Raw genomic sequence first — 57,671 nt, forward strand, 5'->3', positions numbered from 1 at the left:
TTGATACTTTAGACGAGTTACCCCAGTATCATGTAAGATCAAATTATCGACCGAAAGGTCAACGTCGGTGGGATCTAATAACTCGACTTCTACCCACTCGTCAGGCGAAATAACCATTGGTGAGCCAAGCGTTCGAAAAATACTATTATTCAAAGAAGCTATCTCAGTTACCTGCAAAGCTTTAACCGTGGGGTGAATAACTGCTCCACCTAAAGACTTATTATAAGCTGTTGAACCTGTAGGAGTCGAGATAGAAAGCCCATCGCCACGAAATTTTTCAAAGAAATCACCCTTAATCAAAACGTTACAAGTAAAAGTTGAAACCACTCGCCTTACTGTCGACTCATTTAAAGCATGATCGATCAAAAAAGGTTCCAGCGAATCCCCTTTGTAAGCCTCAACCCTTAAAATTGGATAACTGACATCTGCACATTGAGATTCACTCAAGGAATCAACCAATTCATCAAGTTCAAACTCCCGATAATCGGTGTAAAATCCTAAATGTCCGGTATGAACACCAATGAAACGTACTCGTTCAATTCGTGGCAAGTAATGACGAAATGCCGAGAGCATGGTCCCATCACCACCGACAGAAATTACAATCTCTGGATCTGATTCAGCTTCCACCACCGTAATATTTTTCTCTTTTAAAAGCTGTTTTAATTTTTCAACCACCAAAATAGTCGCCGGCTGAGTATTAGAGAAAATTGCTACTTTCATTTCTGTTCCCACCGATCAGTTTCCCGAATTTCTGAACGAATTTCAGACATTTCCTGATCCAATTCAAAAGTTACTTCCGCTGAACGTTCTAATCTTTTGGCAACATCTGGCGGAACTTGACCTTGATATTTGTAATTAAGGCTATGCTCAATTGTTGCCCAGAAATTCATTGACATCGTTCGAACCTGAATCTCTGCCAATATCTTTTTTGGACCATCAACTAACTCAACCATATACTCAACTACGATGTGATACGAACGGTATCCCGAAGCTTTATGATACTTCACATAATCTCTTTCTTCAACAATTGTCATATCAGATCGACGGCGAATTAACTCCACCACTTCATAAATATCTTCAACAAATTGAACTACAACTCTTAAGCCAGCAATATCCTGCATTTCTATTTCCAAATGCTCTTCATCGATGTGCCGGCGTTGCATTTTCTCCATTATTGAACTAACTGGTTTAACCCTTCCAGTCACGAATTCAATTGGCGACTCTTGTTCATATTGCAAGTACTGTTTTCTTAATTCGCGTAACTTAACTTTCATTTCTTCCACCGATACTGCGTAAGGGGTCAGAAATGCATCCCAATCTTTTTTCATAATAATTTACACTCAAATTTATAATAATGGAAACTGTTCTGATTTCAATGCTGGAACCTCTAAATTTAAAAATTTATATAGATTTACTGCCAGTTTGGAATGATAGATCGGTGCAAAACCGTCGGGTTCAAACAACTCATCTGGTAAATGCAAAAGATCATAGCCGTGTTCGTAACAAACACTTTGCAATTTACAGACTTGGCGCTCACGATAGGCCAAATTTTGTGCCAATTGTTTTTTGGTCATCACGACCGGAACTTTCTTAAGTTTTTTGTGAACTTTGCCAAAGTGGAAATTGAACAATTGATCAGCGGAGACATTTTCTTGGATCCAGTCAAAAGAGTTCCAGTCATATTTACGTATATGATGATAGATTTGAATTTTTCTCGTTTCTACTTCTAAAAATAATAAATAAAAGCCCAATCGCTGATTATACTGTAAAAACTTTAAAGCATTTTTGCCAAAACATTTACCTTTAAGATACGCTGGTCCCAAAAACCAAAGCGATTGCCAACCTTTACGCCGATAAAAATTATTTCGCTTTCGTAAAAGCCCGACTGAAAGTGGACTGCACTGAAATTCAATTGCTAAGCTCGGACAGACAAAAAGATCCACTCGGCGCTCTTCATCCGCTGTAATGACAATTTTTTCCTTTTCAATCTCAAAGCCATTTTCTTGCCAAACTATTCCTAAAAGATCCTTGCCTCGTTCGTGGATCTCCGATTCATTATTTGAAACAGCTTTAAACAAATGCCGAAAGTAAGGGCGAGTTTGACTACCGCAACAAATTTTTAAAGGCTTCTGACAATTTGGGCAAAAAAATTGTGATTTCTCTGCCAATAATTTCTTGGCCTGAGCATTTGAAACTAGATAAACTAGCTCATTTTTCGAATTTAAACCAACTAACAAAAAAACACCTCCTTCATATAAATTACGAAGAAGATGCTCAAAATGTTAAAAATATTTTTCTAAAGTTCGAAAAATATTACTTTTTATTAAAACTTTTCCATGTTCAGCCAATACTTCTGCTGAAATTTTGGTATAGTTGCCATACTCATTGACGTTAGTAATTAATCTTGTGAAATTATCACGATTAGAATCTTTTTTGTAAAGAGTGAAAATTACATAGTATTGATCGTCATAGACATAAAGTTTCGTCTTAACTTTGAATTTTAAAAAGTGGCCCAAATTAATCAAATCATCAATAGAATTAAATTTAGCAATATAAGTTAACGATTGGGAAGATAGCGCTTTAACATAACGATCTTCCCTATATCCATTGTTATCAAGCATGAAGTGACGATCATTATCAGTATTCATCCCCGATTGATCGAAATCATCTTCTAACAATTTTGAATCAAAATCAAATAAATCATCAATGTTAGATCCATTATTCCCATTGCGCTTGACTTTTTGACCAAAGTTCTGAGGTTTTTTACTAATTAATAATTCTAAACCTTCCTCATTCGGCATTACTTGAAAAGTGATCGTTTGGGTCCCAGAGAAGGTATGGTCAGTATCCACTTCCTCCAAAATACTGTAGAAAAATTTTTCAACTTGCATCTGATTGCCCAACAGATCTAAAATTGTTACTCCTCGTTCTTCAAGATCTTTATGAACAAGAAAAACCCGAATATTATCTTTATCAATATGATCTATTTCCATCAGAAATAGTTCCTCCGTATTAATTGTTACTTACACTTTTGAGCTAGCTTACATCAAGGAAAGCCAATCGTCAAATGATATTTTAGATAATTAAAATTGAATTTCGCTAACCTTTGAAGCCAGCACGACTTCTAGCTTAGGAGCAGCAAACTCAGCTTCTTGCAAAATTTGATCCAATGGAATTTCTTGTGGCAAATGACTCAAAACTAAAGTTTTTGCCTTGGCATCGAGAGCCAATTTTGCTGACTGAAGTGAAGTCATATGCCAAAGATCCCCTTCTTGACTACCCGCAAAATTAGTATCAGCAATCAAAACATCACTATTCATTGCAAAATCAGCCAACTCTTTAAAATAGCGAGTATCTGCGGTATAGGTCAAAACTTTTCCCGTTTCCACCTCTTTTAAACGAATGGCAAAAGCTGCAACTGGGTGAATTGTGCGGCAAAATGTGACTTCCAACGGTCCCAAGATCAACTTCTTCTTAGGATCATAAGCGATACCTTCAGTAAACGAACCAAAGGTTAGATTTTTAAAATTTCCTAGATCTTCTTGATGCCCATAAATTTTCAGCGGATCAGTTTTTTTAACTCCGCTTTTTAATTGGTAATAATACTGCAAAACTCCTATATCTGCGATATGATCTTGATGATAATGCGATAAAAGCACTGCATCAAGCTTCAAAGGATCCATTACTTTCTCTAAGGAAATTAAGGCCCCTGATCCACAATCTAAAAGTAGCCGATACCCGTCCCCTGCCGTAATTAGATACGAACTAGTCCCGTGATCATGATAAGGATAACCGCCGTAGTAGCCCAAAACTGTTAGTTTCATTGATTTTTAATCTAGTCTATTTCTCTTAACCTAAAATAAACCATTATTCCTTTCCCTCTTACTTCTCATAATAACATTATACGTTATTCTTTTTATTCAGAAACAGAAAAATTATTTAAGTAAACGATCCCAAATATGAATTTTACCCTCTTGTAAAGATTTCTGGACATCAATAATTTTTTGGTTGGAACTCCCCCGAAATTGAAGGGTTAAATCTTTTTTCTCTTCCACAAAGCGACCATCAACTAAAATATCAATTAACGATAAGAGCTCCTTTTTATCTGGGGTTCCTTGCTGCAGTTCTTCCCAGGTATAACCTGACCAAGACCAAATAGTTTTAGCATGTCCAAATTCTTTGCGAATTCTTTTGACAACTTTTAAACAGACCGAAGTGTTGAGAAATGGTTCACCACCTAGAAGAGTCAAACCATCAACATAGGAATTTGCAAGATCTTTAATAATCTGATCTTCTAATTCTTTAGTAAATGGATGACCATAGCGAAAATTTTGAGCTGCTAAATTGTAACAACCTGGACAAGCAAACAAGCACCCTGAAACATACAGCGAACAACGCACCCCTTCTCCATCAACAAAATTAAACGGTTTATAATCAGCAATCATCTCCTGTGAGAAGTCCTCAGATTTCCAAGAAATCGGATCATCTGGGTCATACTTTTTTTGCTTCATCTGGCGGCTAACGCTTTTTGGATCAAGCCGATAATTTTGAGCAGCCTTAGAGCCAATTCTAAACTCAATTCCTAGATCATCTTTCTCTTCTTCCGCCATAAAATTAGCTGTCTGCTCCCGTTAAGTGATCGTTTCCTAAACTCAGATGCTTAACCCGGTGCTTAATTTCTTCGTGTCGCCCGTGGACCATTGGTCGCTGGTTCGGATTACCCAAATACCCACAAGTCCTTTTAACTACGTCAACCGTTGCTGGATCAGTATTTCCGCACTCGGGGCACATAAATCCTCTTTCAGTTGCTTTAAAATCGCCTTTAAATCCACATTTAAAGCATTGATCAATTGGTGTATTAGTTCCAAGATATCCAACAAGGTCATACGCATAGTCCCAAACTGCTTCCAGTGCTTTGGGATTTTGCCGAAGATTTGGATATTCACAGTAGTGAATGAAGCCGCCGCTTGAATAATAAGGATAAACACTTTCAAAATCGAGTTTTTCAAACGGAGTTGGATTTTTGCGGACATCATAGTGAAAACTGTTTGTATAGTAATCTTTGTCAGTAATGTCTGGAATGCTGCCAAATTTTGCTTTATCTAAGCGGCAAAATGTATCCGTTAAAGATTCCGCTGGAGTGCCGTAAACTGAAAAATGATAGCCATATTTTTCTTCCCATTTTGAACACTGATCATAAAGATATTTCACAACGTCAACGCTAAATTCTTTAGCGGTCGGATTAACCTCCCAATCAGGCCCGTAAAACACTGTCCCGACCTCATACAAACCGATATAACCTAGAGAAACTGTTGCTCGACTGTTTTTAAATAATTCATCAACCCGTTCGCTTTTCTTCAAACGTTCACCAAACGCACCGTATTGGTAAAGAATTGGGGCATTTTGCACCGTTGCTTCTTTAGTCCGCTCTACTTTATAGACCAGGGCATCGCGACAAATTTCGACTCGTTCTTTAAGGATTTTCCAAAATTGATCCTGATCACCTTTTGACTCCAATGCAATTCGGGGAAGATTGATCGTTACGACCCCTAAATTCATTCGACCTGAATCAACCTCATTACCGTCTGAATCCTTCCAAGACTGCAAAAATGACCGACAACCCATTGGAGCCTTGAACGATCCAGTAATTTTTTTGATCATGTCATAAGAAACGACATCCGGGTACATTCTTTTAGTGGCGCACTCGATTGCCAGCTGTTTAAGATCATAATTCGGATCTTTTGGCTCAAGATTTAAACCGCGTTTTAACGTAAAAACCAATTTTGGAAAAATTGCGGTTCGGTGCTCAGTCCCGAGCCCATCAATTCTTACTTTCAAAATTGACTTTTGAATTTCGCGCTCCGCCCAACTTTTTCCTAAACCAAAACCCAAAGTAGTAAAAGGGGTTTGACCATTTGAAGAATACAAAGTATTGATTTCATACTCTAAACTTTGCATTGCATCATAAATATCTTTGCTGGTGCGCTCTTTAGCGTATTCTTCTCGCTTTTGAGGATCTTCTATCCATTTCTTGGCTTCAGCCACGTGTTTTTCAAAATTCTTCATCGCAAATGGTGCCAGCACTTCGTCAGTACGATCAGAAGAACATCCTCCATATTGACTTGAAGCAACATTGGCAATAATTTGAGCCATCTGAGCTGTTGCAACTTGAATTGAATGTGGCGTTTCAACTTCAGCATTACCAATTTTAAAACCGTGGTTAAGCATCTCTTTAAAATCGATCAAACAACAATTTGTCATCGGTTCATAAGGAGTGTAATCAAGATCATGCCAATGGATATCGCCTTTAAGATGAGCATTTGCTACTTGTGGCGGCAACATCTTAAGCCCAATTGCCTTAGCGACTGTCCCTGCAGTCAGATCCCGCTGAGTGTTAAATACATTACTATCTTTATTTGCATTCTCGTTAACTACCGTTGCATCCTTTGATAAAAGCTTCTTGATTGTAAAGTTAATATCAGTTGCTTGATTGCGAGCGAAGTCCTTTTCGGTTCGATACGAGATGTAAGATTTAGCTACATCATAAAGATGATGGGCCAAAAGAGTATGCTCTACGACATTTTGAATTTCATAAATTTTAACGTCATCTTTAAATCGGGCTAAAATTTCAGCTTCGACATCTTCGGTGACTTCGGTAATTTTCTGGTAGTCAAGTGGGCCAAGATCTGGATTAACGCTTTTTGCTGCTCTAATCACCGCTTGGGTAATCTTATCAAGATCAAAATCGACTCTTCGACCATCACGCTTGATAATCATAATTGGTAATTTTTCTGTAAAATCCTGTTTTTTTCTTTCTAATTCAAGCACTGATAACACCTCTTAAGTAATTCTTTTTGACATTTAATCTAGTAACTATCATACCAAAATATAGATGTTTTTTTTAAGCATTTTGAAGTATAACACCAGATCTAGAAGAAATAAAAAAAGAACATCGCGAGATCAACGTTCTTTTTTTCGAGTTTTTACCAGTAGTAGTCTTATAAAGATGTAAGATAAATTTTCTTCAATTTTAAAATATTCTCTTCGGATAAATTTAGTGCTTCATTTAAATAATTAGCAAAATTCCCGTAGAAGTGATCGATTGCTTTAAAAATTGCCGTAATACTATTAGCATAAACATTAGAAGAATTCATCTGATTAATGTAATCGGCCACGTCAGCATCAGTTATCACCTGATTTGAGCGATCAGAATAAACAATATTGGATAAAAGGTAGTCTTCTGTAATCGTTTGATCACTTAATCCAAGCAACTTTTCAATCAAAGCTGCTCCAATTCCAGTCCGATCTTGCCCCGCGGAGCAGTGAAACAACAAAGAACGATCTGGCTCTGAGTTTTCCAACATTAATTCAAACATCCGGCGATAGCTTGCTTGACTAAAGCGACTTAAAACTACATTTTGATAAATTCCTCCAATCCCCGAATCTGGCTCAAATTTTTGATTGGTTTCTAACGAATAGTCCTCAGAGCCATAAACTGGTACATGTTCATAAATCACTCCTGGCATTTTCGGGTCAGCAAAGTGGAGAATTTCAGAATCAGAACGAAAATCAACATCATATTTAAGACCATAGTCAAGCAGATCTCTTTGCCCCTTTGAAGTCAAGCCGCTTAAATCACCAGATCGCAAAATCTTATGGCTACGAATCTTAAACCCATCAACGGTATGATAATCGCCAAGTTCACGCAAATTGACACTTCCTGTAAAGTTTAAAAGTCTATTTACCATTAAGATTTGCCCCAACGTAATTAAAGAGATGGTTCGGAGAAAAAGTCACTCCTTTTAAATTTCTCCGGGTCAAATGAGCTTCAACTAATTGATAGATCGGCGCAACCTCTTGATTTTGAGATAAAATTTCTAACGCTTGACTCATTTGAGTAAAACGTTTATTTGGATCTGATTCCAGATTACTTTTTTCAATTAACTGATCATAGCGCGAGTTAGACGTATGACCGAAATTGTAAACATTATTAGTGGTTTGAACATTTAAAATTGCAACTGGATCTGGAAAATCAGCGGCCACCTGACTTGTCATCAAATCAAACTGCCCATTTTGCCCAAACTGCAGGCGTGTCTTATGAGGCACCGCTTGCAAATTTATCTTTAATCCCGGGAGTTTTTCTAACTGGCCTTGAAAATATTCCATCAATTTCTTATTACTGTCGTTATCTTCACCAAGCATCGTCCAAGTTACCTGGTCGATGCCCGTTTCCTTTTTGCCTTGCTCCCAAAGTTCTTTAGCCTTTGCCAAGTTATAAGTTGAATAACTAGCTGTTGACTGATCAATTGGTTTACTAAAATCATTTTTCGTGGCCGGATTATTTGCCAAGCCCAATGGGACCAAAACATGAACCGGAAATGACCCATCACCTAAAATATCTTTAGTTAGTTGCTTGCGATCAATTGCCAAACTCAAAGCCTTACGGATTGATTCATTTTTTAGTGCTGAATTTTTTCCTTGATTAAAAGTCAGATACATCGTTCTGGTCAATTCACGCGAGTTAAAGTTTGGATCACTTTTCTTTTGTTTAGCAATCTCCCCGCTTAAAATGATGTCATCAAGCTGATGATTACTAAAAAGATTTAATGCTGTGTTAGGATCTTTCACGACTACGTATTCAATTCGATCAAGGTAAACTTGTTTTTGATTCCAATATTTAGAATTTTTGACTAATGTCCAGCTATTACTCATCCCATTCCATTTAGTTAAAGAAAATGGTCCATTATAAACCGTTTTAGCAGCCGTTGTTCCATAAGCCTTCCCATATTTTTTAACAATTTTCTGATTTTGAGGAAAAAATGGCGTATTCGTCATCAAAGCCGTAAAATAGGGAATTTTTCGTTCCAATTCCACCGTAAAAGTATGATCATCGACTTTTTTTATTCCTAAAGCTGTCGGTTTAAGCCGACCTTTTCTAATAGCATCGGCATTTTTAATCCCCGAATAAAGGTATGCATATTGTGCTTTAGTTTTTGGATCAACGGTGCGTTGCCAGGCAAAAACAAAATTGTCAGCCGTTACGGGATCTCCATTGCTCCATAAAGCATTTTGTCGCAATTTGAAAGTATATTTAAGGCCGGATGCATCTGGTTCAACAATTTTCGTCGCCATCGCAGGCTCAATATTCTTACCGCGATAGCGGTACAGTCCTTCCATCACATTGTTGACAGCTTGCATACTATTTTGGTCAAAAAAATTAGAACTATCCATTGACTGAAGCATATCTCCTGCTCCAACCCGCCAAACTTGTGCATCTTTAGTCTTTGCTGTCTGTTTTTTACTTTCCTTTTTTTGGCATCCGGTTAAAAACAACATCAAAACAAGAAAACAAACAACCGTTCGCCAACATTTTCTTTTATCCACAACACACCTCCGATCTAAATAAAAAAACTAATTAATCATTAAACTGATTTTGTTCAACATCCTGAATAAATTGTGCTAAATGGTCATAATAATGCCGCGGATTATCTGTCATTCCGTGATGACCTGAATCCGGCGTCACTGAAAGGCGCGAATGCGGAATTTCTTTTGCCATTCTTTTGGCCACATCTACTGGCATCGTTTCATGATCAGAGAAAACCAGATAGGTTGGCATTTTCAAATCTTTCAACTTACCTCTAAGATCAAATTCCTTTAACTTTCCAGTCACTACAAACTCATTATCTCCTTGAAAAGCTCCATAAACATCAGTTGCCATCGTTTCAATCAAATGACTATAAGCCGGGATTTCTCGCCGATCGACAAACTGTGCATTTAACCGATCCACAATTTCTTGATACTTTGGATCATCCCAACGATGCTCCGTTTCAATCTTTTGCATGTACTCAAGATCTGCTTGGCTTAGCACTTCAGCTCGTTTTGCGTTGACGGCCGCCACGTACTCTTCAGTGTTATCAATCATCGAAGAGATAATCGCACCTTTTAAGTGCTGACCGTATTTAAGACCGTATAATTGAACAAGTGCGCCACCCCAACTTTGACCAATCAAATAAAAATGATCAAGTCCCAATTTTTGTCTCACTTCTTCAACCTCGTTGATATAGTAATCATAAGTCAGAATATCTTGATTTTTGGGATCGTTAAAATCAGGTTGATCCGAATAAAACGAGCCCAATTGATCATACATATGAACCTGGACGTTTAGCCCCCGTTTTGCAAGCTGTTTAGCTGTATCCTCCCAATATTCATGAGTTCCTCCTGGACCTCCGTGTAACGCTAAAAGGTGAATGTCTCCACTACCTTGTGTGTTAGTCCATAAGTGATATCCGTTATCTAAAGTAATAATTGTTGTACCATTTTTCATATTTCCACTTCCTTTTTCCTTATATTGATTATCTCTATTGTAAGCGCTAGTTTGGTTGAAGTAAAACTCAATTATTTCAATTTTAGTTGAAGGATCTTCATCAAGTCTAAAAAACTTGCAATTCTTTCTTAATAAACTTAGAATGATTCTAAGTTAAAAAGAGGGGAAGTTAGAACAATTAGTAATTTACAAAAATTTTGGATCGTTTTAGGTATTGGAGCCACAGCTTTAATTTTAACATTCGGCTTTAAAATGGCCATTTGGGCCAATATTTTAATTAGCATTGCTGGTGCAATCATTGCATTTTCGATGTTAATTGAAATGATTAAAGTTTTAAAAAGCGGAAATTTCGGAGTTGATCTTTTAGCGATCATCTCAGTTACTGCCACAATCATCGCTCAAGATTACTGGGCAGCACTAATCATCTTGATAATGTTGACTGGGGGCGATTCACTTGAAGATTTTGCCAGCAAAAAAGCAAGTGCAGATCTATCGATGCTTTTAGATAATTCACCGAAGGTTGCCCACATTATCACAGATAATACGATTAAAGATGTTGCAGCCGATGAAGTACCTGTTGGCTCAACCATCTTAATCAAACCTGGCGAAGTCGTCCCCGTCGACGGAATTATTAGCGAAGGAACAAGTAGTTTTGATGAATCCAGTATGACTGGAGAATCTCTTTTAATTAAACGTTCAATTGGTGACCATTTAATTTCAGGCGCGCTAAATACGGATCGGCCAGTGAATCTCAAAACCGAAAAATTAGCGCAAGATTCTCAGTACCAAACCTTGGTAAACTTAGTTAAAACAGCAAATTTAAAACCAGCTCGCTTTGTTAGATTAGCTGATCAATATGCTTTACCATTCACCATTATTTCGATTTTAATTGGGGTTATTGCCGCAATAATTGCAAAAGACCCGCACCGTTTCGTCCAAGTCGTCGTAGTTGCTTCACCCTGCCCTTTAATTTTGGCAGCACCTGTCGCAATTGTGTCAGGCATGAGTCGAGTAACTCGCCACGGAATTATTTTGAAAACTGGTACAGCACTAGAGAAGTTGGCAAAAGCCAAATCTGCTTATTTTGACAAAACTGGAACTCTCACCCAAGGTGAATTAGCTGTCAAAGACTTGGTTTCAACAAGCAATTTAACAAAGCCACAGTTAGTTCAACTATTTTATAACCTTGAGATTAATTCTAACCATGTGATGGGTAAAGCGATCACCAATTATGCTCAGAAAGAAAAAGCGACTGATTCATTAGAATTTACTGAAATTAAAGAAATCACCGGCCAAGGAATTGAAGCACACTATGGTGAGCAACTAGTAAAGATCGGGGCTCTTAATTTTGCTACAAAGAAAGAAAGTGAACTTGCTAAATATGCAGGCAAAAATCTCGAATATTCTCAAGTGTTCCTGTCAATCGATGAAATAGTTAAAGGCTACGTTTTGCTTGCTGACCAAATCCGACCCGAAGCACAGATTACCATTAAAGATCTGCAGCAAAATGGAATTAAAAATATTGCCATGATTACTGGAGACCACAAAGCTACCGCCCAAAAAATTTCTTCTGCACTTCAGATTAGTAAGGTTTATGCCGAATGTCGTCCACAAGATAAAATTCGCTTAATCGAAGATACTCCCAAAGATGAGCGGCCTTTAATTATGGTTGGCGACGGAGTCAATGATGCTCCTGCTATTGCTGCGGCTGACGTCGGTATTGCAATGGGCGCAACAGGAGCAAGTGCTGCCTCGCAAACTGCTGATGTTGTAATTGTAAAAAATGATCTACATACAATTCTAAATGCAATCGAAATCTCACGCTACACAATGAAAATAGCCCGTGAATCGGTAATGATTGGAATTGTAATCTGTATTGTCTTAGAGCTGATTTGTGCAACTGGGGTCGTTCCAGTCATCATCGGAGCACTTTTACAAGAAGTTGTCGATACCGCTTCAATTCTCTGGGCTTTAAGAGCAAGAGTCAGCAAAGAAAAGCTAAAAAAAGCTTCATTGGCTTCTTAAAAAGTTTACCGTTTGGTAAGCTTTTTTTCTTGGATATGGTAAAATAAAAACTAAGTCGATTAAATTATCACTTAGTGATCAATCCCACACTAGTTCATAACACAAAAATTGTTCCTAGTAGCAATTTGAGAGGGTTATAAAATGAAAAAAGAACCGAATTGCGTTTTTTGTCAGAAAAAATCAGCGGATTTTATTTTAGAAAATAATTTAGCAGCTGCTTTTTGGGATCTTCATCCCATTAATCCTGGACACTTACTGATCATCCCCAAAAATCATCGTTCTAATTATTTTAAACTGACCAGAGACGAATTAGAAGAAATCAATGAACTGATATTTGCAGCTAAGAAATTACTTGACGAAAAATATCAACCTGCAGGCTATAATTTGCTCTCTAATAATGGTCATTATGGTGGTCAATCAATTATGCATTGTCATATTCACGTCATCCCTCGTTACCCTAATGACGGATTATTTATGCCTAAACCAAGGAGAAAAAATTGAAAACTACTAGTACCTGCACTTTAAAGCAAGCCGAACAACTGATGAAAGAAATCCAAGCTTTTGACCATACTTTCCAGGGACCGTATCTAAGCATATTTTAAAGAATGTTTTGGCCGCAAAAGGTGATACATTTGTCGGATTTGCGATGCTTTACGCCGACGAAGAACCTAATAGTTCAGTAGAGATCTGCCTTAACGTTGCTCCAAAATTTCGATATCAAGGTATGTCCACTGAAATTTGGAACTAAATTTATTCAAAAGTTTCTCACAGTTCTCGAAAAACGCCAAGATCTTCCTTTTGTTCTGGCGGTTGATCAAAACAATTTCACAGCACCCACCATGTCTATCAAAAAATCGGATTTACTAATCACTCCATTAACCAAAAAAAGCAGTCAACCGCCAACAATTTAGTTAGCGTGACTGCCTTTTTTTATTCGTAATTATTTGGTGCTTTGTCGTTTTTAATCTTTTCGTATAGATTTTCTTCCGACTTATATTTCTTTTCTAATTCATTAACTGTCTGTTCTTCAGCTTGAAGTGGAACATCAGCAACTGGTTCCATATCTTGGTAGCGTTTCATTCCAGTACCAGCTGGGATCAACTTCCCAATAATGACATTTTCTTTCAAACCAATTAACGGATCATTCTTGCCTCGAATAGAAGTATCAGTTAAGACTCTTGTTGTTTCCTGGAAGGATGCAGCAGACAAGAAACTATTTGTTTCCAAAGCTGCTTTTGTAATCCCAAGGAGAACTGGCCGAGCAGTAGCTGGCACTTTACCAGACTTAATAGTCGCAGCATTTTGATCTTCGAAATCACTAATGTCCATTAGAGTTCCTGGCAAAATATCTGTATCGGCTGGATCCATAACTCGGACTTTTCTTAACATTTGGCGAACCATTACTTCCAAATGTTTATCGGAGATATCAACACCCTGCATACGATAAACCTTTTGGACTTCTGCTAATAAATAAGCTTCAGTGGATGCAGTATTTTTCGTTTGTAGTAAATGTTTTGGATCAATTGATCCACCTGTTAAACGATCTCCTCGTTCTACGACGTCGCCTTGCGCTACTGCAAGACTTGCAGTATATGGAATCGTGTAAGTTTTTTCCTCATCGTTGTTGTGTACAACGATTTCTCTGGTATGAGTAGCTGGATCTTCGTTAATTGCCGTGATCGTTCCACCAACTTCAGTGATTGTTGCCTGTCCTTTAGGATTACGAGCTTCAAAAATTTCTTCAACCCGGGGAAGACCTTGAGTGATATCTTCACCACCTGCAACCCCACCAGTATGGAAGTTACGCATCGTCAGCTGAGTTCCGGGTTCACCGATTGACTGAGCTGCAACAGTTCCCACTGCTTCACCTACTTCAACTGAGGTTCCCGTTGCCAAGTTACGTCCATAACACATCCGACAAACTCCGTGGCGAGTCTTACAAGTGAACAGTGAACGAATCGTAACACTCTCAACATTATGATCGATCAACATCTGAGATTTTGCTTCATCTAAGAAAACATTCTTACCGACCAATTTCTTGCCGGTCTCAGGATCAAAAACAGTTTTCATTGTGTAACGTCCAAGAAGACGATCATACAATGGTTCAATTATTTCATTGCCTTCAGTAATTGCTGAAACTTCAACACCACGATCAGTTCCACAATCGTCTTCTCTTACAATCACATCTTGAGCTACATCAACCAAACGACGAGTTAAGTAACCCGAGTTTGCTGTTTTCAAAGCCGTATCGGTCATTCCTTTACGAGCACCGTGAGTAGACATGAACATTTCCAAAACGCTCAAGCCTTCTCGGAAATTCGAAGTAACCGGTACTTCCATCATCCCGCCGTTAGGAGCAGCCATCAAACCACGCATCCCAGCGAGCTGCGTAAAGTTAGAAATATTACCACGAGCACCAGAATCACTCATCATCGAAATTGGATTTTTCTGATCAAAAGAAGCCATCAATTTATCCTGAATTTCATCTTTAGCATCATTCCAAACACCAATAACTCGATCATGGCGCTCCTCTTCAGTGATCAAACCACGTCTAAATTGATTAGAAATAGTTTCAACCTTCTTATGAGCACCTGCAACGATTCGTTTTTTGTCCTTTAAATTGGTGATGTCAGCTACTCCCACCGTTATTCCTGAATTAGTAGCTTGTGTGTAACCCAAAGTCTTCATGTCATCCAGAAGATCGGTGGTCCGCTGAACTTTATAAATCTTAAAAACTTCGGCAATGACATCACTCAAGAATCCCTTTTTAAAAGGCCCAACTAATTCGCGCGCAGCAAGAATTTCATTAATATCTTCCCCTTTTTTCAAGAAAAACTTTTCAGGAACTCCATGAACCAAATTTTCATTTGTTGGCTCATTGAGATAAGGGAAATCTTTAGGCATAATCGAATTGAAAATTAACTTACCGATCGTAGTAAGCAAAATTTCATTTTGCTGTTTCTTCGTAAACGGTTTGTCTGGCATCGATGAGACTGCAACACCAACTCGAGTATGCAGACTAACCACTCCATTTTGAAAAGCCAGCATTGCTTCATTAGTATTCTCAAAAATACTACCTTCGCCCTCACGACCATTCTCTTCAATCGTTAAATAATAATTCCCTAAAACGATATCCTGAGAAGGACTAACGATTGGTTTACCGTCTTTTGGCGCCAAAATATGGTGAGCCGCTAACATTAACAATCTAGCTTCTGCCTGAGCTTCATCAGATAAAGGAACGTGAACCGCCATCTGATCACCATCAAAATCGGCATTGTAAGCTTCACAAGCCAACGGATGTAACCGAATCGATTTACCTTCAACTAAGACAGGTTCAAAAGCTTGGATTCCCAAACGGTGCAACGTGGGAGCCCGATTCAAAAGAACAGTTCTTTCTTTAAGTACATCCTCTAAAATATCCCAAACTTCATTGTCTTGGCGATCAATCATCCGGCGGGCACTTTTCACATTAGAAGCTAATTCGCGTTGAACCAATTCACTCATGACAAATGGTTTAAATAACTCAAGCGCCATCGTCCTTGGCAAACCACATTGAGAGAACTTCAACGTTGGTCCAACATCAATAACTGAACGCCCTGAATAGTCAACACGTTTTCCCAGCAAGTTCTGACGGAAACGTCCTTGCTTCCCTTTAAGCATATGACTTAATGACTTCAATGGCCGGTTTCCTGGACCTGTAACTGGACGACCTCTTCGACCATTATCAATTAATGCATCAACAGCTTCTTGGAGCATCCGCTTTTCATTTTGCACAATGATTCCTGGTGCATTAAGTTCTAACAATTTCTTGAGTCGATTATTTCGATTAATTACCCTTCGATATAAATCATTTAAGTCACTAGTAGCAAATCTGCCGCCTTCAAGCTGAACCATCGGTCTAAGATCTGGTGGAATTACCGGAATCGCATCCATTACAACCCACTCAGGATGATTCCCAGACTTCAAGAAGGCTTCTAGAATGTCCAAACGTCTGATATCTCTAACACGTCGTTGACCACTAGCTTCTTTTAATTCTTGTTTTAATTCGGCAACCGATTTTTCTAAATCAACATTTCTCAGCAGATCTTTAATCCCTTCGGCTCCCATTTTAGCTAAGAAAGCATCTTTACTTTCAAAGCTATGGGCACCGAATTTTTGAAAAGCTTTCATGTAATCATCTTGTGATAAAAGCTGACCAGCCTTTAAATCCGTTTCTAGCGGATCGGTTACAATCTTATAAAATTCAGCCTTCTTATCCCGATATTCGCGCTCAGTTAAAATTTGTTTCTCTTCTAAAGTAGTTTTGCCTGGCTCAATTACAATGTAAGCTGAAAAATAAATTACTTCTTCTAAAACGCGCGGAGAAACATCAAGAATTAACCCGATCCGAGATGGAATTCCCTTAAAATACCAAATATGAGTAACAGGAGCTGCTAACTCAATATGTCCCATTCGTTCGCGACGAACCTTGGAACGCGTAACTTCAACGCCACAGCGATCACAAACAATTCCCTTATAGCGGATCCGTTTGTATTTACCACAGGCACATTCCCAATCCTTTGTTGGACCAAAAATCCGTTCATCGAATAAGCCATCTCGTTCAGGCTTTAAAGTTCGATAATTGATCGTCTCGGGTTTTTTGACCTCACCATAAGACCAACTTCTAATCTTATCCGGTGATGCAAGACCGATCTGCATACTGTCAAATTTATTAACATCAATCAATTATTTTGCGTCTCCTTTCTGGGGCGTTGATTCATCGGTTATGCCAAAGGCCTTTTCAAGGTCTAACGCATCCTTTTCATCACTATTCTTTTCACTAGGAGCTGGGCGACTATTTTCGCGTTCTCCCTCAATAACTGCTTTTTGAACTGCAATTTCATCAGCATATTTCTGCAACGCGTCAACGACAACATTTTTGTTCCCGTCTTCGTCCATATCTCTAAGATCAATTTCTGATTTTTGATCATCAAGAACCCTAATATCAAGGCCCAGAGATTGTAACTCTTTAATCAAAACGCGGAATGATTCTGGCACACTTGGTGCTGGAATTGTCTCACCTTTAACTATTGCTTCGTAAGTTTTAACACGCCCTGTAACGTCATCAGATTTGTAAGTCAAAATTTCTTGTAAAGTATGAGCCGCACCGTAGGCTTCAAGTGCCCAAACTTCCATTTCACCAAATCTCTGTCCACCAAACTGAGCTTTACCACCCAATGGTTGCTGAGTAACCAGTGAGTATGGTCCAATCGAACGAGCATGAAGTTTATCATCAACCATGTGAGATAACTTCATATAGTACATGACACCGACCGACACTTTATTTTCAAAAGGTTCACCGGTTCGACCGTCATAAAGGTAAGTCTTGCCATCTGCGTCCATTCCAGCTTTTCTAACTGTACTCCAAAGATCTTTATCAGTAACTCCATCAAATACAGGCGTTGCGATATCAATTCCCAATTTTTTAGCAGCTAAACCTAAGTGAAGCTCTAATACTTGTCCAATATTCATACGAGACGGAACACCCATTGGTGACAAGAGAATATCAACTGGCGTGCCATCCGGCATAAATGGCATATCTTCTTCCGGTACAACGATTGAAACAGTACCTTTGTTCCCGTGACGACCTGCCATCTTATCACCAACTTGGATCTTACGTTTTTGAGCCACAAAAACGCGAACCAACATATTAACTCCAGGTGGTAATTCATCTCCAGCTTCTCTAGTAAAGATTTTAACTTTTTGAATAATTCCATCACCACCGTGAGGAACTCTTAGCGATGTATCACGAACCTCTCGCGATTTCTCACCGAAAATGGCATGAAGCAATCTTTCTTCAGCTGACAGTTCAGTCATCCCTTTAGGAGTTACCTTACCAACTAAAATATCTCCTTCACGGACTTCAGCTCCAATTCTGACAACTCCTAATTCATCTAAATCTTTAAGAGCATCTTCACCGACGTTTGGAATTTCACGGGTAACTTCTTCCGGTCCTAATTTAGTATCACGAGATTCTGAAATGTATTCTTCAATATGAATAGAAGTATAAACATCTTCTTTGACTAAACGTTCTGAAAGAATAATCGCATCTTCATAGTTATACATATTCCAGGTCATAAATGCCACCAACGGATTTTGACCTAAAGCTAACTCGCCATTATACATTGCAGGTCCATCTGCAATAATGTCGTTTGCTTCAACGTGCTCGCCTTTTTTTACAATTGGCTTTTGGTGATAGTCTTTACCCGCATTTGAACGACGATGAATCATCAAACGATATGTATCAAGACTTTTATCTGCTCTTCTGATCCGGATTTGATTGGCATCAACATACTCAACAACTCCATCATGTTCAGCTAAAACTGCTAAACCAGAATCATGAGCTGCAACATACTCCATTCCGGTACCAACAATCGGCGCATGAGGTTGAATCAAGGGAACCGCTTGGCGCTGCATGTTTGCACCCATTAAAGCCCGGTTGGAATCATCATTTTCCAAAAACGGAATACAAGCTGTCGCGACCGCTACTACCTGCTTAGGAGAAACATCCATATAGTCAACATGTTCAGGAGTTGTTTCGATATTATCATCTTTATGACGAGCTAAGACAGTCGGTTCAGCAAACTCACCATTACTTTTCAAAGGAGAGTTTGCTTGAGCAATCGTATAATTATCTTCTTCATCAGCAGTCAAATAATCGATTTTATCAGTAACTCGGTGGGTCTTCCAACTCACCCGTCGATATGGAGTCTCAATAAAACCATATTTATTAACTACCGCATAACTTGCTAAACTGTTTATCAAGCCGATATTAGGACCTTCTGGCGTTTCAATCGGACACATCCGTCCGTAATGGGTATAATGCACGTCCCGTACTTCGTATCCTGCTCGATCACGTGTTAAACCTCCTGGTCCTAAAGCACTTAGCCGCCGCTTATGAGTTAATTCTCCTAACGGATTAGTTTGATCCATGAACTGTGAAAGCTGCGATGAACCAAAGAATTCTTTAATTGAAGCAACAACAGGTCTAATGTTAACCAGCTGCTGTGGAGTCACGGTCAAAGGATCTTGAATTGACATCCGCTCGCGCACAACCCGTTCCATCCGAGTTAAACCAATTCTAAATTGATTTTGAAGTAACTCACCAACTGAGCGAATTCGTCTATTACCTAAGTGATCAATATCATCAGTTGTACCGATTCCATAGCGAAGATTTAAGAAGTAATTAACCGCTGATATAATATCAGCAACTGTCAGTTGATGAACTGACTCTGGAATATTAGCATTCCCAATTAATTCTACGATTTGATCAGGATCGTTTAAACTGTAAACTTTAATACTTTGAATCACAACTTCGTCTTGTAAGACACCGTCTTGTGAAGGAATAAAAGAACTGGTTTTAAAATCCATTCTCCGCAAATAGCGTTTTAAAGGCGTCTTCCCTTCACCTTCTTTACCGTCACCTTCCATCAACTGACGATCAATCTTTGTTCCCTTAGAAGCAATCACTTCTCCTGTATCAGGATCAACTAAAGTTTCAGCCAAAGTCAAACCAACTAATCGATTTTCTAAAGAGAGTTTTTTATTAATTTTGTAGCGACCAACAGATGCTAAATCATAACGTTTTGGATCAAAGAAGCGAGCATACAAAAGTGAGCGAGAACTTTCAGCAGTTTTAGGTTCGCCTGGTCTTAAACGTTCATAAATTTCTTTTAGCGCTTCATCAGTTCTTGAATCAGCAGAATTTTTATGAATGTCTTTTTCCATCGTTAACTGAAGTGAATTATCCGAACCAAAAATTTCAGAAATTGTGCTATCAGAGCCAAATCCAAGCGCCCGAAGTAGAACTGTAATTGGAATCTTACGAGTCCGATCGATTCTAGCATAAGCGATCTCTTTGCTATCTGATTCAAATTCCAACCAAGCACCCCGGTTTGGAATCACCGTTGTACCATAATTAACAATGCTATTTTTATCTGTTGAACTACTAAAATAAACGCCAGGGGATCTCATTAATTGAGAAACAATAACCCGTTCTGCTCCATTAATGATAAATGTTCCTTCTCTGGTCATCATCGGAAAATCACCAAAAAAAACATCCTGCGTTTTAATTTCACCAGTTTCATTATTGGTTAAACGCAGATTAACATACATTGGCATTGAATAATTAGTATCGCGTTCTCGCGCTTCATCAACTGAATACTTAGGTTCTTTAAAGGAATATCCATTATATTCTAATGTCAAAATTCCTTTAAAGTCTTCAATTGGCATTACGTCGTGAAACATTTCATTAATTCCATCGTCCAAAAACCACTTATATGATTGAGTTTGAATATCAATCAAATTGGGCAATTTAAGAACATCTTTAATCCGGGAAAAACTTTTCCGTACTTGATGTTTACCGTAACTTACGTTATGTTCAGCCATTTACACACTCCTTCTAAGTTTCGAAGACTGATTGATCATAAATCTTTAGAAAATCTTAATACTTTTTCACAGTCCGAGAGCAAAAAAAATCCCACATACTCAAAAATTTGATATATGTAGGATCACTGTGATGGACAATAGATCAAAACAGCTCTCTATCATTACCGATTCATTTTACCCTAAAATCGGACTTATTCCAATATTTTAACGCAAACAAATCTAAAAAACAAGTAATATTTGAAACATGTGTGATAGAATTGGGTAAGGAATTTCTGGGCGCACCTTAACAATCGGCAACCAACTCATTTTTAAAGATCGGAGCTTCAATCTTATAATGAAGAAAAACAGAAAAATTATTATGCTAATTGCAGCATTATTAGTACTCCTCTGCCTTGGTCTGGTCATTTTCGGCATTCCTCATTCAAAAAATGAAAAGGCAAAAAGTTCTCAGCTTCAAATTGTCACTTCAACTGACATATATGCCGACATTACAAGGCAAATTGTTGGTAAAGAAGGATCGGTCACGGCTATTATAGAAAACCCCAACATCGATCCGCATGATTTTAAGCCGACCACCAAAACGACCAAAGCGGTAACTCAAGCAGATTTAGTAATCAGCAACGGGCTGGGATATGATAATTGGATCAACCCATTAATTACAAAGCAGAAACATATTGATATTGGAAAAGATGTTGCTGGCAAAAAGACGGGGGCTAATCCCCACCTTTGGTTTGATCTCGAGATTATCGAAAAATACACTAATAATCTTGCTGATCAACTCGGAAAAATGCAACCTGCTCATAAATCTTATTTCACTACTAATGCCAAAAACTATCAAGCTAAATTAAAGAAAGTCGAAGCCAAGGCCAAAAAATCAACCGCAAACCCTGACAAAAATCAAGTCGACGTCAGTGAACCGCTCTTTGACTATGCTCTAACAAATCTTGGATATAAAATCAATAATCCTAGATTTGCTTTAGCAATCGAGAATGAAACTGATCCGTCGCCTAAAGATGCTCAAGCAACAATCGATGATTTCAAAGACCACCGCGTTATCTTTTATGTCCACAATCGACAGGTAGAAAACAATACTACAGATACCCTCTTAAAAGAAGCCAAGGCTCAAAAGATCCCGGTCCTTTTCCTAACCGAAATGAAACCCGCGGGTGTTAGCTACCTAGATTGGCAAAACAAAATTTATGATGAATTGGCAAAAATTTTAAAAAACTAGAAGTTCTAGTTTTTTTTATTTGAAATTTTACGGGGCTCCTGTAACTAAGGTCCAAGTCACTGCTGCGTGAAGCCCAACCGAAGAAGAAGTCTTTGGCAGCTTCGCTAAAACACTGCGAGGAACTTGCAAAGTCGCATCGTTTGCCGAACCAAAACTTAAGCGCCAACTTCCTACAGCATTATTATTAGAACTATTATTACTGTTTAAAATGCTCACACTAGGACCACCTGCAACCAAAGTCCCATTAGAAGTTAAAGGTGTTCCACCAGTTTGCCACATTGAACTACTTGTTAAAGGATAATCATTAATGCCTGCAAGTTTGTTTGAATTCAGTTTCAATTGAATCCCCGTATTATTGATTAAGCCACCAGCGTTATTGTAAAAACTACCGAGCTGACCTTCAAGATGCCAAACATTTTGAGGATTACCTGTAGCAGAAGTTACCACGAGTTCTCTTTTGACCGGAGTTTTAGTTACTCCTGTCTGCAAATATTTGCCGATCGGATATCCTGTTGAGGTGTAATCATTACTATAATCCAAGTTTAAGTAATTTACAGAGGATGCCCCGTTTTGAACAGTATTAGCTAAAGAATAAGTATCATCGGTATTAACAGCATTAACGCCAAAATCAAAGTTTGGCACCGCCCGCAAGGTGGTCCGTCCTTTAACCTGATAGTTAACCTCAAAGATTTGTTCATTGCTATCAGTTGATCCTTGGTTATCTGTATCATCATATTTAGGGTTAGCAGTAAGCGCTGCTGCCAGACTTGGATAAATTACCCCATCGTTGGGATCGCCTGCATGACGATAAGTAACCGTATACGAATACCCTGGACGCATTAATTTATTGGTCGTTGCACTGTTATCGGATGTCGCAAAAATATTAGTTGTATCAACGCTGCCCGTAAAGAAATTATCGTTAGTGTGCGGACCACTTACCACGATTTGCGGAGTCGTACGCCATGGATCATTTGCTGGTAAAATCGTCGGATTTGCAACTTTCAAAGTAGATTTTTGAAAAGATTTATTGTAAACGAGATTAACGTTATTTTGAGTGTTGTCACCGACTACCGTCAAGACATTCGAGCTTTGATAAACATATCCTGGAATTCTTGTCGCCTGATAGACATACTTCGCTTTAGTTGCATCAGCTGCACTACCAGCAGAAATAGTATCACCAATATTTGCCAAAATTGCTTGATTGCGAGCTGGTTTCAACACATTGCCGCTACTGTCTTTATAAGTCACACTAACCAATGCAGTCGCCAACTGGAGATTAAAATTAGTGATCTGCACACCCATATTAGATTTATACCCGCCGGTTGCAGCTGTTGCACCAACAGACATAACAGGTTGCCACTGGTTAGTTGCAGGATCACTAGTACTTGATAGCACCTGCGTATAAGTTTGCCCATCTCCGGTCGTTACTCTAACTGTGCCATTTTGAGCGCCACCGTATGTGTAGGTAACTTGAACTGGGGAAGCAAAACTTGTAATAACACGGTGAGGTCCGTCATCATTTGCTCCAAATGAATTAACTAAACGACCGGTATAAGGACTCCCAGTTCCATAAGTATGCCGAAATCCCGCAACTGTCTCCAAAAAATTTTTGGTATTACCGAAGTTCCACCAATCCCCGGAATAAGCAGGATCGAGCGGATTGGTAGGAACTGTATTGTAAATAGAATATTGAGCTTTACTGTTGTTATAAAAATCAAGTCCCCAAATTGTCGTACTAGGTAGACTCGCAATCCCTAGATTAGAAGCAGCTGTATTCATCCCAGTAATACTTTGATTTGTTTGTTGTTGCAAACGGGTCTGCGTTGCAGGCGTCAAAATTAATCCCACAAAATCACCACCAACACCGCCGATAGAAGAAGTCACTGTTTGAAGTGACAAATTAAAAGTCATCGACCAGTTTCTAGTCATATCAATCTGGTTTTTGAAAACTGTATAACCTTGTTGCCCGTTTGCCCCACCAGCTCCGCTTTGAGTAAGAGAATAAGTCCCATCAGTTCCATAACTAAAAGCCGAACCAGCAACCACGAAGTTCGAGTTAATTTGCCCAGTACTGATATTCAATGAATGGCTCCCTGTATCAGTCACCAAAGAAATATCAGTGTTCACAAATGCTGCTAAATTATGTTTCGATTTTTTCTGAGGTGAAGCAAAAAAAATAACACTTACAATAAGTAAAAAACTGATCATCGCCCCCATAATCAATTTTTCTTTTCTATGCCTCAAAATTTATCCTCCTCAAACTTTATACATTAATTATACTTAGTTTAAAGGACGGTTGTGATCAGATTCGGATAAATTTTTTCAAAACAATTGAAATGGCTATGCTATAATTCTCTTCGCTATAAGAGTAGTGAAGTATAAAATTGCTTCAATTAAGGTAATGAAAAAAGTAACAGGTAAATTAGTTAGATAGGTTAAATATAAGCCACCCCAAACTCCGATCAACGCACAACTAATACTAATCAAGATTAATTCAAAAAAGTTTCTACCCCACCTAAAAGCAATCGATGCCGGTAAAGTCATTAAAACAAAAATTAAAAGTGCTCCAACAATCTGCGCCGCAACACTAGCAGTAAAGGCGGTCATAACTAAAAAGATTAAAGAAATCCAGTAAGTTTTCAAGCTTGAATACCGAGCAGCAATTGGATCGAAAGAATCATATTTAAGCGGTCGAAACAACAACAAAATTGTAATCAATACGATCCCTGCGACAATTAAAATTTGATAGACATTAGATTTAGTTATTGCAGTAATGCTGCCGAACATTAAATTAGTCGCGTAACTGCTATTTCCCTTTGCTAAAGTCAAAAATAAAGCCCCCGACCCCATAAAAAGAGCTGAGATAACAGAAACCAGTGAATCATTGGAGGAAAATTTATTAGAGCCAACACTTGTAAGTACCGCTGCCAGAGTGGTAAAAATGAGCATCCCAGTGATCGGTGGCAATCCAGCAAACACTCCAAACGCTGCCCCTGAAAAACCAATTTCCGAAATCATATGAGTTAAAAAAGGCAGTTTTCTAATCAATACAAAAATGCTCATAACACCACAAACAACGGCTATTAAGGTTCCAGCAATAAAAGCATTTAACATAAATTCAGAATTCAACATCGTTATTCTCCAATAGACTTTGATCTCCTACTTCAAAAGTACCATCGCCATTTAGTTTTAAAATTTTAGTACTGTTTTGGATCACGGATTCCGGATCGTGAGTAACTAAAACAATGGTTACCTGGTCTTCAACTTGCAATTTTTTTAAGATTTCCATTACCTCTTTTTTTGATCGTTCATCCAATCCATTTGTTGGTTCATCTAGAATAATCATTTTGGGGTCGTGAACCAACGCTTGGGCAATATAGGCCCGTTGCTGTTCACCTCCTGATGAATTTGCTAAAAGGTTATCAGATTTATCTTGAAGCCTAACTTTTTTTAGCGCAGTGCTAATTTTAAGCCGATCTTTTTTGGTCAACCAGGGAATCAAATTATCATAAAGACGTAAGCTTACAAAACTTGTCAGATTTAGCGGATAGTCCTCATTTATATTTCTAGTTTGGGGTACAAATCCAATTTTCTTACGGTCAAAACCATTGTCTGTATATATAACTTGTCCACTTCTAGGAGCAAGTTCTTTCATCATTAATTGAATTAACGTACTTTTTCCTGTGCCATTTGGTCCAATAATCGAAAGAAAATCACCTTGCTTTATCTCTAAATTTAGGTTCTTAAAAAGAAGTTTTTGATCAAAACTCATTGATAAATCAACAAGTTTTATTAAGGTTTGTTTTTCACTCATCCTTCTATTTTAAACAAAAAAAGCCTCACTGTATATTAGTAAGTGAAGTTTTTGTCGTTTTGTAGAAAAAAAAGAGGCTCATTTGCCCCTTTACACATTATTCAGCAGATTTTCCGCCGTTTTTCTTGATGATTTCTTCTTGGATTGACTTAGGTACTGATTCATAGTGATCAAATGTCATTGTGAAAGTACCACGTCCCTGAGTTGCAGAACGCAATGTAGTTGCATACCCAAACATTTCAGCCAACGGCACGAAGCCATTAACCACTTGCGCATTACCACGAGCTTCCATTCCTTCAACGCGACCACGACGAGCAGTAATCTGACCCATAATATCGCCAAGATATTCCTCAGGTACGATAACTTCAACTTTCATGATCGGTTCTAAGATCACAGCACCAGCTTTTTTAGCAGCTTCATGAAGTGCAATCGATGCAGCAACTTTGAAGGCTGCCTCAGATGAATCGACTTCATGGTAAGATCCGTCGTAAAGTTTTGCTTTAACGTCGATTAATGGATATCCCGCAAGAACACCATTAGCCATTGCTTCACGCAAACCAGCTTCAACTGATGGAATATATTCCCGCGGAACTACCCCACCAACGATAGCATTCTCAAACTCGAAGCCTTTTCCTTCTTCATTTGGTGTAAATTCAATATAAACATCACCGTATTGACCTTTACCACCACTCTGACGAACAAATTTACCTTGAGCTTGAGCTGGCGTTGTAAATGTTTCACGGTAAGCTACTTGTGGTTCACCAACTTTAGCTGCCACTTTGAACTCACGGCGCATTCTTTCAACCATGATATCAAGATGCAACTCACCCATTCCAGCAATTAAAGTCTGACCAGTTTCAGCGTTTGTTTCAGCTTGGAAAGTTGGATCTTCTTCAGCAAGTTTTTGCAACGCAACGTCTAACTTATCACGATCTTCTTTTGAATCTGGTTCAATTGAGACCTGAATAACAGGATCTGGGAAGACCATCGATTCAAGAATCAACGGTGTATTAACATCAGTCAATGAATCACCTGTTGTTGTATTCTTTAAACCAATAGCAGCGGCAATATCACCAGAGAATACTTCAGAAATTTCTGTTCGGTGATTAGCGTGCATCTGCAATAGTCGGCCGACCCGTTCACGAGAATCTTTAGTTGCATTTAAAACATAAGATCCTGATGGTAGAGAGCCTGTATAAACACGAATGTAGGTTAAACGGCCTACAAATGGATCAGTAGCAATCTTAAAAGCCAAAGCAGCAAATGGTTGATCATCGCCTGCTTGTAGTTCAACAGATTCTTCTGTTCCTGGTTTGTGAGCAATATAAGGTCTAACTTCAAGAGGTGATGGAAGATAATCAACCACCGCATCCAAAAGCATCTGGACACCTTTATTCTTAAATGCTGAACCAACTAATACAGGGAAGAATTTAAGATCAATTGTTGCCCGACGGATACCAGCTTTTAATTCTTCAACAGTGATTTCTTCGCCGTTGAGGTATTTCTCCATCACGTCATCGTTAACATCAGCAACAGCTTCAACCAATTCATCATGCATCTTTTTAGCTTTGTCCTGATAGTCCGCAGGAATATCAACCGTATCCCACTTATCTCCAACTTCATCAACATCATACAGATAAGCTTTCATCGTAACTAAATCGATGATGCCACTAAATTGATCTTCTGCACCAATTGGAATTTGGATTGCATGAGCGTTAGCCTGTAAACGATCATGGATAGTCTGAACTGAATAATCAAAATCAGCTCCAATTTTATCCATTTTGTTAACGAAAACAATGTTTGGAACGTTATAATTAGCAGCTTGACGCCAAACATTTTCAGTCTGTGGCTCAACCCCAGATTGAGCATCAAGTACTGTAATAACACCATCAAGAACTCTAAGTGAGCGTTCTACTTCAATTGTAAAGTCGACGTGTCCTGGAGTATCAATGATGTTAATTCGATAATCTTTCCACTGAGCAGTTGTCGCAGCAGAGGTAATAGTAATTCCTCTTTCCTGCTCCTCTTCCATCCAGTCCATCTGCGATGCACCTTCGTGAGTTTCACCGATCTTGTGAATCTTTCCAGTATAGAAAAGAATTCTTTCGGTTGTCGTTGTCTTTCCTGCATCGATATGGGCCATAATCCCGATATTTCTGGTTTTATCGAGTGGAAATTCTCGCTTTGCAGCCATTATATGTTATTTCTCCTTCACTACAAACTAATATTATCTTATTAATTACCAGCGATACTGAGCAAATGCGCGGTTTGCTTCTGCCATCTTGTGCGTATCTTCCCGTTTCTTAACGGATGCACCAGTATTGTTTGCGGCATCCATAATCTCATGAGCTAATTTCTCATCCATAGAACGTTCATTACGTAAACGTGAATATTGAACGATCCACCGCAAAGCAAGAGTTGTCCTTCTTTCTGGGCGAACTTCGATTGGTACTTGGTAGTTAGATCCCCCGATCCGACGTGCCTTAACTTCAAGTACTGGCATTACGTTATTCATGGCATCTTGAAAAACTTCAAGTGGATCTTTACTAGTTTGCTCACGAATAATATCAAAGGCGCTATAAAGAATATTTTGAGCCTTTCCTCGCTTACCATCTTTCATCATGTGGTTGATCAGTCTTGATACTAATTTTGAGTTGTATATTGGGTCTGCCAATATATCTTGTTTAACGATTGTGCCTTTTCTTGGCATTATATACTCCTATCTCTTAAAAAAATTTACTTCTTTGGCCGTTTTGTGCCGTATTTTGAGCGTCCTTGCATCCGGTCTGTAACTCCTGCTGTATCAAGAGTTCCCCGAACAATATGGTAACGAACACCAGGAAGGTCTTTTACACGACCGCCACGAATCAAAACAACACTATGTTCCTGTAAATTGTGACCAATTCCTGGAATATAAGCAGTAACTTCAATCAAGTTTGAGAGGCGAACACGGGCATACTTACGTAAGGCCGAGTTTGGCTTCTTTGGGGTCATCGTCCCAACACGAGTAGCAACTCCTCTCTTTTGAGGAGCTGGATTCTTAGTTAAATTCTTATTCATACTGTTATAGCCGAAGTTCAAAGCAGGTGATTTGGATTTACTAGACTTTGATTTACGACCTTTGCGTACTAATTGGTTAATAGTTGGCATTTAGATATCTTGAATTCCTTTCTAATTTTTATTGGTACACGCACCCAGGCGTTTTGTTTTTTCGACAATATCTTAAAACACGTTCAAAATTGTAGTATTTTTTAGAGGATTTGTCAATATATTTAGCAAAAAAAACAGTTTAATTCCGAACAGCAAATTTACAAACATTTATTTACCGATTGTCTTTAACTCTGTTATAATTCTGGTAGTGACCAACTGCCGTTAACGACAGTCAATCCATAACAAAATTTAAGGGGACATAAACAATGGACGGGGTTTCACCAGTTGTTGAAAAAATAATCAACTTCGAAAAAGAGCACAATATGACTGATAGTGATTTAGCTTTTGCTAGTCATATTTCAGTCGAACATATTCATGCAATGAAGGCTGGAATTGGCAAAGTAGACCAAGAAGTTTTAAATGATTTACTAAAATTTTTAGCCGAAAATTAAAGAAAAACGACCGGTCATTTTGATCAGCCGTTTTTTTGTTTTAAAAATTGATCTACACTAGCTGTTACTTCAAGAGCGTAACTATGACCATGACGAGTTCCAGCTAAGAAATGAACCCAAGATAAAACTCCGTGTTTAGCTAAAGATTTCTCCATTTTTAATACACCTGACACTGGTGCTAATTCGTCCATTGAATTCAAGAGAAACACTGGCCCAGTTGTAGAGCTAACTCGATAATATGGCGTTGCTTTTTTCAAAAGGTCCAAATTTTGTCCCAGGTAATTAAGAATGAACCCCTTATAAAACTGCTCATTTAGCTTCAATTGTTCTTCTGGATCATCAGATTTAAGCGCCTCTAACACTGGTTCAACTGATTGATGCTTTCTAATCCATTTTTCAAGATCAAAAATTCCAGACAACGATACTGCCGGAATTCCATATTTGATTGCCAATTCGACTGCCATTGTTCCACCAACTGAAGTACCTAAAACTGCAATTTCGTTTGTAGGAAACTGTGATTTTGTCCACTGATAGGCTTGATTAATGTCCTCTTGAGGAGCAGGATAAAAATTCGGCGGAGCAAGTCTGTAATCTGGTACAACCACATCATAACCCAAGGTTACAAACTTTGTTGCTAATTCTGTCTCACTGTCTTTACTTCCACGAAACCAACCACCACCATGGATGATAATGAGACTCATCTTCACTTTGTTTTTAGCATCATTTTGGTAGAGGTCTAACTTCAAATGATGCTCTTTTTCATATTCTAAATCTTTGCTAAATTTCATCAAACTGCCTATACTGTCACCTTTGCAGTTTTTTTCTTTCTAATCATCGTGCCAGCTGGCATCTTAACATCAAGATTAATTGAACAAATCATCATTGCATGACTGGCTCTCTCTATCTTTAAATTATCTTCATCTCTTAAATCCTGTGCTTTTGCAAGATAATGATAGAAATTAGGACCATAAAATTCTAGTTCATCGCCTTCGGAAAAATTATTACGTTCCTGGATAATAACGCGACCATTTTGAAAACCTTGGACCTCACCGATGAATTCATAACCCAAATCAGGTTTGACGTGAGCAAATAACTCATCATCTTTACTTGGCGCACCATTAAAAAAGCCAAATGACATCCGGCGCTGAGATATCTTCGACAATTCCTCAATCCATGCTGGATCGACAGTGAAATTATCTGGATCAGCAAGATAAGCATCTACAGCGGTCCGATAGACGTTAGCTACTGTCGAAACATAATGAATCGTCTTCATGCGCCCTTCAATTTTAAGACTATCCACACCGGTTGAAAGCATTCTGCCAATTTCAGGAATCAGGCTCATGTCAACCGCTGACATCGTAAATTGCTCATCTCCTGTCAATGAACGCCCAGTTTCATCAGTTAAATTATAGAGAAATCGACAATTTTGTGCACACCCGCCACGATTAGCATCCCGCCGATTCATATAATTACTCATTACACAACGCCCAGAATAACTAATACACATTGCACCTTGAATAAAAGCCTCAATCTCCACATCAGTATGCTCTTTAATTTCTTTAATCTCTTCATAGGTCGTCTCCCGACCCAAAACCACTCTTTCTAGCCCGTGTTTTGCCCAAAAATTTACTGCCTCATAATTAACAGCTGATGCTTGAGTCGACAAATGGACCGGCAATCCTGGAACCTGCGTTAAAACCGCGCTAATAATGGCGGGATCTGAAACGATGATCGCGTCAATTCCTGCATCCCTGACTTCGGTCAAGTAAGAGATCATATCTGTTAACTCGTTTTCGTGGCAAACAATGTTGGCCGCCAAATAAACTTTAGCTGATTTTGCATGCGCATATTCAGCACCTTCACGCATATCTTCAATTGAAAAATTGCTGGCCCTTGACCTTAACCCCAGCCGCTCACCTCCAATATAGACTGCATCTGCTCCGTAATCAATTGCAACATGCAATTTCTCAGGAGTTCCTGCGGGAACTAAAACTTCTGGTTGATTGGTCATTTAATATCTCCTAACTGATAATGATAAAATCCGGTCGAAATTTTTCGATCTGCTGGTAATTTTTCTTTTAATTCAGTGTTTAATTCTTCGAAATTCGACTCACCTGATTCCAATAATTTGCGGGCTCGAATGAAAATTTCCATAATTGATAACCAGTTCTCACTTGGATAGAACTTGCTATCAAAGGTATAATGACAAATTCCCAATACAACTAATTCAGGTAACTGTTCTAACAAATTGAGATCCTCTGGCCCGTACATGTGAGTTCCATTTTGATCTTCAAACATTGTATATATATCTTCTGGTTTCTGCGGTAAATTAACGTGATAAACTTGATTAAAATTAAACTCGGATGATTTATTTTCGTAATCCAAATAATTATAAATCAAACTTCTAGCCGAATGTTCAATTGCAATCGGACCAAAGAGTTGCATAATTGGGGGAACTTGCAATTTAGGAATCAATTCCTCCAGCTCCACATAAGGAAGCTCTCGCGCAATTCTTACATAAGATGCTCCTTCGTTACCCCAAAAATTTATCATCCCCGAGTTAGTATCGAGAACCTCTCCGTTATATATGAATTTTTGGCTCGGAAATTTCTCCTGAATTAAATTCACCGCTCCTGCATCACCGACCATCACATAATCAACCCCAATTGTTAAAAGATCAGCTAAATACTTCTCATAAGCAAGCAATTTATCATTATGTAAAATAGCATTAGCGGCAACCACCACTTTTTTGCCGAGCTGATGGGCCGTTTCCGTTAATCGTTGAGTTTCCAAGACATTATAGTCAGTAGGCAACCGTAACCCAAAATCATTGTTTCCGATTATTAAAGTATCAATTCCTAAATCAAAAAGAGAACCCGCAACTTCTTTTGCGGGTACTGTTGAAGAATATTCGATCATCGTCAAATTTTGACCTTATCTTTCTTTTTAGTGGATTTTGTAACTCGCATTTTAAACTGTTCCCCTTTAGCACCAATTGTCACCGAATCGCCACGAGAAATTTCTCCGCTCAATAGCTGTTCACTCATGACATCTTCTAATTCATTCTGTAAAACTCTCCTAATTGTTCGAGCTCCATATTCGGGATTATATCCTTTGTCAGCAATCAAATTAATTGCACTCGGAGTTAATTTTAGAGAAATTCCCATTTCGTCCAAACGATGAACAAAAACACCAACCATCAATTTAACAATTTGGCGAACTTCATCTTTAGTTAAGACCTTAAAGATAACAATTTCGTCGATTCGATTAAGAAATTCTGGCCGATAAGTTTCTTTTAGCACTTCGCGAATTTTATTCTCAATAGCAATATCGCTGGTTACATTATTTTTCGCGCCAAAGCCAACCTCGTGTTCATCTCTAAGACTAGTTGCACCTAAATTAGAAGTCATGATAATAATTGTATTACGAAAATCCACTCTCCGACCGCGCGCATCAGTCAAGTATCCGTCATCTAAAACCTGCAAAAGCAGATTAAATACATCCGGATGAGCCTTTTCAATTTCATCAAATAAAATAACTGAATAAGGATGATTACGAACTTTTTCTGTTAATTGGCCGCCTTCTTCATACCCAACATATCCTGGAGGAGAACCAATCAAACGGCTGGTAGTATGTTTTTCCATATACTCAGACATATCAATTCGGATTATATTATCAGCAGAACCAAACAGTGCATCCGCCAACGATTTAGCAAGCTCGGTTTTCCCAACCCCAGTTGGGCCTAAAAACATAAACGAACCCATCGGACGGCCAGGATCTTTTAATCCACTTCTTGTTCTTCTGATTGCCCGAGAAATAGCTGATACTGCAGAATCTTGTCCGATCACCCGTTGATGCAAAAATTCTTCTAAGTTAACCAAACGCTCAGACTCTTTTTGAGTCAACTGCATTACTGGGACCCCAGTCCACTCAGAAACTATTTCAGCAATATCTTCACCCGTCACGATCAATTCATCAGAGCGTGGGACAGTAACATTAACCCCATATTTGGCATCTCCTAATTTATCTCTTAATTCAAATTCTTGTTTACGAATTTTAGCAGCTAGCTCAAAATCTTGATTTTTGACAGCGTCTTCTTTTTCAATCTCTATTTTCGCCAACTCTTTACTGATATTTACCATTTGAGAACTAGTAGAATTGGCTAAATGAACCTTCGCAGATGCTTCATCTACAAGATCAATTGCCTTATCCGGCAAAAAACGATTGGTAATGTAACGATTTGATAGTTCGACCGCAGCATCAATTGCTTCATCACTTATCTTGAGATGATGATGAAGTTCATATCGCTCACGCAAGCCTTTTAGAATTTCCCTAGATTCATCTACCGTTGGTTCATTGACCATAACTGTCGCAAATCGTCTTTCTAAAGCTGCATCTCTTTCAATATACTTTTGATACTCATTAAGCGTTGTCGCTCCAATCAACTGGATTTCGCCACGGGCTAAAGCCGGTTTCAAAATATTAGATGCATCAATTGCACCTTCTGCCCCACCTGCTCCAATTAACGTATGTAGCTCATCAACGAAAAGGATTATATTATCACTGTCAGAAATTTCTTTAATCACTTTTTTTAAGCGGTCTTCAAATTCGCCACGATATTTAGTTCCTGCCACGAGTGATCCCGTGTCAAGCATCATTAAACGATTATTTAACATTTCAGAAGGCACTTGCCCATCAACAATTCTTTCGGCCAAACCTTCAGCAATCGCAGTTTTGCCAACTCCTGGCTCACCAATTAAAACAGGGTTGTTTTTCGTCCGACGTGATAAAATTTGAATTACTCTTTGAACCTCTCGATTTCGACCAATTACAGGATCAATCCCGTTATTACGCGCTGATTCAGTTAAATCACGGGCTAAATTATCCAACGTTGGGGTCTTTGAAGCTCCCTTAGATCCTTGAAGCTCAGAACCAGCCCCCATCCGTCGTTTCCCAAAATTTCTCCCAGGTACATCTGTAATTCCCATTTTTTTAAGCAATAATTGGCGAGTTTTTTCTAAATTTAACCCTAGATTAATCAAAATTCTCGTTGCTAAAACGTCATCTTCACTTAAAATTCCAAGCAAAATATGCTCTGTTCCAATTTTAAGGGCACCTAAACGTTTTGCTTCATCACCTGCATAAGCCAGAATCTCCTTAGCTTTTTGAGAATATCCCAGACTTTCCTTATCGACATTTGTAATTTTATTATCAGAGCTAAAACCAGTCAAATCATTGATTTCCTCCTGAATATCTGCTTCATTAATGTTTAATTTGCGCAAGGTTTTACCTGCAATTCCCTCGGGTTCAAGCACTAATGCTAATAGTAAATGCTCAGTAGATACCGCAAAATGGCCCAACATTTTCGCATTGGTTTGAGAAATCTCCAGTACCATCCTAGCACTGGGCGTAAATAAGTTATCCAATTTAAACCTCCTCGATGAGGATTTCATCTTCTTTGTTAATTATATAATAATTTTAGCTAATTTTCGTACTCTAGCTTAGTTAAAATGCATTTAAAAATATGTGCTCGCAATTTATTTTGACTGGGCTTATCCAACTCTCCTAAAGCATCGTTATCAATTGCTGCAAGAATTATTCGGCCGCAGGGAACATCTATTATTTCATCATTAATCAGTTGCTTAATGATCGTAGATGCGTCAGTTAAAGTCAAAACTGAACCCACTTCAGACTTAACTTTTTCCAACAAATCTCTGGTGCTGACAAACTGTAATTTAACGATTCGAATATAGCCACCGCCGCCCCTTTTACTTTCGACGTAATAACCATGCTTGGCATCGAAACGAGTCTTGATCACATAATTAATTTGTGAGGGAACTACATTGAAATATTCGGCGATTTGTTGGCGTCGTAATTCAACTTCGAAATTCTCATTTAAAATATTTTTAATATACTGTTCAATCAGATCAGATAAATTATTCGATTGGCTCATTTTTATTCCTTGACTATATTTGACTAACATTATAATACGAGGAGATTCAAATTTAAACCCTTGGACGATTTAAATCCGATTGGGCCTTTTTTTCCAAGTAAAATATCTTATAATAAAGTTATAGGAAATGGTAATAAATAATGGAAATGTCTAAACAACATGATTTTATGAATCGCGAGATTAGTTGGCTTGCCTTTAACGACCGAATTCTGGACAACGCTCAGTCGCCCGCGATTCCACTTTTGGAGCGAACGAAATTTTTGAAAATTACTCAAGCAAATCTTGATGAGTGGTATATGATTCGGGTTGCTAGTTTAATTCGCGAAGTTCAAGCTGGTGATTTTAATCCCGATAAATCTGGACTGGCGCCAAATACGCAACTCAATCAAGTTCGAAAATTAGTTAAGAGGCAGTTAAAAAGGCAAAATAAAATTTGGCTAAAAATAAAAGGTGACCTCGCAAATCACAAAATCAATTTATTAGACTACCAAAAACTCAGTGTTGAACAAAGAAAATTTGCTGATAATTATTTCCTTACAACTGTCAGCCCGCTAATTGAGGTAGAACTTCTGCCAAAGGATATTCCCTGGCCTGAGATGGAAAACGGTGCTATGTATTTCGTATCAGAGATGATCAGTGCCCAAGATCCTTCCAAGCATATTTTTTCCCATTTTAAACTCCCGCCTTTAAATCGACTCCTCGTCTTACCAGAACAAAGTAACTGTTTTATCTTGTTAGAACAAATTATTAAGGCTCACTTTAAAGAATTAATCCAAGCTAAATTTAAAGGACGTTTTATTGCTCAAAAAATTTACCTTTATCGAATTTTAAAAGATATGGACATTAGAAGTCTGCCTAAAGAGAGCAAGAATACTGAACAAGCGGTCGAAATTGCCCTTGAAAAAAGAGCCTCAGCTCCTGTAATTTTTCTGGCAGTCGACAGCTCAATGCCGCGTAAAACTTTGAAAACTTTAACAGAAGTCCTTGACGTTAATCCTTTAAATACATTTCATATTAATGGCGATTGGGACTACAACTTCATTGACCAGCTTTGTCAGAGTATTGTTAATGCCCCAGCCAATCTCCATTTTCAAAAAAGAAGTCCTCATCACGAAAGCGATCTTGAAGGAACAGAAATTTTTGCTAAGATTCAAAATCACGATTATTTATTGCATCATCCTTATGATAGTTACGACGGCGTCGTGAATTTCTTTGCGCAAGCGGCAATTGATCCCACTGTAAAAGAGATTTATGTAACAATTTATCGGACCTCTCACGACTCACCAATTGTGAAATCTTTAGCTGATGCAGCAAAACATGGCAAAAAGGTTAATGTCTTAATTGAGGTTAAAGCTCGTTTTGACGAGGAACATAACATTAAAGTCGCCGATTATTTGCGTGGAATTGGGATAAATGTTTACACAAGCTTTCCAGATCTTAAGATCCACTGTAAAATGGCTTTAGTGGTTAGAGACGACAAAAGCACGATTGCTCATCTGGCGACAGGAAATTATAATGAGGCAACAGCCAAAGGCTACACCGATTTTAGTTTTTTTACAGCCCGTCTGAAATACGCTAAAGACATTAAACGGATTTTCCAGTATATTAATGGGAAGAAAAAGTTGCCTAATAAGCTCAACAAGCTCTATATTGCCCCAAATATGCTTAGGTCAAAATTAGAGCATGAGATCAAAAAAACGATTAAAAAGGCTCAAGACGGAGAAAACTGTGAAATTTGGATCAAATGTAACTCCCTCTCCGATTATAAATTAATTAAAAATTTGTATGATGCCAGCTCCAAGGGTGTTAAAGTTCATCTTTTAATCCGCGGACTTACAACTGCTGTCCCTCAATTACCTGGAGTAAGTACTAATCTACACATTCACTCGATTGTCGGACGCTTGTTAGAACACTCTCGCGTTTATATTTTTATCTCTGAGAAAAATTATAAATGTTACCTTTCCTCTGCCGATGTCATGCCAAGAAATTTCGATCGACGAATTGAAACGCTTTTTCCAATCGAAGATCCTGATTTAAAAGAACGCATTTTGAACATCTTCGAGCGCATGTGGAATGACCGGGTGCAAAGTTATACCAAACACGCTAATGGAACTTACATGAAACGAATTAATAATAAAAATGCCACAAAAATTGTACCAATTCAGGAACAGTTTCTGATCGAGGCAGAGAAAAAGGAAAATTAATGAACCAGAAAATTGCAATCCTAGATTTAGGATCAAATTCGATTCGCACAACCATCACCGAGTACGATTCCAATGGTGAATTTCAAGTACTAGCTAGACGCCAAGAAATGGTTAGAATCTCTCAAGGAATGGGGCAAAAACAGCTCTTAAGACCTGAGGCGATTAATCGGACTTTAGGAGTTCTCGCTCAATTCAAGGCAGAATATGCGAAATATCAGCCTTTGAAAATCATTGCCGTTGCCACTGCAGCTGTTCGTCAAGCTCGCAATCAAGCGGTTTTTCTAACCCAATTTGAAGAGCTGATGGGATTTCCATTACGAGTAATCACTGGTATTGAGGAGGCAGAATATGATTACTACGGCGTGATCAGTACGCTCGCGCCCGAAAACGGACTTATCCTTGACACTGGCGGCGCTTCAACCGAAATAGTGCTTGTTAAAAATGCGCAGATGAAAGAGCGAATTAGTCTGCCATTTGGTGCAGTCAATATCACCGAGAACTATTTGCAAGGTGATCCGCCAACAGCTGCTTCCGTTTTTAAGGCATGTGCTAGCCTCGCCAACACTCTTAACAATTTATCTTGGCTGAAATCTGCTAAAAATTTTCCGATCATTGCCATCGGCGGATCAAACCGGACCCTCGCTAAAATCAGGAAAAATGAACTGAACCAAACTGAACTTCCGATCCATGGATTTCATCTGAACCGCGAAGTTGCTGATGACATTATTTATCAGTTGTTAAGTAAAAATGAGAGTGAGCGTCAAAATATCAAGGGGCTTGCCAAAGATCGCTCTGGCATTATTATTGGCGGCCTGATTCCTCTGCGTCTAATCATGCAAATTATCGACTGTGAGCAAATAATTTTCTCTCAATCGGGAGTCCGAGAAGGAATTCTTTTCCAAGAAATAAAAAATCAAACGCAAAATGAAATACATACATTCGACCCCGAAAAGCTAACTCTCGAATAAACAAAAAGATCGACTCGTTTGAAGCCGATCTTTTTGTTTATTAAGGCGCCGAATCAAGTAATGTTATCCCACTTTATAAACTTCATTTGCTGTTTACCGAACTTAGGTTAATATTCAAACCAAGATGCAGATCCCTGCGATTGAATAAACGTACAATATAAAGTACAATATAAAGTACGAAATGGAGGAACAAAATGACATTAGCATTAACTCAAAGTGATTTCAGAGAACATCTCAAGAAATATTTAGACAAAGTGAACGAACAAGACGAGACTGTATATATTGCTCGATCCAAAGGGCGCTCAGTTGCCGTTATTTCACAAGAAAAGATGAATTATATTGAAACTGCCTTAAAAGCCAAAGAGGAATCGCTTGACTACGCAATTGCAAGAGATCAACTAATCAAACGAGGGGTTTTACCCGATGATGAAATTGTTCAATCAGACGATAAATATTGGAATCAATTTAAATAATGGCGCCGCTGAGATTTAAACCACGAAAAACATTTAATTCTGATTTAAAAAGATTAGCAAAAATGGATCGAACTATCGTTGAAGAAGTTAGAGCTGCTATTGAACTATTATTAGAAATTGGTCATTTACCACCGGAGTTTAATGACCATCGTCTAAATCAAAACTTATCAGAATATCGGGAATTCCATTTGAGAGATACCCCTAAAAGTAAGATTCCAAACGAAATTAACGATGTTATTGTTATTTATTACATCAAAGAAGAAGAGTTAACTTTAATTGACGTAAGGGTCGGCTCTCACAGTAAATTATTTTAAAAAAGAATTATCTTTTTCGTCAAATTAACAAAACTATAGCTCTTTACTTACTGAAGGTATAGACAATTTTATTGACCAATCCTACAAAGATCATAACGACTTAATGAAAGAATTAGAAGAGCTGTAGTGATTAAACTAACAAAAAAACTTAGAAGACGCATCTAAGTTTTTTGTTTTTCCTGCCGATTTATTTATTTTGAGTTTAAGGAGTCGAATCAAGCAGTGTATACGTCACCTCACCGCTGTAACTTCCCGCTTCGGGAAGCTCATTCGCTGTTGCCTTAAAAATTAAATTCCACGGTTCTTCCCAAGTATCTTCATACAACACGCCTGGAATTACCTTCTCAGCTAGTTGTGTCGCTACTGGCGTCAAATTAGTTTCCTCTCCCGAGCCGTTCTTATGGTGCAGCGGATTGCCTGTAATTCTTTTGGTTCCTTTAGTTAGCGGCTGCGTCATTGCTCCTTCAATTCGCCATTTTTTATTCTTGCGAGAATTTCGGTTGTCAGTAACCGTAAACTTCTGATTATCACTTTCGTAGTTGTGATTCCGCACAGATCCTCGATGCGCCCCAAAATCAATTGCGGTCGGCGCTTCTAACAACACACGTCCAGTTTGATCCCAAACGTATGTTCTAACATCATTGCGGGTCGCCGACTCACTTAGGATCTCAGCTGCCGTCTTTGCCGCTCCATCTGGTGCATGTTCAGATCCAGGAGTGCTAACCTCACGCCACTGCGGGTCTGCAGCATAATATTGCGAATTAGGCGGCACTGGCTTAGCTAAATCTTTAATTGCTGTCCCGGGAGTTGGGTTACTCAAATCTGCAGAACTAACTATTCCACCAACAGTTACATCAGGAAATTTAGTCTTCGGACCAAGCGTTAACTTCCAAAGCGCAGATGTATTACCCAACATAAAACTATAACCCGATTGCTCAAATATGCTGCCCGACGTAGTCGTAACTATTTTGCTGAGATCAAATTTACTCAAATCAAGACTCGTTAGAGATTTGCAATCGCGAAACATATAATTCATATTGGTGACCGCATTAGTTTTAAAATCACCTAAATTAATACTAGTCAATGCTTCACAACCGTCAAACATAAAACTCATATCAGTCACGGATTTAGTATTAAAATTGCTCACATCAATACTCTTCAATTTATAACAGTTTTCGAACATATGACTAATATCAGTAAATTTGTCCAGTTTTAATTGACTCACATCAATATTTGGCAAAGACATACAAAGTCTGAACATCTCGCTCATATTAGTTACTGAACTCGTGTCAAAGCCAGTGATATCAAGATCAGTTAACGCATGACAGAAACTAAACATTTCACCCATATTAGTCACAGAAGTTGTATTAAAATTTGTTACATCAAGACTTGTTAGCGAATTACACCATCTAAACATCCCAACCATATTAGTCACAGATGTGGTATTGAAGTTTGTTACATCAAGATTTTTTAAAGACGTACAGCCGTTAAACATCAAACCCATATTAGTTACAGATGTGGTGTTGAAGTTTCTGACATCAAGACTTGGTAACACCTGGCACGAGCTAAACATTGACATCATATTAGTAACTGATTGAGTATTAAAGTTCCTGACATCAAGATTTGTTAACGACGTACATTCTTCAAACATCGAACGCATGTTAATAACAGATGCTGTATTGAAGTTTGTTACGTCAAGGCTCGTTAACGCTCTACACCGTTCAAACATCATCTCCATATCAGTCACAGATGCTGTATCAAAGTTCGCTACGTTAAGGCTTGCTAGCAAATAACAACTATGAAACATCGAATTCATTTTTGTAACGTTACTCGTATTAAGGTTCTCTATGCCTTCAATCGAACTCATCTTTTCCATTCCAGAAAATAATTCAGATAAATTATTACCGCACGTTACTCCTGGCTTAATTAAAGTTTTGGTTATCTGACCTCTGACAAGATACCACGGCCAATGTGTCGTAGAGACATTGTTACCCGAGTTAAATATTTTTTTATCAACATCAAAATTCAACTCATGCGGATAGATCGTCAAGACATTGTTACTATCGACGTTCCACCAGAGATAATCCAGCAGCTTGATATTTGCTGTAGAAGATACGTTGCCATTGTTATCGATTGCTACAATATGAAGATATTTATCGTAATTATTACGAGCTACATTCAATGTCACATCCGTCCCAGTCGCTGGTCTTAAATTAATATTAGAAACTTTCCCTGTTGTAGAATCGATTGTGACATTTGGCGTTGACGTTGGGTTGCCATCAATTGTATAAACATAGCCTTGGAGACCACTAAGAGCAGGGATCTTAATTACATCTGAATAAGAACCTCCTGTTGCAGTATCCGCCCGTGCTCGATAGAAGAAATCCGTCCCGAGATCTTTAGCTCCAATCGTAAGCGTTATGCTATCGTCAGTAAGAACCTGCTTGCTAGCGGTAACCTTCGGTGCCTCGGGCGCAGTGGTATCCTTGGCTTTTTATCGCCTTACCGGTCGTGCTTGTATTTAAGCTAGAAGTATAGTACAACATATTGAAAATGATCTTAGCTTCTTGCACCGAACATTTATTTGTTGTGTGTCCTGTTTGAATTTGGGCGTAGTTATCTTTTGAAACTAGATACCAATTATTATCTGCAATAACATTTCCGTTGGAATCCTTAACGTAAGTTACGAAGCTGTTGCCGCCTCGCCAGTAGTTTGTTGGTAAAGTGGCTTCATCGTACTTCATCCAACGAATTGCACCTGATTGATACATATAATAAGAACAGAAGTTATGCGAGGGTGAAATTGTATAAACCGTCGTCGGATCCAAATAATATGGTTCTTGCGTCAAAGAGCCCGAGGTTGCAACCTTAAGTCGATCACTTCCAAGAGCAAAATATGCAGATGATACCGACAAACCAACTTTAGAAGCAAAACGATTAAAATACTTGTGGTAAGGATCCCCATTGTGCATGCTACCTGTCTCAACATCAAAAGCGGCTCCTTCAATGGTGTCATGACCAAATGTTATCGCTCGACCTGTATCACCGAAAGCTTTCGTTGCTTGATAAGATGCCTCATTTAGATCCTGATTGTATTTATTATAGTTATCTGAATTCCAATCTGAAGCTCCAAAGAAGATTGCATCGTACTTGTAAGTTCCATCAGGGTTCTTCAATACACTTTCTGGATTACTATTGAAATTGCCGAGCCAAATCGCATCAATCTCAAACAACCCTTTATCAATAGACTGCCCATCTTCTGATTTAAGATTCTTCATCCATCCACGAAACCACTGTCCAGTCGTAGCATATTGCGCACCAACATTTAGAATTTTAATCTTCTTACCGTAATTGGTTCCAACTTCTTCCTTGTTAGCAAACGAACTACTCGTGTCCATTTCAACATGAAACCCTCCACTAAGGTTTGAAGGTTTATCCCAACTAAGGTTAACCTCATTCCGTCCTTCAGTAGTGTTCCAAATTCCTGTACCGCTCATCCGGAAATTTCCCGTTTGAACAACAGTTGAACTAGTGTCTAAAGGTACTTCCCGTGGTGTAATTATTTTGGAGGATAATTTTTGAGTCGGATCTGTAAAAATTGGTTCTTTCTTCTTATTTTTCTCTAAAGTGGTTTGTGGAAAATCAGCTGCCTGACTTCTCTTCTTTGGATTCAAAACAAAAATCAACATAGCAACAATCCCTATAGTCGCTATAATATAGCCCAATTTCTTAAATGATTTCACAAGGCAACCCCCAGATAGATTAAACGTTCGGAGTTAATGTCCACTCTAAGTCCGCTTTGTAATTCCCACCGGTTGTGAAGCTTGCTGGAATAGTTAAAGTAGGATTTAAAGTGACTTCTTTCGCAGTTACGCCTGATTCATATTTACCTGAGAAAACGTTTTGTGCTGTATTACTTAAAGTCACCTGCGTATGAGTATGATTTCCCTTGCCAGCAACGTTTGCACTCATAATTTTCAATTGCATCCCGTTCTTCAAAAAACCATTTGTTTCAGCTGTTCCAGGAGTTGATTCCGAAACAGTTTGTTGAGTCTCATTCAATTTTGTACTAGCAAAGGTGATTTTAGCGTTAGTAGAAATATTACTAAATGCAAGTGAACCCGATGGATCTGGGGCAGTCAAGCTCAACACTGCCTCAGATTTATCTGCATAAGCGATTGCTCCCCCGCTAATTAAAGACGTGCCTACAGCTAATATTGCGATTAAACCTTTTTCTTTTTTCATTTCTTTATCTCCCTTTTCTTTATTAGAAAACCTGCTGCGCCGATTAAAAACCAGCCTGCGACTGAATTAATCACAGAATGTCGCTCTCCTGTTGCAGGCAAATCCTGCTTTGTTTCTTTCTTTTTAACATTTTTTTCATCCATTGGAATAAGCTGAATCGTTGCTTCACTTACGTTCTCGGCATAAACCTGATTATCAAGCGTGGCTAAACTAAGTGCACTACCTATCAGTAACCAGAAAATCAGATGCTTTGCCTTTTTCTTTCGAATTTGCAAGAAAATCACGTAAATTGTTAGTGAAAGCAAAATTATTACTAAGAGCAAAATTACAATGGTTAGCGTACTAATATGACTCGGCGTTCCTTCTTTTAAAGCAAAATCATCATTGAATTCTTTGGCTCGCGCCTCAGTAATCTGGAACGGCTTCTTCCACTCTTTATCTAATTCCTTAGCTTTGGCGTTTAGCTTCACAAAGTATTTACCGGCTTTTATCTTGCCATCTCCAAGTGAAACAGCATAATCAAAGTTAGAGTTTGGAGCTAATTTCAGTTCATTTGTCTGAGGTGGATAAACCTCCTTCTTACCAGATTCGTCATAGATTGTAGCTGTCAAAGTTAAATCTCTTAGAATTTCTGGTTGCGGATTTTGAAGTCGAACTTTGACAACATTACTATAATTCTGCTTGCCGACTTTTACGCTCAGGAAATTTAACTTATTTGGTACTTCTTTAGTGTTCTGCCTCAGCTTGACTGGGATAACATAGGAAAATACGTTAGTAATGCCACTTGATTTGCCAATTTTTTTCTGGTCAGATGACTTGCCGGACACTCGAACTCCACCTAATATGATTCCATCCAATTTCTCATTGGGCATCTTGACCTTTATTGAAACTGGTGCACTGCCTTTAGCAGGAACAGTTACCGTAGAATCTGATATAGCGAGATCTGTAAACTTATATCTCAAAGTTTTGTCATATTCTTTGGCGTTATGCAAATATTCAATAACCCCAAAATCATTAGTGATCGTATTCTCTAACTGAATCGAAAAGTCTTTGACTTGATCGGCATTATTGTACACATTAAGTTGAAGTGTGTGTGTTTCTTGCGGTTCCATCAGTACATCAAAAAAATCACTAACACCTCTTAATTGCTTTTCGCTTAACTGCGGATGGACAAAGAAGTCGGAATTTGGATTTTCGGCAGCTTTAACTTGACTAGGAGCAAGAATATGTACAAGAATTAAACAAGCTAGTATAAATTTTTTAATTGCCCTCACCTCCTTCTATTAAGGCTCAATTGCCAATTCCCACATGATCTCGCCCTTGTAGTTACCAGCTTTAGCTTGGGATGCCTGAACCTCCATTTGAAAACCTGCTGATTTTGTCCACTTCACCGTCGTCTGAGATTCCTTCTTTGTATGCTTATGAACGACTATTGGTCTATTCAGTTCCATTGGAGTTGCTGGAGCTTGCGTTGGTTTATATTGCAATTGTCCAGCTAGTTGTTCCCCGTCTCCATTGACAAAAGATTTAGAAAGTTTCGCACTAAGTGACCACAATCCGAGACTATCATTTGTTCTGCGGTCTCTAACTTGGATTTGCCAATCTTCTGCCTGCAGGACTGTTTGCTTGCTATTTGAAACCTTATGACCATCTTCAAACTTCACTTGGCTAGGAACAGTCATTTGCAACGTCCCAGAGAACTTGAAGACAACCTCTAACACCGTACCAGAAGCTGGGAATCGTCCACTCACAGTTGTTGGAGTACCATCGCTTGTCAAAAAGTAGCCTTGATTCACTAAGTTCCCCGCTTCGCCATTGTAAATTTCAGGAAGAATCTCTTTCATTTTGAACAAATTATACTCAGTTTGAGGAGAACCCTTAATTATTTTGGGGCCAATCTCAGTTCCACCAACTACCAGCGGTTTTCCAGCTGCATCTTGATATTTGACAGAAATTGAACTCATCGTGCTCGTTAACGCATATACGTAGGTGATTTCTTCAATATTGGTCAGCGTAACTGGAGAAGTCGTTTTACGGATCAACTCACCGCTACCTATCCGATATCCCAAATAGGTATAACCTGTTATTGCAGGGACGTTCTTGGTGTATTTCTTGTCTGCTCCAATTTGTGTTTGAGTTTGCGCCTTGATCTGAGCACCAAGATCGGTTTGGTAATTCTCAGTAACGGTTGAATTTGTCTGCGTTCCTTCGACTACTACCTTGACTAAAAGTGGCGACGAAATATCGGAATTGTAATTATCACTATTGTAATGGTTGGCGATAGCTTTCACATAATAAACGCCAGGCGTATTTAGCTTAACTACACTAGAAAAATCAGATTCAATCTTCCAAATACCCCCAGCTGCTATTTCATTTACTTTAGCGCCTAGTTTTGCTCCAATATCTTTTAGAAATTTCGCCTCTGTAACAATGTCTCCTTTGTTATAATTAACCTCTTTTTCCTTACTTGAGATGAGTCTGGTATCAATTTGATAAGGATAGTGAGCAACCTTACTAGTCACCCCATTTTTGACCCCGATCGTTTTGATATTTGTCGATTTCGTTATCTTAATCTTCGTACCAGGAGTGTAAAAAATCCTATTCGGATTTTGAGCAACTGGGTCTTGACCATTTGTTGAGTAATAAATCTGCACATTAGGATCTTCAGTCGATAGCGTTGTGTACACTTCGTGGCTATAAGCGTCCGGTTTAACTTCCGTCTTTGGAACTTCGACATATTTTTCGTTATTTCCGTACACCTCAACGAAAACTGGTGCTTCATAAACATCAACGTCGACTTTATTGTTAGTTACATTACGGACAACCGTGTCTCCCGATGTCGAATAATCGTTATAGCGAGTCTCCGTGACGAAAGGAGCAGCAATATTTTCTAATGTATAGGTCCCCTTTTTTTCACCAATTTTTGTCTCGTTCGTTGGACTCCAAATTGCATAAGTATATCGACCATTCTTGATATTTCTATAACGGTAAACGTAAACATCGTTCTTCTTTTCTTCTATCACTGCATCAAAAACGTAATCGGTTAAAGCCGTTTTGGTAGCGTACATTGAGTAATACGAAGGCTTTCTGGTGTTACCCATTTTGGCATTTCGCGCCATTCCAGCGGTTAAATCTCCGCCAACAGACCATTCATTGTTGTCTACTGCTGGATCAACGTCCATGAACATGTGTGCGCGACTAATTCCTGCACTTGAAGCAATTAAAAACGTTCTAATATTCCAATTGGACTGAGCCGTAAGAGAAGGCGCTTGATTAGCAGATTGCGGTTTAAACGGACCTTGATACGTATCATAACCAAACTCGGTCAACCAAACTTCTCTTGGTTTTCCGTCAGTGGTTAAATATCTTTGGACGTAATCGACTGTTTTGACGAGTTCTTCCTTAAAATCAGTATCCTCGGGGTAATGTTTCTCCTGGTACTGATGCATATTGATCACGTCGGCTGGAAATATGTTGTCTTGTCGATTGTTCTGGTACCAAAATTGCATTCCTTTGATGTAATCGATATTATTTCCGGCAAGTCCTCCAAGAACAAAAGTAGCGTTTGGATCGGCGTTTTTTAAACCAACTTTTCTCCCCTTAGCATTCTTAAGTGTGCCTCGATGTCCGTCATAATCTCCACTGGTCATTGCCGCAAACTCGCTCGCTACAAACCATTTTCTCCGTGCTTCCCAAACGGAATTCGGTTCATTCCAGTTTTCAAAATACTTAACTGTATTTTGACCCCATAAATCCTTGGCACTTTCATTCTCTGAAACAACAACATCATTAATAGTTATATTTTTGTTACTTCCGTATCGTGCCCCAAAATTATACATTGCTTCTGCGTGGTCAATGAATGACGCAGGGTCATTCCGATCAGCTCCTGCGAAGTTGGGTGTTGTATCTTGAGCTGTATTTATCCCTGGTTTATGCTGCATTTCAGGGTCTTCGTCCGGGTAATATTTACTGGTCGAATTTTCTAGAGTTATTAAAGTATCAATTCCTAACTTGTTCAAACTATTGAAATAACCATCGAAATTCTTTGAACCGTCATAAAGTCCCCACATCTGAGTAATATCGCCTCTAGAGAAAATTGACTTAAAGCCATCTTCTCGGTCGGCATTGTAATGCCATTTATGGTACTCACGGAAAGTTCCACCCGCCTCAAAAATCGTATTAGAAGTGATATGCTTACCGTTCATTCCCATGAATTTATCCATGGTGACCTGCTTTGTCGGTTTAATCGGTTCAGGATCTTTAATGTTGTTAGGAATACCATCGCTTGGTTGACCCCACAAGACAAATTCGCTAATGTTGGCACTTGATGACTTGGCAATTCTCAGATATCTGGTCTTAATATTTTTATCTTTGAGATTCATATGGAACCAACCGCGATGCTTTTTCTTAATGTCAATGGTTCCGATCTCGGTCCACGCTTCACCCTTACCATTTATGGAAGGTTTCCCATAAGACAATCTCAGCTTAGTTCCATTGTAGAGACCCGAAGTCATATTCTCATACATTGTAATTTCTTCGATCGAGTGCTCTTTTTCTAAATCCAAAACTGTTACGTATTTAAGATTATCTTTTTGATCTTGTTCATCTTGGTTCTTTGGAGTTTTACTATTATCAAAAACTCCATCTAATTGAGAGCCATCAATATCTCGAACAGTAAAACTCGTCTTCGGGACATAATTAGGAAGACCCTTACCATCCAACATTGAAGTATCGGTGGGTTGCTCATCAAATTGGTCAGAAGCCCGACCAACACGTGCATAACCAAAGACGTTATATGCCTTGTTCTTGTTGACCTTGATTAAATTACGCTTAGGCGGTTCTTTCCCGGTGTTGCCAGTTGCAGTCCCAAATAATATAAATTCATAGGCTGCTTGTCCTTTTACTTCTGGGCCATGACTGCTGCGAACTCTGATATATCTGGTCTTGACGTTTTGAACCTTCCGCTCATTCCAGCTATTGTAGACTGGCTTAGCATCTTGATTTTGAAATTTTGTCCAATTCCCCGGTTCTCCGTAATCTACTTGAAAATCGACGTTCACAGCACCATTTCTCGTGTAGAAAGCAAAAGAGGAAATATCATACTCTTTGCCTAAATCAAAATAAATTCTAGTCGGGAGTAATGAACTGTCTGCCACGGTTCCTGAATCAAACTGCTCAGGAAGAGCCTTGGTTGGATCACTGGGATCTTTATCGTCTTTGTCGTATCCCCCGTTATAGAGCCACTGTCCCTTTTCAGCCATCAAATTCTCATTGATGCATTGGAGTACATTATATTGATTTCTTTTAACGTTTCGTTGCGTATCAATAAGAGTTGCTAGACCTTTGTGGTTCTTTAAATCTTCCTCAAGAGTTGCAACCCCGGACTCCAATCGAATCATCTCCGGTTTTAACTCGATTTGATTGGGTAATAATTCGCCTTGTTCTTGCGCGCGAGTAGTTGAAAGATCAATCATTTTATACACAGAAATAAGGATAATACCCGCCGTAAGAAGCAACAGTAAAAGTTTTATCCTTGATTTTTTCAATTTTTACTTCCCCTATTCATCTTCACAATTTATACTCCAGAGTAATTGATCAGCTCGCTCAAATTTCTTATCTTTTACAGCTTCCATTATTTCTTTTGTTGTTGAATTTAAATCTTGGTAAAACTTGATTAGATCTTCAAATTGTTTACTTTTATCTTTTAGAAAAGAAATAGAATTTTTATAACAATTGTCACTTGCTGGAGAAGTTAATAAATTTAAGACCATTTGAATTTCATCAAGGCACAGTCCTGCATATTTTAAAGTTTGAACAATCCTAATTTTTTTAACATCTCTTTGGAATAATCGCGATAGCCATTGATATCACGCGAAGGAGTGACAATGCTTTTCTTATCATAGTATCTAAGTGTAGCTTTTGAGCATTTTGTTAATTTGGAACATTCATTAATATTCATGTACTTCCAGCCTTTATAAATTTCATTTAGCATATCATTAAAGTTAAGTTCAAGGTCAAGGATCAAAAAACAAGATACTAAATTTAATGCAAATATATAAGGAGCGAATCAACAAGCTTGCAGTTAATTTCAATTATTAAAAAAATATTTCCATGAAATGAACTCAACTCAATTTCTATTTATGCGTCTAGTTCAGTAAATAATAAGTTACATATATAAAAATTACAAGTTCGGACATTTTTAAAAATTGAAAATTGGCAGAAAAAAAGCGCCGATATTTTCATATCAACGCCAATTTCTAAATCATAATTACATCTGTTTCATCAGATAACATTTTCGCTTCTTCAATAATTTTAATCCCTGAAGAAGTGCCAATCCTTCGAGCTCCCGCTTGAATCATTGATAACATTGTTGACAGATTATCAATGCCGCCTGCTGCTTTGATTTTGATCTTCTCACCTACCAAACCTTTCAGCAATTTAACATCTTCAACACTTGCTTTCTGCGAACCAGTTATAATGAAGTTTGGATTAACCTGCAATGCGATTTGCACCGCCCGTTCAATCTCCTCGTCGGTCAAATAACCCGTTTCAAAAATGGTTTTGCAAATGACATCTCGCGTGCTACAAATATCAAACACCACCTGCATCTCTGTTTTAATATAATCGTCATTACCATTTTTTAATTCCGACAAATTCAAAACATAATCAATTTCTTTTGCTCCATTAGAGATTGCATCTTCTGCCTCAAAAGCCTTCGCTGGGATGCTCGTCTGGCCCAAAGGATAACTAATTGCTGCCCCCACCAGAACCTCAGTCTCAGCTAAAAACTGACTACAAAGTTTCGTTTGAACTGAATTAACAGTCACTGTCTTAAAATGATACTTTGTTGCCTCAAGACATAACTGTTCGATTTGAGCTTGAGTCACATCAGCATGTAAATTGGTATGATCAATCATCTGAGCAAGATCATCAAGGGTGTAATTAGCCATTTTGTTCCTTCCAAAAATCTTATCTTACATATTTATCGTAAGCTGATTTGATTTTTTCAACCAGTGGACCTGCTGGCAGCCCCGTGATTTTCTCAATGACTGCATTTAAATCACTTGCTCCGTCCACCATTTTACGTAATTCTACGGCTTCGGCATCACCTGAATCCTGGTAATGAAGAACCATTCCTACCGTATCAATTAAATCATCGTTTGGCAACTCTAGTCCATCAGTTTCGCGAATTGGTCGAATAAACCGTTCATCGTATCCTAATTTTCTAAGTGGGGTGCGGGCAATTCTGCTAATTGCATCAGAAAGATCTGGATTCATAAATCTTGCAATCACTTCATTTTGGTAAGTTTCAAGTTCGCTGCCAGAAAACTTCCATTTTTTAACCAACAAGCCACCAGTTTGAGCGAGTACTGCCCGCAATTGTGCCAAAACTGACTCATCGGAAATCGCTGATTTAATATCTTCGTAACCTAAATAGTAACCCATATATGCAATTGTTGCATGTCCAGTGTTAACTGTGAAAAGTTTACGTTCAATATAAGGCTCTAAATCGGGCACATAATGAACCCCGTCTAACTTTAAGTCAGCGTTTCTCATTTGCGATGCATCAACGACCCATTCGTGGAAAGGTTCAACCGTTACCATCAAAATATCTTCGTGGTTCTGAGCAGGTACGATCCGATCAACTGCTGCATTAGGAAATCCAACGAAACGATCAGCTGCTTCTTTATTCTGAAGAGTTTTGTAAACATCTGCCTTTAATGCCTGAGAAGCACCAATCATATTTTCACAAGCAATTACATCAAGTGGTGCTTCATTATTCTTCAATCTCTCATCAAGACCTTCGGCGATTAATGGCGCAATCCGCGGCAAAATATTAGGGCCGATCGCAGTCGTGACAACGTCTGCTTTAGCAATTGCTTCAACTACAGCCGCTGGATCTGTGGCATTGTTAATTCCCGATACATTGTCCACCACTACGTGTTGATGAGTTTGATCTGCCAGCTCAATATCATAAGTATGGCGACTCTTTAACGCTTCAATTAATTGCTCGTTGACATCGATAAAATCAATTGAAAAACCATTTTCTGCGAGAATTTCTCCCACAAAACCTCGACCAATATTGCCTGCTCCAAAATGAACTGCTTTTTTCAAAATTACTCCACTTCCTTTAACATTTCAATAATTTCTTGTTTACTCTGAGCATCTGCTAACTTCACAACGTTATTTAGATCGCTACAGAAAACTGCGATTTTTTGAAGTAAATCTAAATGTTCGTTATTCATTCCTGCGATCCCAAAAACAACCGTAACAACTTTTTCGACCTCAGGGTCTTCAGAGAAATCAACCCCAAAAGGTAACTGAACGATTGAAATCCCAGTTTTCTTAATATATTTCTTGCCATCTTCTGTCCCATGAGGAATCGCAATAAAATTACCCATGTAAACCGAAACGTCTTTGTTTCGCTCAATCATCGAATCTACATAAGGCGCCTCAACGTATTCATTTTCGACCAACAAATTCCCAGCCAATCGAATGGCTTGCTCCTTAGTTGCGGCATGCTGATCCAAAAGGATCAAATTATCATCAATATTTAAATTTGCACTCAATATCTCTCTCCTACTGCAACTTTTCGACTAATTCATCATAGACCGAAGTATTAATTAAATCATCAACTACTAAAATCTGAATATCAGAATACCGTGCTAATACGTTCGACAATGCGTCTTTAGTGACAATTGCAAGGGTTGTATTAACATCCTCAATATCTTGAATTTTCACAGCATCTACATCTGTCTTTTTACCAGAACTATGGATTTTATCTTTTAGAATCGACAAAGCCATCGTCGACGTTCCAATATGTTGATCATGACGAATAAAGATAATCTGTTTAACTTTAGTAAAATCAATGGACTCAATCGGACTAACCGCTTGACTCTCGTATTTAACTGTACTTTGACTCGCTGCTGGTTTATTAGGTTCCACTTGATCTCTAAGTTTCAAGTTCATAATAATTTCTTCGTATTTAGGACTATTTAAGAAGTTATCAACCGCTATTCTTAGAGCATGGGGCGCTTTTTCTGCCGCCCGATCAGCTAACTCGTTTTGAGTTACAACTAATTGACCTGGTTCATCTTTTAATTTACTGATTGCTACATTTGTTACTGACATTTCAATGCCAGCTTTTTTCACTTTATCTCTCAAAAGGGAAGCTCCCATGGCAGAAGATCCCATTCCAGCATCACAGGCAAAAATAATTTTATCAATATCTTTGTATTCACTAGGTTCAGCTGCAACGGTTGAACTTGTGCTACCTTGGGATTTCATCTGATTCATCGCAGCCGTCGAAGCTGCTAAATCTTGATTTCCTGATTTATCACGTTTTAAGATTATCGCCGAGATCAAGAATGATACGACGGTAGCTAATGCAACGCCTAAAATAATTCCAAGATAATTTGCGGGATCTTTAGTCGACATTAATAAAATCGAAATGATCGAACCTGGCGATGGAGGCGCTTGCAAGCCAACGTGTAAAATACTGAAAGTCAAAGTTCCCGTCACCCCACCAGCAATTGTTGCCAAAATCAGAGCTGGTTTCATCAAAATATATGGGAAATAAATTTCGTGAATTCCGCCCAAGAAATGAATAATAATCGCTGAAGGCGCGCTCGCTTTTGCTTCACCTTTACCAAACAGTGCATAAGCCAAAAGAACTCCTAGTCCAGGACCTGGATCTGGTTCAAGTAAGAATAGAATCGATTTTCCAGCCGAGCCTGCAGCTTGCTGAATTCCGATTGGCGTCATAATTCCCTGGTTAATTGCGTTATTTAAAAATAATACTTTCGCTGGTTCAATAATAATATTCATCAACGGAATCAAATTTCTTTGAATTAACCAATCAATTCCGCCTTTTAAAACGTTGGTTGCATAATTCATAATTGGCGCAATTGCATAAAAACCAACAATTGCCAAAAGCATCCCAATTATTCCAATTGAAAAGTTATTGACCAGCATTTCAAAGCCGCGTTTGATTTTTCCGTCAACCCACTCATCAAATTTCTTAATACACCAACCGGCCAAAGGCCCCATTGCCATGGCCCCAATAAACATTGGCGTTGCTTTATCTAATGCCCCATTTAACGCAACTCCTCCCCCGACGATTAAACCCATCGTGGCAATTGAAGCTGTGACCGCTCCTCTAGTTTCGTCAACTAACTGACCACCAGTGTAAGCAAGCAACATTGGCAATAAATAAATTTTCATTGGCCCAATCAGTGATGCAATCTGTTCATTTGGTAACCAACCATTAGGATACAGAAAAATAGCAGTTATCAAGCCCCAAGCGATAAAAGCCCCAATATTGGGCATTACCATACTAGATAGAAAACTACCAAACTTCTGAACCTTAACGCGAGCACTACTGCGCGAAGTTTCTGTCGTTGTATTTTCCAAAATTCTCTCCTTCTATATGTTATCACCCAAATTATAGAGCAGATCTTAACAAACTTAAAGAAGCATTTCCAACTTGCTAAGCTGAAAAAATTTTGTAATTATAAATGCCCAAGCCAAATAAGGAACAAACGGGATTCGCCGAGGTCTTGAACCAATTAAGTAGACCAAAATTATTAAGCTGCAAGCAATTAATAAAAGTAGACTCACACTTCTAATTCCTAAAACTAAACTAAGCGGGAACAACAAAATTAAATCCCCTGCTCCCATTCCTTGCGTAACGATACTTACAATTGTTACAAGCGCTACTAAAAATAGCGCTTCTGGGACAAATGAAAATTGCGCTGGTAACAGCACTAAACTTAAACCGACTGGCAAAAATGTTAAGATTTTTTGTTCACGCAGATCACTAAGATAGCAATAGCTCAAAACCAGATCGATCAGCAGCACCTGCCAAGAAAAATTGAGACTAAGTTGTAAAAAAGCAATTCCTAAAAACAACTCCACTTGAAAAGACCACGAGTCATAGTGGCGACGGCAATAACGACACTTTCTGCGAAAAATCAAATAACTAACAGTTGGAATTAAATCAACTACATTTAGTGAATGCCCACAGTAATCACAATGCGAACGCGGCAGAACAATCGATTGATGATGAGCCAAGCGTGTTTCTACTAAACCAAAAAAGGAGCCAATCGAGGCTCCCAAAAAATAAGTAAGAATGAAGAACATATTTCAACCTCCCTACATAAATTACGCGATTTTTTTAAAATTATAAAAAATGAATTTCTTTTAACAAATCCAAATGGTCAGGATCATGATGCTGAGGCGTTGTCCCAGCTAGACTTGCTAATTTCTGGTGATCGGATTCTGTCAACGAGAAATCAAATACTTTAGCATTATCTTGAATGTATTCTTCGTGAATTGATTTGGGCAGTGGCAAATAATTATTTTCTAAACACCAGCGAATTAAAACTTGCGCTCCACTTTTGTGATGTGCTTGAGCAACTTCTTGGACCACGGGATTATTTAATAAATTCCCCGTTCCTAGCGGCGAATAGGCTTCCGTCAAGATGCCTAATTTTTGATTTAATTTCACCAATTCAGTTTCTGGATCGCCTGGATTTAAGAAAATCTGGTTTACCATCGGGGCAATCTGCCAAGTTTTTTGGAGTTCAGATAAGTGCTTGGCCCTAAAATTACTCACGCCAATCGCTTTTGCACGGCCGCTTTGATAAATTTCTTCCATTGCGCGCCAAGTTTCAGCGTTAACTTGCTCCCAACGATCTTCAAACTCCGTTGGCACCGGCCAATGAATTAAATAAAGATCAACGTAATCTTGATCGAGTCGCGTCAAAGAATCTTCAAATGCCCGCAAAACGTTATCGTAGGACCCACGCTGGGAATTCCAAAGCTTCGTGGTAAGAAAAATATCTTCTCTTTTGATGCCCGAATCCTTGATTGCCTTGCCCACTGACTCTTCGTTGCCATAAACGGCAGCAGTATCAAGGTGGCGATATCCGCTCTCTAGCGCCCACTTCACAGCATTGTAAGCCTCTTTGCCGTTAGCTGATTGCCAGGTCCCAAAACCAACGACTGGGATCTTCACGCCATTTGCTAACTGATAATAATCTGTTTCCATCATGTACCTCCACAGTTAATTATAGCCAAATTCATGCTACAATCTATTCTATGAAAAAGAAAACAATTTTGATATCGGCGGCAATGGCTTTAATGCTCAATGCCGCAGGTTCCCTCACCCCCGTTCATGCTGAAAATATCTCTTTAAAAGCAGGAAGTGCGTTGAATCAATTTAACCAAGAAATTTGGGCTCAAAAAATTCTGACCGAAATGAATCGGCTTCGCTCGCAAAATAATTTGCAGCCAGTTACCTCTGATCCAATATTGATGCCTTTTACCCAAGCTCGTGCTGAAACTCAGCGAGCCAACGGCAGTTTAAGTCACGAGGGACGCTATGAGAACAGCAACTATAGCTGGACATCAGAAAATTTAGCAATGACTCCTTTTACCGGTGGACCCAACACTGATGCCAAAAATGTCGTCGCCCAACTTTATGACGACAAGGGCGTTCCAACTTTTGGTCACCGTAAGAATATGCTTGCTCCATTTATCAATAAAGTTGGCATTGGAGTTGCCTACGATGCTGCTAACGGATGCTTTTGGACGGCAATGACGCTCATTGACGATCGCCCAAGCACTGATCCAGATCTGCTCAACAGATACTATCTTTACTGTAATCAAAACGGTGTTGACGACACCTCTTGGCCGACGCATTATGATATGACAAATAAAGAATATTTAACTGCCCATTATAATGAACAGGGAATCAGTCAAGATCAAATTGCTGATAGTAAATTTGGACCTAACACGAAAACTCCCGCAAATCCCAATGGAACTGAATCAGGTGCACCAGAAAGTGGAAATGTTAGCGAGTGGACGATTGAAGACGTTTCAAAAATCGGCTTCATAAATTACGTGCCAGGATATGGAATTGCAATTTATGATGAACCTGGTGGTTCTTCAACTGGCCAATACTTGGCTCACGGCACTGGTTGGAAAATTTTTCAGCGCGCAACCAATACCAAAAATGAAATCTACTATAATGTTGGAAAAAATCAGTGGATTCGTTCAGAATACGTTTCCTTCACTCCGATCGATTCAATGGAACCAATGGATGGCGTTGTAACAATCAATTACATTCCTGGCTTTGGGGTTAACCTTTGGAAAGACGCGAGTACTTTTGGCGGATTTTATGAGCAAAAATTGCCTACAGGGACTCAATGGAAAGTTATGGGCAAAAAGAACGGATTTTATAACGTAGGGAAAAATCAATGGATCCAATCGGACTATGCGATTCTAAATTAAGCGATTAATTCTGGAAATTTTAAAAATATTTTATGATTGTTTGCCTCCTTAATTCGTTATATGAGATACTATAACAATTAGAAAGGAGCCATATTTCTTTGAAAGTTTGCTTATATTTCGAAAACGCTAATCTAATTGCAAAATCTGGGATCGGTTCAGCCCTTAGACACCAACGCGAGGCGCTTGAGCTTGCTCATGTTGACTATACATTAAATCCTAACGATAGTTACGATATCTTACATATCAATACAATTGGAATTAAAAGTAAAGAGATTATCCATAAGGCGCGAAGGGAAGGAAAGCCCGTTATTTATCATGCCCACAGCACTGAAGAAGATATTAGAAATTCTTATTTTGGGTCCAATGCGGTCGCTCCGATTTTAAAGAAATGGTTAATTAACCTTTACTCAAGTGCTGATTATATTCTCACCCCGACCCCTTATTCGAAGTCGTTATTGTTGGATTATGGAATTAAAGTGCCAATCACTCCAATTTCAAATGGCATTAGAATTAACGATTACCAGAAAGACCAAGCTAAGATCAATAAATTCCGTGAATATTTTAAACTGTCACCGGAAGACAAAACGATCATTTGTGTGGCTTTGCCTTTTAAACGCAAGGGAATCCTAGATTTTGTTGAGGTAGCCAAACAATTTCCTCAGTATAAATTTATCTGGTTTGGTGATACATTTAAATATCTCTTAACACACGATATCCAAGAAACCATCAAACGCGATCACCCAGATAATGTGATTTTCCCGGGATTTATTAACGGCGATGTGTTAACTGGCGCCT

The 57,671-nt window shown here is 38.5% G+C and carries 47 protein-coding genes (2 of these 47 running past the window's edge); 11 read left to right on the forward strand and 36 right to left on the reverse strand.

The genetic code is table 11. The features are described from left to right. The 10 genes from R8495_RS07360 to R8495_RS07405 form a co-directional block, all read right to left on the reverse strand. A protein-coding gene (locus R8495_RS07360) for an NAD kinase (RefSeq protein WP_317634830.1) crosses the window boundary here: on the reverse strand, window positions 1–720 show its 5' portion. It extends 99 nt beyond the left edge of the window; the window shows 720 of its 819 coding nt (coding positions 1–720); its start codon is at window positions 718–720; its stop codon lies beyond the left edge, outside the window. Beyond that, entirely contained in the window at window positions 717–1,328 is a 612-nt protein-coding gene (locus R8495_RS07365; protein ID WP_317634831.1) for a GTP pyrophosphokinase, read from the reverse strand. The genes R8495_RS07360 and R8495_RS07365 overlap by 4 nt, the downstream gene beginning before the upstream one ends. Window positions 1,329–1,346: 18 nt before the next feature. Continuing rightward, window positions 1,347–2,237 carry a competence protein CoiA gene (locus R8495_RS07370; protein WP_317634832.1) on the reverse strand — a complete coding sequence of 297 codons (891 nt, stop codon included), beginning with the start codon at window positions 2,235–2,237 and terminating at the stop codon, window positions 1,347–1,349. Window positions 2,238–2,282: 45 nt separating this feature from the next. Beyond that, complete coding sequence (locus tag R8495_RS07375) at window positions 2,283–2,993, reverse strand: adaptor protein MecA (RefSeq protein ID WP_317634833.1); 711 nt, start codon at window positions 2,991–2,993, stop codon at window positions 2,283–2,285. 90 nt (window positions 2,994–3,083) lie between these two features. Then, a complete protein-coding gene (locus R8495_RS07380) occupies window positions 3,084–3,824 on the reverse strand; it encodes an MBL fold metallo-hydrolase (protein ID WP_317634834.1) in 741 nt (246 codons plus the stop codon). A 111-nt stretch (window positions 3,825–3,935) separates the two neighbouring features. Continuing rightward, a complete protein-coding gene (gene nrdG, locus R8495_RS07385) occupies window positions 3,936–4,511 on the reverse strand; it encodes an anaerobic ribonucleoside-triphosphate reductase activating protein (protein ID WP_425613271.1) in 576 nt (191 codons plus the stop codon). A 103-nt stretch (window positions 4,512–4,614) separates the two neighbouring features. After that, complete coding sequence (gene nrdD / locus R8495_RS07390) at window positions 4,615–6,777, reverse strand: anaerobic ribonucleoside-triphosphate reductase (protein ID WP_317636613.1); 2,163 nt, start codon at window positions 6,775–6,777, stop codon at window positions 4,615–4,617. A gap of 221 nt (window positions 6,778–6,998) precedes the next feature. Then, on the reverse strand, window positions 6,999–7,748 hold the full coding sequence (locus tag R8495_RS07395) for a tyrosine-protein phosphatase (RefSeq protein ID WP_317634836.1): 750 nt from the start codon (window positions 7,746–7,748) through the stop codon (window positions 6,999–7,001). Then, a complete protein-coding gene (locus tag R8495_RS07400; RefSeq protein ID WP_317634837.1) occupies window positions 7,738–9,384 on the reverse strand; it encodes a peptide ABC transporter substrate-binding protein in 1,647 nt (548 codons plus the stop codon). The genes R8495_RS07395 and R8495_RS07400 overlap by 11 nt, the downstream gene beginning before the upstream one ends. 31 nt (window positions 9,385–9,415) lie before the next feature. After that, window positions 9,416–10,324: a proline iminopeptidase-family hydrolase gene (locus R8495_RS07405; RefSeq protein ID WP_317634838.1), complete on the reverse strand. Its 909-nt coding sequence runs from the start codon at window positions 10,322–10,324 to the stop codon at window positions 9,416–9,418. Window positions 10,325–10,576: 252 nt separating this feature from the next. On the opposite strand from R8495_RS07405, the gene R8495_RS07410 reads away from it, so the two are divergent. From R8495_RS07410 to R8495_RS07420, 3 genes are all read left to right on the forward strand, one after another. Further along, window positions 10,577–12,349 (forward strand): heavy metal translocating P-type ATPase, encoded by a 1,773-nt coding sequence (locus tag R8495_RS07410; RefSeq protein WP_317634839.1) that lies wholly within the window; start codon window positions 10,577–10,579, stop codon window positions 12,347–12,349. A 141-nt stretch (window positions 12,350–12,490) separates the two neighbouring features. Next, window positions 12,491–12,850, forward strand: a complete 360-nt coding sequence (locus R8495_RS07415) for an HIT family protein (protein ID WP_317634840.1) — start codon at window positions 12,491–12,493, stop codon at window positions 12,848–12,850. A gap of 109 nt (window positions 12,851–12,959) precedes the next feature. Next, on the forward strand, window positions 12,960–13,097 hold the full coding sequence (locus R8495_RS07420) for a GNAT family N-acetyltransferase (protein ID WP_317634841.1): 138 nt from the start codon (window positions 12,960–12,962) through the stop codon (window positions 13,095–13,097). A gap of 182 nt (window positions 13,098–13,279) precedes the next feature. Here R8495_RS07420 and rpoC read toward each other — a convergent pair whose 3' ends face one another. Next, window positions 13,280–17,074 carry a DNA-directed RNA polymerase subunit beta' gene (gene rpoC / locus R8495_RS07425; protein WP_317634842.1) on the reverse strand — a complete coding sequence of 1,265 codons (3,795 nt, stop codon included), beginning with the start codon at window positions 17,072–17,074 and terminating at the stop codon, window positions 13,280–13,282. Further along, window positions 17,075–20,776, reverse strand: coding sequence for a DNA-directed RNA polymerase subunit beta (gene rpoB, locus R8495_RS07430; protein WP_317634843.1), 3,702 nt, complete (start codon window positions 20,774–20,776; stop codon window positions 17,075–17,077). It lies immediately after the preceding gene. A gap of 334 nt (window positions 20,777–21,110) precedes the next feature. On the opposite strand from rpoB, the gene R8495_RS07435 reads away from it, so the two are divergent. Beyond that, entirely contained in the window at window positions 21,111–22,007 is an 897-nt protein-coding gene (locus R8495_RS07435) for a metal ABC transporter solute-binding protein, Zn/Mn family (RefSeq protein WP_317634844.1), read from the forward strand. Window positions 22,008–22,034: 27 nt separating this feature from the next. Here R8495_RS07435 and R8495_RS07440 read toward each other — a convergent pair whose 3' ends face one another. The 6 genes from R8495_RS07440 to rpsL all read right to left on the reverse strand — a co-directional run bounded on the left by R8495_RS07440 (window position 22,035) and on the right by rpsL (window position 28,971). Next, window positions 22,035–24,251 carry a lectin-like domain-containing protein gene (locus R8495_RS07440; RefSeq protein WP_317634845.1) on the reverse strand — a complete coding sequence of 739 codons (2,217 nt, stop codon included), beginning with the start codon at window positions 24,249–24,251 and terminating at the stop codon, window positions 22,035–22,037. Window positions 24,252–24,347: 96 nt separating this feature from the next. Further along, window positions 24,348–25,139, reverse strand: a complete 792-nt coding sequence (locus R8495_RS07445; RefSeq protein ID WP_317634846.1) for a metal ABC transporter permease — start codon at window positions 25,137–25,139, stop codon at window positions 24,348–24,350. Further along, entirely contained in the window at window positions 25,126–25,821 is a 696-nt protein-coding gene (locus tag R8495_RS07450; protein ID WP_317634847.1) for a metal ABC transporter ATP-binding protein, read from the reverse strand. The genes R8495_RS07445 and R8495_RS07450 overlap by 14 nt, the downstream gene beginning before the upstream one ends. Window positions 25,822–25,918: 97 nt before the next feature. After that, on the reverse strand, window positions 25,919–28,015 hold the full coding sequence (gene fusA / locus R8495_RS07455) for an elongation factor G (protein ID WP_317634848.1): 2,097 nt from the start codon (window positions 28,013–28,015) through the stop codon (window positions 25,919–25,921). 45 nt (window positions 28,016–28,060) lie between these two features. Then, complete coding sequence (gene rpsG / locus R8495_RS07460; protein WP_317634849.1) at window positions 28,061–28,531, reverse strand: 30S ribosomal protein S7; 471 nt, start codon at window positions 28,529–28,531, stop codon at window positions 28,061–28,063. Window positions 28,532–28,557: 26 nt separating this feature from the next. Further along, complete coding sequence (rpsL, locus tag R8495_RS07465; RefSeq protein ID WP_317634850.1) at window positions 28,558–28,971, reverse strand: 30S ribosomal protein S12; 414 nt, start codon at window positions 28,969–28,971, stop codon at window positions 28,558–28,560. A gap of 266 nt (window positions 28,972–29,237) precedes the next feature. Here rpsL and R8495_RS07470 point away from each other — a divergent pair, with 266 nt between their 5' ends. After that, window positions 29,238–29,423, forward strand: a complete 186-nt coding sequence (locus R8495_RS07470) for an LBP_cg2779 family protein (RefSeq protein ID WP_317634851.1) — start codon at window positions 29,238–29,240, stop codon at window positions 29,421–29,423. Between the two features lie 23 nt (window positions 29,424–29,446). Here R8495_RS07470 and R8495_RS07475 read toward each other — a convergent pair whose 3' ends face one another. From R8495_RS07475 to R8495_RS07495, 5 genes are read right to left on the reverse strand one after another with little or no spacing between them, the layout of a single operon-like run. Further along, entirely contained in the window at window positions 29,447–30,211 is a 765-nt protein-coding gene (locus R8495_RS07475; RefSeq protein ID WP_317634852.1) for an alpha/beta hydrolase, read from the reverse strand. 8 nt (window positions 30,212–30,219) lie between these two features. Further along, window positions 30,220–31,434 carry a peptidase U32 family protein gene (locus tag R8495_RS07480; RefSeq protein ID WP_317634853.1) on the reverse strand — a complete coding sequence of 405 codons (1,215 nt, stop codon included), beginning with the start codon at window positions 31,432–31,434 and terminating at the stop codon, window positions 30,220–30,222. Then, window positions 31,431–32,342, reverse strand: a complete 912-nt coding sequence (locus R8495_RS07485; protein WP_317636614.1) for a peptidase U32 family protein — start codon at window positions 32,340–32,342, stop codon at window positions 31,431–31,433. The genes R8495_RS07480 and R8495_RS07485 overlap by 4 nt, the downstream gene beginning before the upstream one ends. Window positions 32,343–32,344: 2 nt before the next feature. Beyond that, window positions 32,345–34,849: an ATP-dependent Clp protease ATP-binding subunit gene (locus R8495_RS07490; RefSeq protein ID WP_317634854.1), complete on the reverse strand. Its 2,505-nt coding sequence runs from the start codon at window positions 34,847–34,849 to the stop codon at window positions 32,345–32,347. Window positions 34,850–34,905: 56 nt separating this feature from the next. Further along, on the reverse strand, window positions 34,906–35,376 hold the full coding sequence (locus tag R8495_RS07495; protein ID WP_317634855.1) for a CtsR family transcriptional regulator: 471 nt from the start codon (window positions 35,374–35,376) through the stop codon (window positions 34,906–34,908). Window positions 35,377–35,516: 140 nt separating this feature from the next. Here R8495_RS07495 and ppk1 point away from each other — a divergent pair, with 140 nt between their 5' ends. From ppk1 to R8495_RS07515, 4 genes are all read left to right on the forward strand, one after another. Then, the gene (gene ppk1, locus R8495_RS07500) at window positions 35,517–37,580 is read left to right on the forward strand and encodes a polyphosphate kinase 1 (protein ID WP_317634856.1); all 2,064 of its coding nucleotides are present in this window, start codon (window positions 35,517–35,519) and stop codon (window positions 37,578–37,580) included. Beyond that, window positions 37,580–38,548 (forward strand): Ppx/GppA family phosphatase, encoded by a 969-nt coding sequence (locus tag R8495_RS07505; protein ID WP_317634857.1) that lies wholly within the window; start codon window positions 37,580–37,582, stop codon window positions 38,546–38,548. Before ppk1 ends, R8495_RS07505 begins: the two co-directional genes overlap by 1 nt. 194 nt (window positions 38,549–38,742) lie before the next feature. After that, window positions 38,743–39,021, forward strand: a complete 279-nt coding sequence (locus R8495_RS07510; RefSeq protein WP_317634858.1) for a type II toxin-antitoxin system Phd/YefM family antitoxin — start codon at window positions 38,743–38,745, stop codon at window positions 39,019–39,021. Continuing rightward, on the forward strand, window positions 39,021–39,335 hold the full coding sequence (locus tag R8495_RS07515; RefSeq protein WP_317634859.1) for a type II toxin-antitoxin system YafQ family toxin: 315 nt from the start codon (window positions 39,021–39,023) through the stop codon (window positions 39,333–39,335). Before R8495_RS07510 ends, R8495_RS07515 begins: the two co-directional genes overlap by 1 nt. A gap of 202 nt (window positions 39,336–39,537) precedes the next feature. Here R8495_RS07515 and R8495_RS07520 read toward each other — a convergent pair whose 3' ends face one another. The 13 genes from R8495_RS07520 to R8495_RS07575 form a co-directional block, all read right to left on the reverse strand. Further along, window positions 39,538–41,523, reverse strand: a complete 1,986-nt coding sequence (locus R8495_RS07520) for a BspA family leucine-rich repeat surface protein (RefSeq protein WP_317634860.1) — start codon at window positions 41,521–41,523, stop codon at window positions 39,538–39,540. Between the two features lie 259 nt (window positions 41,524–41,782). Further along, window positions 41,783–43,078, reverse strand: coding sequence for a hypothetical protein (locus R8495_RS07525; RefSeq protein ID WP_317634861.1), 1,296 nt, complete (start codon window positions 43,076–43,078; stop codon window positions 41,783–41,785). Window positions 43,079–43,097: 19 nt separating this feature from the next. After that, complete coding sequence (locus R8495_RS07530) at window positions 43,098–43,580, reverse strand: WxL domain-containing protein (protein ID WP_317634862.1); 483 nt, start codon at window positions 43,578–43,580, stop codon at window positions 43,098–43,100. Continuing rightward, window positions 43,577–44,854, reverse strand: a complete 1,278-nt coding sequence (locus R8495_RS07535) for a WxLIP family cell surface protein (protein ID WP_317634863.1) — start codon at window positions 44,852–44,854, stop codon at window positions 43,577–43,579. Before R8495_RS07535 ends, R8495_RS07530 begins: the two co-directional genes overlap by 4 nt. Window positions 44,855–44,863: 9 nt before the next feature. Continuing rightward, a complete protein-coding gene (locus tag R8495_RS07540; protein WP_317634864.1) occupies window positions 44,864–49,126 on the reverse strand; it encodes a chitobiase/beta-hexosaminidase C-terminal domain-containing protein in 4,263 nt (1,420 codons plus the stop codon). 12 nt (window positions 49,127–49,138) lie between these two features. Continuing rightward, complete coding sequence (locus R8495_RS07545; protein ID WP_317634865.1) at window positions 49,139–49,351, reverse strand: hypothetical protein; 213 nt, start codon at window positions 49,349–49,351, stop codon at window positions 49,139–49,141. Window positions 49,352–49,383: 32 nt separating this feature from the next. Next, on the reverse strand, window positions 49,384–49,572 hold the full coding sequence (locus R8495_RS11190; protein ID WP_425613242.1) for a MerR family transcriptional regulator: 189 nt from the start codon (window positions 49,570–49,572) through the stop codon (window positions 49,384–49,386). Window positions 49,573–49,837: 265 nt separating this feature from the next. Further along, a complete protein-coding gene (gene deoC, locus R8495_RS07550) occupies window positions 49,838–50,530 on the reverse strand; it encodes a deoxyribose-phosphate aldolase (RefSeq protein ID WP_317634866.1) in 693 nt (230 codons plus the stop codon). A 19-nt stretch (window positions 50,531–50,549) separates the two neighbouring features. Continuing rightward, a complete protein-coding gene (locus R8495_RS07555) occupies window positions 50,550–51,698 on the reverse strand; it encodes a mannitol-1-phosphate 5-dehydrogenase (protein ID WP_317636615.1) in 1,149 nt (382 codons plus the stop codon). After that, entirely contained in the window at window positions 51,698–52,150 is a 453-nt protein-coding gene (locus R8495_RS07560) for a PTS mannitol transporter subunit IIA (RefSeq protein WP_317634867.1), read from the reverse strand. The genes R8495_RS07555 and R8495_RS07560 overlap by 1 nt, the downstream gene beginning before the upstream one ends. A gap of 10 nt (window positions 52,151–52,160) precedes the next feature. Then, window positions 52,161–53,996, reverse strand: a complete 1,836-nt coding sequence (locus R8495_RS07565; protein WP_425613272.1) for a PTS mannitol transporter subunit IIBC — start codon at window positions 53,994–53,996, stop codon at window positions 52,161–52,163. A gap of 51 nt (window positions 53,997–54,047) precedes the next feature. Continuing rightward, window positions 54,048–54,722 carry a prepilin peptidase gene (locus R8495_RS07570; RefSeq protein ID WP_317634869.1) on the reverse strand — a complete coding sequence of 225 codons (675 nt, stop codon included), beginning with the start codon at window positions 54,720–54,722 and terminating at the stop codon, window positions 54,048–54,050. 40 nt (window positions 54,723–54,762) lie between these two features. Then, window positions 54,763–55,635 (reverse strand): aldo/keto reductase, encoded by an 873-nt coding sequence (locus tag R8495_RS07575; RefSeq protein WP_317634870.1) that lies wholly within the window; start codon window positions 55,633–55,635, stop codon window positions 54,763–54,765. A 47-nt stretch (window positions 55,636–55,682) separates the two neighbouring features. On the opposite strand from R8495_RS07575, the gene R8495_RS07580 reads away from it, so the two are divergent. Continuing rightward, window positions 55,683–56,876, forward strand: a complete 1,194-nt coding sequence (locus R8495_RS07580) for a CAP domain-containing protein (RefSeq protein ID WP_317634871.1) — start codon at window positions 55,683–55,685, stop codon at window positions 56,874–56,876. Window positions 56,877–56,974: 98 nt separating this feature from the next. Further along, window positions 56,975–57,671 carry the 5' portion of an LTA glycolipid anchor biosynthesis glycosyltransferase, IagA/BgsA family gene (locus R8495_RS07585; RefSeq protein ID WP_317634872.1) on the forward strand. The gene runs 305 nt beyond the window's last position, so only the first 697 of its 1,002 coding nucleotides appear in the window; the start codon lies at window positions 56,975–56,977; its stop codon lies beyond the right edge, outside the window.

The sequence above is a fragment of the Xylocopilactobacillus apicola genome, from assembly GCF_033095985.1.
GTDB classification, from domain to species: domain Bacteria; phylum Bacillota; class Bacilli; order Lactobacillales; family Lactobacillaceae; genus Xylocopilactobacillus; species Xylocopilactobacillus apicola.

Excerpts from the sequence above, each read along its gene's own strand:
- R8495_RS07365 (WP_317634831.1), bottom strand. The coding sequence starts at position 1,328 with ATGAAAAAAGATTGGGATGCATTTCTGACCCCTTACGCAGTATCGGTG.
- R8495_RS07375 (WP_317634833.1), bottom strand. The coding sequence starts at position 2,993 with ATGGAAATAGATCATATTGATAAAGATAATATTCGGGTTTTTCTTGTT.
- R8495_RS07380 (WP_317634834.1), bottom strand. The coding sequence starts at position 3,824 with ATGAAACTAACAGTTTTGGGCTACTACGGCGGTTATCCTTATCATGAT.
- nrdG (WP_425613271.1), bottom strand. The coding sequence starts at position 4,511 with ATGAAGCAAAAAAAGTATGACCCAGATGATCCGATTTCTTGGAAATCT.
- nrdD (WP_317636613.1), bottom strand. The coding sequence starts at position 6,777 with ATGATTATCAAGCGTGATGGTCGAAGAGTCGATTTTGATCTTGATAAG.
- R8495_RS07395 (WP_317634836.1), bottom strand. The coding sequence starts at position 7,748 with ATGGTAAATAGACTTTTAAACTTTACAGGAAGTGTCAATTTGCGTGAA.
- R8495_RS07405 (WP_317634838.1), bottom strand. The coding sequence starts at position 10,324 with ATGAAAAATGGTACAACAATTATTACTTTAGATAACGGATATCACTTA.
- R8495_RS07410 (WP_317634839.1), top strand. The coding sequence starts at position 10,577 with ATGGCCATTTGGGCCAATATTTTAATTAGCATTGCTGGTGCAATCATT.
- R8495_RS07415 (WP_317634840.1), top strand. The coding sequence starts at position 12,491 with ATGAAAAAAGAACCGAATTGCGTTTTTTGTCAGAAAAAATCAGCGGAT.
- rpoB (WP_317634843.1), bottom strand. The coding sequence starts at position 20,776 with ATGGCTGAACATAACGTAAGTTACGGTAAACATCAAGTACGGAAAAGT.
- R8495_RS07435 (WP_317634844.1), top strand. The coding sequence starts at position 21,111 with ATGAAGAAAAACAGAAAAATTATTATGCTAATTGCAGCATTATTAGTA.
- R8495_RS07445 (WP_317634846.1), bottom strand. The coding sequence starts at position 25,139 with ATGTTGAATTCTGAATTTATGTTAAATGCTTTTATTGCTGGAACCTTA.
- R8495_RS07450 (WP_317634847.1), bottom strand. The coding sequence starts at position 25,821 with ATGAGTGAAAAACAAACCTTAATAAAACTTGTTGATTTATCAATGAGT.
- fusA (WP_317634848.1), bottom strand. The coding sequence starts at position 28,015 with ATGGCTGCAAAGCGAGAATTTCCACTCGATAAAACCAGAAATATCGGG.
- rpsG (WP_317634849.1), bottom strand. The coding sequence starts at position 28,531 with ATGCCAAGAAAAGGCACAATCGTTAAACAAGATATATTGGCAGACCCA.
- rpsL (WP_317634850.1), bottom strand. The coding sequence starts at position 28,971 with ATGCCAACTATTAACCAATTAGTACGCAAAGGTCGTAAATCAAAGTCT.
- R8495_RS07470 (WP_317634851.1), top strand. The coding sequence starts at position 29,238 with ATGGACGGGGTTTCACCAGTTGTTGAAAAAATAATCAACTTCGAAAAA.
- R8495_RS07475 (WP_317634852.1), bottom strand. The coding sequence starts at position 30,211 with ATGAAATTTAGCAAAGATTTAGAATATGAAAAAGAGCATCATTTGAAG.
- R8495_RS07480 (WP_317634853.1), bottom strand. The coding sequence starts at position 31,434 with ATGACCAATCAACCAGAAGTTTTAGTTCCCGCAGGAACTCCTGAGAAA.
- R8495_RS07485 (WP_317636614.1), bottom strand. The coding sequence starts at position 32,342 with ATGATCGAATATTCTTCAACAGTACCCGCAAAAGAAGTTGCGGGTTCT.
- R8495_RS07495 (WP_317634855.1), bottom strand. The coding sequence starts at position 35,376 with ATGAGCCAATCGAATAATTTATCTGATCTGATTGAACAGTATATTAAA.
- ppk1 (WP_317634856.1), top strand. The coding sequence starts at position 35,517 with ATGGAAATGTCTAAACAACATGATTTTATGAATCGCGAGATTAGTTGG.
- R8495_RS07505 (WP_317634857.1), top strand. The coding sequence starts at position 37,580 with ATGAACCAGAAAATTGCAATCCTAGATTTAGGATCAAATTCGATTCGC.
- R8495_RS07510 (WP_317634858.1), top strand. The coding sequence starts at position 38,743 with ATGACATTAGCATTAACTCAAAGTGATTTCAGAGAACATCTCAAGAAA.
- R8495_RS07515 (WP_317634859.1), top strand. The coding sequence starts at position 39,021 with ATGGCGCCGCTGAGATTTAAACCACGAAAAACATTTAATTCTGATTTA.
- R8495_RS07530 (WP_317634862.1), bottom strand. The coding sequence starts at position 43,580 with ATGAAAAAAGAAAAAGGTTTAATCGCAATATTAGCTGTAGGCACGTCT.
- R8495_RS07545 (WP_317634865.1), bottom strand. The coding sequence starts at position 49,351 with ATGGTCTTAAATTTATTAACTTCTCCAGCAAGTGACAATTGTTATAAA.
- R8495_RS11190 (WP_425613242.1), bottom strand. The coding sequence starts at position 49,572 with ATGCTAAATGAAATTTATAAAGGCTGGAAGTACATGAATATTAATGAA.
- deoC (WP_317634866.1), bottom strand. The coding sequence starts at position 50,530 with ATGGCTAATTACACCCTTGATGATCTTGCTCAGATGATTGATCATACC.
- R8495_RS07570 (WP_317634869.1), bottom strand. The coding sequence starts at position 54,722 with ATGTTCTTCATTCTTACTTATTTTTTGGGAGCCTCGATTGGCTCCTTT.
- R8495_RS07575 (WP_317634870.1), bottom strand. The coding sequence starts at position 55,635 with ATGATGGAAACAGATTATTATCAGTTAGCAAATGGCGTGAAGATCCCA.
- R8495_RS07580 (WP_317634871.1), top strand. The coding sequence starts at position 55,683 with ATGAAAAAGAAAACAATTTTGATATCGGCGGCAATGGCTTTAATGCTC.